This window comes from Streptomyces sp. NPDC127038, assembly GCF_042725875.1.
In the GTDB taxonomy this organism is placed as follows: domain Bacteria; phylum Actinomycetota; class Actinomycetes; order Streptomycetales; family Streptomycetaceae; genus Streptomyces.
The window spans coordinates 1-44,075 of record NZ_JBHXDQ010000077.1; the positions used below are offsets into that span (position 1 = coordinate 1).

Genomic DNA, 44,075 nt, shown 5'->3' on the forward strand with positions numbered 1-44,075 from the left:
GCAACGAGAACGGCTCCGGTCCACGATGTCGTGGACCGGAGCCGTCTTTCCTGTGTGGGCGATACTGGGTTCGAACCAGTGACCTCTTCGGTGTGAACGAAGCGCTCTCCCGCTGAGCTAATCGCCCGGGCGCAGGAAGAACATTACCCCATGTCAGCGGATGGCCTCGACCACCCCGGACAGCCCGGAGCGACCCCGCGCCGGCCGGGTCACTGCGTGATGTCCCACGGCATGACGAAGCCGAACTTCGCCAGGTACACGCCCACCAGAACGGCCACGATCACGAGCCCGATCGTCGTCAGGACGATGTTGCGGCGCCGGACCTTGGGATCGAGCGCCCGCTGCGTCGCCTCCGTGACCTTGCGCTTCGTCCAGCGGAGCACCAGCTGGGCCCAGACGAACTCGGTCGCCCAGATCGCCATGCCTCCGAAGATCACCAGCCAGCCGGGCCCCGGCAGCGGAAGCATGATCACTCCCGCGACGACCACCGCGAGCCCGACGACGAAAACGCCCACCTGCCAGCTCATGTGCAGCGCGCGCCGCGCCTTGACGAATTGGGGCGCACGCGAACCGAGCGCTCGCTCATTGTTCGCCCCGTCGCCCGCAGTGGCGACCTCGGCCGACTCGTCACTCCCCGTATTCATACGACCAAACCCTACCCGAGAGAAACCAGTCACCGGAATGGCCCTATCCGGAGATCGAACCCTCGGCCGGATGAGTTACATAAAGACAGGCAAAACCCTCAGAGGGGTTTACAACGGCACCGTAGGTGGCATGTCGATTTCGCCGACGTGCGAATCCCCGAGCGCACACTGAGCGAAAGGCCCTGGCGCTTATGAACACCACGGTCAGCTGCGAGCTGCACCTGCGCCTCGTTGTGTCGAGCGAGTCCTCACTGCCTGTACCCGCAGGACTGCGGTATGACACGGCCGATCCCTATGCCGTGCACGCCACCTTCCACACCGGAGCCGAGGAAACCGTCGAGTGGGTGTTCGCCCGCGACCTCCTCGCCGAGGGCCTGCACCGGCCCACCGGTACCGGCGACGTCCGAGTCTGGCCGTCCCGAAGCCACGGCCAGGGCGTCGTATGCATCGCCCTGAGCTCTCCGGAGGGCGAAGCCCTGCTCGAAGCCCCCGCGAGGGCCCTGGAGTCATTCCTGAAGCGAACGGACGCAGCCGTGCCGCCCGGCACGGAACACCGGCACTTCGATCTCGACACGGAGCTCTCACACATCCTGGCCGAGAGCTGACGCGTCACGACAGAGCCGCCCGGCGCCGTCCACTCGGGGAGACGGCTCGGGCTCAGACAACCGCATAGGGAAGCGTCGGCGCCGGCATCGCGGAGGTTCGCGGTGCCGGCGCCGGCGCGCGCCGGCCGCCACGCTCCGCAGCCGGCCGCCCACTCCCCTCTCGCCCGCCCCCGCAGTCGCTCCCCGCACGCGCTCCGGCTCCCGCGGCCGGGCGCCCGTCTCCGCCGCGCCGGGAAGCCACTACCATCGGCCAGCATCGGGCGGGCGCCCTCGCCCGACCCCCAGGCCAGGGAGCGATACGTGCTGATCACCCACGACACCCGGTGCGCACTCGACGCCGTGGTGGATCTGGTGAACACCGCGCCGGAGGACGAGACGGCGGACGGGCTCGCCGATGTGCCCTCTCTCGCAGACTTCGTACGAAAGCACGACATCAGCGATGTCGGGGTGCTGTCGGAGCGCGATCTCACGGCCGTGCAGAACGTCCGCGGCCTGTTCGCCGGGATCTTCGCCGCGGAGGAACCGCGCGCCGCGGCCTCGCTGATCAACGAACTGGTGGCGGCCGCCGGCACCACGCCCAGGCTGACGGACCACGACGGCTACGACTGGCATGTCCACTACTTCGCACCGGGTGCCTCGGTCGCCGATCACCTCGCGGCCGACTGCGGGATGGCGCTGGCCTTCTTCGTCGTCGCCGGGGAACAGGACCGGCTGCGGCGCTGCGAGGCCCCGGACTGCCGGCGCGCCTTCGTCGATCTCTCCCGCAATCGCTCCCGCCGCTACTGCGACAGCCGCACCTGCGGGAACCGGCTCCACGTGGCCGCCTACCGTGCCCGCCGCAAGGAAGCCGCGGGCTAGGGCCTGTCTGACAATTCCCGTCTGCCCGGCGGCGCCATGCACGCACCCTCGCCGCACCGCTTCACGGAGGGGATGCCGGGCGATGTCCCGGCGGGCCGTCCGCGGGGCCGGACTGACGGAGCCCTCGGCGGGTGGCGCCAGGGGCTCCGTGTACAGCTCAGAGCAGCAGCAGGTCGTGCAGCGAAGCCATGAGCAGCAGACAGCCGATCACCGCAAGGAAGATCATCAGCGGCGGCTGGGAGAGCGCGAAGAGACAACCGCGCCGCTCCTCGGGCGGAGCAGCGGTGTCGCTCGTTGTTGTGTCCAGCATCTCGCGGGCGATGATGACGCAGAGGGCACGGACTCCGCGATCAACACGCCCGGAATATACGGGAGTTCGCCGGAAGATGTGACGGGCGCGCTCGAACCTGAACGGTTCCTCGCGTTCCCTGTGTCACGTATGTGATCTTGTGTCGCTTCCGCCGGTCAGATGCCGTGCTTCTTCAGGATCGCCTCGATGTCGCTGAAGTCGTCGCCGGAGCCCGTGGCCCGGGGTGCCGCCGCGGGGCGGGTGGAGAGGCCGGAGCCCTGGCCGAGCGACGGGGCCGAGGCCGTCGGGGCCTCCGCCTCGCGCCGGGCGGCGGCCTTCGCGGCTCTGCGCTCCTTGCGGGTCCCGCCGCCCCGCCGCTCCACGGCTCGGGTGATCATGAACATGGCCCAGGCGCCGCCGAGCACCACGAAACCGGCCCACGCGGTCGGACTGAACGCGGTGTCGGCCAGCCAGCCGACGATCCCGGTCATGACCAGGCCGATCGGCACCAGCGAGTAGGCGGCGATCCGGGCGGCCGCCAGGTAACGCCTGCGGTACGCGGTCACCGCGGCGATGCCCAGGCCGGCGACGGACACGGCGGAGCAGACGGTCTCTGCGATCATTCCGGTCCTCCAGGCAGGGCTCGTGGGACAGGGTTCCTCTTCCCTTCCATCCTGCACCGCCCCCCGCCCGGTATGCCACGGTCCGCGCAGACCTCAGGGACATCTCCGGGTCGCCGTCCTCCTCAGGTCCCCGCGGAACCGCCCCCGGTGCCGGTGACACCGCGTCGTCGCCGGGCTGGGAGACTGGACCCCATGAGCGACTCCCCCGACTCCCCCGGTTCCTCCGGCTCCTCCGCCGGCGGCCCGGCCCCCGTCGTCCTGGACGTCTGGTGCGATCTCCAGTGCCCCGACTGCCGTGACGCCCTCGCCGACCTGCACGCGCTGCGGGCCCGCTACGGCGACCGCCTGGAGCCGCGGCTGCGGCACTTCCCGCTGGAGAAGAACAAGCACGCCTTCGCCGCGGCGCAGGCCGCCGAGGAAGCCGCCGAGCAGGGTGCCGCCTGGCCGTACATCGAGGCCGTGCTCGGTCGCGTCGAGGAACTGAACCGCGAGGGCGAGGCCTTCCTCGTCAAGGCCGCCCGGGAACTCGGCCTGGACGCCGAGGAGTTCGACACGGCCCTGATCGACGGGCGGCACATCCTGATCGTCGACGCCGACCAGGCCGAGGGCAAGGCGATCGGCGTCACCGGCACCCCGACGTACGTCGTCGGCGGTGAGCGCCTGGACGGCGGCAAGAGCCAGGAGGGACTGCGCGAGCGGATCGAGGAGATCACCGACCGGCTCCTGGCCGAAGAGGGCTGACGGCCCGATCCCGGCCACGGGAGCGCCGTGCGCCCCGCACGGCGCCGCCCCGCTCCCGCAGCGGCGGCCCCTGCACCCCGCCCGCTGCACCTGTCTCCACCTGCCTGTGCCCGCCTCCGCTACAGCAGCGTCTTGTACAGGTGGTACTCCGTCGTCTCGTAGCCGAGCGACTCGTAGAGCCGCTCGGCCGGGGTGTTCCCCGCGAAGACGTTGAGAGCGATGCGGTCCAGTCCCGCGGCCGTCGCGCGGGCCTCGGCGAGCCGCATGAGCGTCCGGCCGTGTCCGTGCCCGCGCCGGTCGGCCCGGACGGCGACGTCGTAGACGAAGGCGTGTCCGCCGCGGCGCCCCAGCCAGAGCTCGCCCACGGGGACGCCCTCGTGCTCCAGGACGCTCAGCCACATGTTCGCGGTGGCCGGGCCCTGCGGCAGCGCACCGCCGAAGTCACGGTCCGCCTTGGCCAGCGCCTCGGCCTCCGGCACACCGCGCCGGATCCAGTCCTCGGCGTACTGCCGCCTGCCCTCCCGGTCCCACTCCTCGTACTCGTCCCGCGTCATCGGCCGGTCGGCGCTGCCCGGGGGCAGGACCACCGCGGGGCCGTCGAGCGCCTTCTCCATGATGCGGTTGCGCAGTACGTAGCCGAGCGCCCGGGTGAGCGCCAGGGCCGCAGCCGCGTGGGCGGGCACGGTCACCGTGATCTGTCCGCAGCCCCACCCGCGGGCGACCTCCTCCGCCGCCAGCGCGGCGACCGTGCCGCGCCCCCGGCCGCGGTCCGGCTCGTCGACGCTCAGCTCGCGGATCCGGGCGGCGGGCGGCCCCGCGCCGGGTTCCGTGGCGAGGTGGACCCACCCGACGGGACGGCTGTTCACGCACACCCGGAAGCGGCGCGAGAGGGTCCCGTCGGCGGCGCGGTGAAGCGGCTCGGTCGGCCGCAGGGTCGTGGTCATCAAGGGGAGTTGTACCCACTGGCGCGCCCGCCGTCAGCCGAATTACCCGGCGGGCCGCGCCCGGTGGCACCCGGCTCGGTCAGGGGTCGAGGTCGTCCGCGGCCCGCTCCTCGAAGACGCGCATCGCCTTGGCGGTCACCGGGCCCGGCGCGCCCGGCAGTTCACGGGCGTCGACGCGGTGCACGGCCTGCACGTCGCGCAGCGTGGAGGTCAGGAAGATCTCGTCGGCGCGCTCCAGGACGTCCAGGGGCAGGTCCGTCTCGCGGGCGCCGGTCCATTCGACGGCCAGGGCGCGGGTGATGCCGGCGAGACAGCCGGAGGCGACGGGCGGGGTGTGGATCTCGCCGTCGAGGACGACGAACACGTTCGACCCGGTGCCCTCGCAGAGTTGGCCCACCGTGTTGGCGAACAGCGCCTCGGAGGCGCCGTGTTCGCGCGCGCGGGCCAGGGCGACGACGTTCTCGGCGTACGAGGTGGTCTTCAGGCCGGTCAGGGCGCCCCGCTCGTTGCGGGTCCAGGGGACGGTGACGACGGCCGTGGAGTCGGGGCGCGGGTCCGAGCCGCCGAGCGCGACGACCAGGGTCGGACCGTGCTCCCCGCGGTCGGAGCCGAGCGGGCCGTGACCGCCGGTGTAGGTGATGCGGAGCCGGCCGAGCGGCATCGGGTTGGCGTCGAGGACGGCGGCGCAGGCGCGGCGCACCTCGTCGGCGTCGGGTTCGGGCAGACCGAGGCCGCGGGCCGAGCGGGCCAGCCGGTCGAGGTGGCGGGTCAGCGCGAAGGGCCGGCCGTGGACCGCCTTGACGGTCTCGAAGATGCCGTCACCGACGGTCAGTCCGTGGTCGAAGACGGAGACGCGGGCGGCCTCGATGTCCTGGAGCCCGCCGTCGAGCCAAAGCTTCACTGGTCCTACCTCGTATGTGAGTGTGCCGGACGCTTCGTCCGGGCACGGTGTTCGGGCCCCGGTCCCCACGCCGTCCGTTCCCGGCACCGGGTCAGTCCGTGAGGGGCCCGTCCCCCGCGTCGTACGTTCCCGACGCTACCGCGAGCAGCCGGGACGCCTTCAGTTCGGTCTCCCGCCACTCCCCCTCGGGGTCGGAGCCCCAGGTGATGCCGGCCCCCGTGCCGAAGCGCAGCACGCCGTCGGCGCGGTCGATCCAGAACGTACGGATGCCCACGGCCAGCTCTCCGGTGCGGCGGTCGGCGTCGACCCAGCCGATGCCTCCGCAGTAGGGGCCGCGCGGTGCGGTCTCCAGGGCGTCGATGATCCTCAGCGCGCTGGACTTCGGGGCTCCGGTGACGGAACCGGGCGGGAAGGCCGCGGCCAGGAGTCCTGGCCAGCCGACGTCCGCGCGCAGTTCGCCGCCGACGGTGGAGACGAGGTGCACGAGCCCCGGGTGCTTCTCCACGACGCACAGGTCGGGCACGGTCACGGTGCCGGTGGCGCAGACCTGGCCGATGTCGTTGCGGACGAGGTCCACGATCATCACGTTCTCGGCGTAGTCCTTCTCCAGGAGGTCCGCCTCGGTGCGTCCGGTGCCCTTGATCGGGCCCGACTCCACGGAACGGCCCGCGCGGCGCACGAAGAGTTCCGGGGAGGCGGTGGCTATCTCGACGCCGTGCTCCGGCAGCCGAATCGTTCCGGCATAGGGGGCCGGGTTGCCGCGGGCCAGCAGGGCGGTGAGCGCGTCGACGTCGGCGTCGGCCGGGACGGGCGCGGAGAGCACGCGGCAGAGGTTGGCCTGGTAGACCTCGCCGCGCGCGATGTGCTCCTTGATGCGCCGCACACCGGCCGTGTACGCGGCGCGGTCGAGGGACGACGTCCAGTCGCCGGCCGCCGGTCCGTGCCACCGTCCGGGAATCGGGGCGGGCACCGGCTCCTCTCGTACGTCGCGGAAGCGGGCGCAGGTCAGACGCCCTTCGAAGTCCGCCGAGACGGCCCAGAAGCCGGACGAGTCCAGGGCCGCGGGATCGCTGGTGACATCGAGGAGACCGGTGGCGACGAGGCCGCCGAAGCGGGCGAGAGGAGGGAGGTCGAGCACGCAGACGAGTATAGGGCGGGTGTCCTCCGAGTGCCCTGACCATGTCCTCGGGCGGACAGACCGCAGCACGCTGCGCAAACGCGTTTTTGTGCTGGCCCGGGAATCCGCTAGAGTTCAACACGTCGCCGGGACGCGCAAGCGAAACGGAAACGACAAGCGGACGTAGCTCAGTTGGTAGAGCGCAACCTTGCCAAGGTTGAGGTCGCCAGTTCGAACCTGGTCGTCCGCTCGCAGGAAAGTGGGGGATCTTCCCGAACCCGCACTTCTGGTGGAGTGGCCGAGAGGCGAGGCAACGGCCTGCAAAGCCGTCTACACGGGTTCAAATCCCGTCTCCACCTCCAAGGACGATTAGCTCAGCGGGAGAGCGCTTCCCTGACACGGAAGAGGTCACTGGTTCAATCCCAGTATCGTCCACTGGTCCGCAAGGACCCGGTCCGCAAGGATCCCCGCGCGATTAGCTCAGCGGGAGAGCGCTTCCCTGACACGGAAGAGGTCACTGGTTCAATCCCAGTATCGCGCACGCAGTACCAGCAGCAAGCGTGGCTCAGGCCGCGTGACCTGCGCGATTAGCTCAGCGGGAGAGCGCTTCCCTGACACGGAAGAGGTCACTGGTTCAATCCCAGTATCGCGCACCAGCAAAGCCCCCGGTCTTCTGACGACCGGGGGCTTCGCCGTTCTCCGGGCGGCTCCCGCCGATGGGGCTCCCTCCGCACGAGAGGGAGCCCCATCGGGGTTCGGCGCCATCGGCGTTCGGCGCCGGCGGGACTCAGGACGAGAAGAGCATGTGTCCGAAGCTCTTGTGGTGGTGCCCATGACCGCCGCCGTGACCTCCGTAGTGGCCCCCGTGACCGCCATGGCCTCCGTGGCCGCCGTGCTGCGGGGCACCCCACGCCGGCGCCGACGGGTACGCCTGCGGGACGCCCGGAGGCGGGGGCGCGGGCTGGGACCACTGCGCCTCCACGCGCGTCAGAGCCTCCAGCTCGCCGTAGTCGAGGAAGATCCCCCGGCAGCCGCTGCACTGCTCGATCTGGACGCCGTTGCGGTTGTACGTGTGCATCGGCGCATGACATTTCGGACACTGCATGCTCGGCTCAACTCCTCGCCGGTCGGTACTGCTTCCGCCAGGACAGACACCTGTCCGGCCTCGGTCGGTTGCACCCTACGTCGGGAAACCCCGGGTCAACTCGGCCGGTACGGAACTCATCCGGTCGCAGGCGTCGACCACCGCCCGCTGCACCTCGTCCAACGGCCTGTGCGCCGCGGCCGACTTGGCGACCGCCAGGGCCGCGGTCTGCACGGTGAGGGCACGGGCCGCGACGTCCAGAGCGGGCCAGGGATCATCGTCCGCGGGAACCGCGGGGCCGCCGGCGGCGCGGTACGCGTCCAGGAAACGGAACCAGGCGTCGGGCGGCAGCAGTCCGCAGGCGTACCAGGCGGCGGGGCGCGCCAGGTCCCAGGCCGGATCGCCGACGCCCAGGTCGTCGACGTCGATGAGGAGCCAGGGGCCGTCGGGCGCGGGGTGACGTACGAGCTGGCCCAGGTGCAGGTCGCCGTGGCACAGGGTCGTGGTGTCGGGCATCGGGGCTTCTGCCCGGGCCCAGCCGGGCAGAGTGGCCCAGGCCCGCAGGACGGGAGCGGCGGCCGGGTGCGGCCCGGCCGCGCGCAGCCGGGCCAGGGCGCGGGCGGCCTTGGCGGGGCCCCGCATGGGCGGCAGCCCGTCGGGCACGGGAGCCCGGTGCAGCCGGGCCAGCAGGGTCGCGGCCTCCGCCCAGGGAGCGGCCTCGGGAGCGTCGGGGTCCACGGGAGCGCCGTACGGCCACAGGGTCACCCGGCGGCCGAGGAGGCCGGCGGGGGCCGGGTCCGACGGCGGCAGCAGGATGCCGGGGAGGCGCGAGGCCACGGAGAGGCGGACGGCCAGCTCACCGGGGTCCGTGTCCGGGGCGTGCGCCTTGGCGACGACCTCGCCGTGGCGGACCACGGTGCCGTCGTCCCGGTCGGCGAGGAGCGTGTCCCGCGCACCGCAGGGGCACGCTCCCCGGGGGCCGGGTACGGCCACGGGTCCGGCCGCCGGATGGGCCGCGGCACGCGCCGCGTCGCCGAGCACGGTCGGCAGGCCGGACAACACGGTCAAGGATCCCCCTGGACTGGACGACGGGCCCGTACGGCATCACCACCGGCGGCGCCTGCCGGCCAGGACCCTCCACCAGAGCGTACGAGGCCGAACACACCCCCGGGCACCCGGACCCGGCACCAGCCCTGGCACCGGACCTCGGGCAAAAAAAGAGATGCCCGCGCAGCTCCCCAGCTGCGCGGGCATCTTCCTGCCGTCCGCCGCACCCCCGTCCCCACGGGGTTTCATGGCCGGATGTCCCCGCCCGGACCGCTCTTCCGGGCCCGGGGCGCCGCTCAGCGCCCCAGCATCACGCCCACGGACGACGCCTGTGTGACCACCGCGTCCCAGCCGCCGAAGGCGACCACGAGCAGGGCCGCCAGGGGAAGGACCATCGCGGTCGCCACCAACGGGTGGCGACGACCCTGGCGGGCGCCGAACGCGGCGTCGTACGCCTTGCGTCCTTGCGTGCGGAGATCCGTCCGCTGTGCCATGTGGGCCATGGTCCCTCTCCTGACCGAGTTCCGTCCCGAGATTCTGTTGTGCCTGGCAGCGGCGGGTGACTGACCTCGGGGGACGAGTGCTGCACCCGCCGCTTGACCTCAAATCTAGGCGCGCGAACCCGTCGGGTCGTCATGCCCTCGTACCGATTGCCGGGCCTCCCGGAGGATGAGCCGTGACCTGCTGAGTACTACCGTGGGTGGAGACGCCGACCCGGGTCTCAGGGTCTTCCCGGAGGGGACGCCCGGTGTGCCCCTACTGTTCCGAGCTGTCCTCCCGGGGAACCGGCTGCTCGACGAGCGCCAGCACCCGAGTCGCCATGAAGCGGGCGGTCCGTACCACTGTTCCGTTTCGAGTGACTTCGCTCACTTCCACCACACCTCGGCGCACCGCCGTCTCCACCCGGCGCCCCGCCCTGCTCGCCACCACCTCGTACGTACGCGTCGTGTCCCCTGCGTCCACGACTATCTCCACGCGGTCACCCCTCACGGGCTCAATCCCCCTTCAGCGATGGATGGTTGGGATCACAGGCGGGTCAAGGAGCTGTTGTGCGCACGCTCCCTGACCACCTCTCAAGTTTCCCACCCGGCACTGACAATCGATCGGGACGAGAGGGCGCGGCCTCTGCGCGCACCCGGCCGCGGAAACGTAAGCTGTGGCTCGTCAAACGGACCGGGCAGCGGGGATGGACATGGCGATGATGCGCCTGAGGCGCGAGGACCCGCGTGTCGTCGGCTCGTTCAGGCTTCACCGACGGCTCGGCGCGGGGGGTATGGGTGTGGTCTACCTGGGCTCCGACCGCCGGGGCCAGCGCGTGGCCCTGAAGGTGATCCGGCCGGATCTGGCGGAGGATCAGGAGTTCCGTTCCCGGTTCGCCCGCGAGGTCTCTGCGGCACGGCGGATCAGGGGCGGCTGCACCGCACGGCTCGTCGCGGCGGACCTGGAGGCGGACCGCCCGTGGTTCGCCACGCAGTACGTGCCGGGCCCGTCCCTGCACGACAAGGTCGCCGAGGAGGGCCCGCTGTCGGCGGCCGACGTGGCCGCGGTCGGCGCCGCCCTCTCCGAGGGGCTCGTCGCGGTGCACGAGGCCGGGGTGGTCCACCGTGACCTCAAGCCGTCCAACATCCTGCTGTCCCCGAAGGGGCCGCGGATCATCGACTTCGGCATCGCGTGGGCGACGGGGGCCAGCACGCTCACCCACGTCGGCACGGCGGTCGGCTCCCCGGGCTTCCTGGCCCCGGAGCAGGTCCGCGGGGTCGCCGTCACCCCGGCCACGGACGTGTTCGCGCTCGGTGCCACGCTCGCGTACGCGGCGACCCAGGACTCACCCTTCGGCCAGGGCAGCTCCGAGGTGATGCTCTACCGCGTGGTCCACGAGGAACCGCATCTGCACGGGGTCCCCGACGCGCTCGCGCCGCTGGTCCGTGCCTGCCTGGCGAAGGATCCCGAGGAGCGGCCCAGCACCCTCCAACTGTCCCTGCGGCTCAAGGAGATCGCCGCCCGCGAGGCCCAGGGCATGGTGGACACCCGGCCGCCCGCACAGCGCTCCGACCCGGACCGGCCGACGGGACGACTGGCCGAGCAGTACGCCGAACAGCGCACCCAGCGGCGTCCGGGGACGACTCCCCCGCCGCGGGGCACCACTCCCCTGCCGCGCGCCGGCGGGACGAACGGCGGCTCTCGGTCGGGCTCGCGTCCGGCGCCCGCGCGCAACACCGGCCGCACCGGGAACAGGCCGGCTCCCCGCAGCGGCACCGGCAGGACCGGCCCGCGCACCACCGGCACCGGCCGGCGGCCCGCCAATCCGCGACTGCTGCGCCAGCGGCTCTTCGTGTTCGTGGTGGTGACCCTGCTGGTCGCGCTCGGCATCGCGGCGGCCCAGGGATGCCAGGGTCCGTCCCGCGGGCTCGACGACACCCCGCGCAGCCCCGTGCAGCAGGGGCAGCCGGCGTCCGGGACTCTCCCCTAGGTCCCGTGGACGCGCTCTCCGGTCCGGCCGGAGCGCGTCGCGCCCACGGGCGTCCCGGAGAGCCCGGCGCTCAGCTCTCGGGGCGGCCCGTCGCCACGGCGTAGAAGGCGACCGCGGCCGCCGCGCCGACGTTCAGGGAGTCGACGCCGTGGGCCATCGGGATGCGGACCCATTCGTCGGCCGCCATCAGCGCCCGGGTGGAGAGCCCGTCGCCCTCGGCGCCGAGCATCAGCGCGACCCGGTCCATCTTGTGCGGGGCGGCCTCGTCGAGGGACCGCGCCTTCTCGTCCGGGGTGAGGGCGAGCAGGCTGAAGCCGGCGTCGCGCACCGACTCCAGGCCCTTGGGCCAGGTGTCGAGACGGGCGTACGGGACGGAGAAGACCGCGCCCATCGAGACCTTGACCGAGCGGCGGTAGAGCGGGTCGGCGCAGTCGGGGGAGAGCAGCACCGCGTCCATGCCGAGGGCGGCGGCGGAGCGGAAGATGGCGCCGATGTTGGTGTGGTCGTTGACCGACTCCATGACGACGACCCGGCGCGCGCTCCGCAGCAGTTCCTCGGCCGTCGGCAGCGGCTTGCGCTGCATCGAGGCGAGCGCTCCCCGGTGGACGTGATAGCCGGTGACCTGCTCGGCGAGCTCCGGGCTGACCGCGTAGACGGGGGCCGGAAGTTCGTCGATGACGTCGCGCATGACGTCGACCCACTTGGCGGACAGCAGCATCGAGCGCATCTCGTAGCCGGCGTCCTTGGCCCGTCTGATGACCTTCTCGCCCTCGGCGATGAAGAGGCCCTCGGCGGGTTCGCGCTTGCGGCGCAGTTCCACGTCGGTCAGGCCCGTGTAGTCGCGCAGACGCGGGTCGTCGGGGTTGTCGACGGTGATGAGATCGGCCACAGGGTGATACTGCCTTGTCCTGGGTGCGGTGCCAACGGCTGGGAACGGGTTGGGTTACCCGTGGTTACTCGGAAGCTGTGGGGCCGACGCCCACGACCTCGCCGATGACGATGACCGCGGGCGGCCTGACGTCCTCGGCGCGGACGGTGTCGGCGACGGTGGCCAGGGTGGCGTCGACGCGGCGCTGTGCGGCGGTCGTGCCCTCCTGGACGAGGGCGACGGGGGTGTCGGCGGGCTTGCCGTGCGCCACGAGCGTGTCGGCGATCTTGCCGATCTTGTCGACGCCCATGAGGACGACGAGGGTGCCGCGCAGCTTGGCGAGCGCGGGCCAGTCGACCAGGGACCGCTCGTCGTCGGGGGCGACATGCCCGCTGACCACGGTGAACTCGTGCGCGACGCCCCGGTGGGTGACCGGGATCCCCGCGGCGCCCGGCACCGAGATCGAGCTGGAGATGCCGGGGACGACCGTGCAGGCGATGCCGGCCTCGGCGAGCGCCCGGGCCTCCTCCATGCCGCGGCCGAAGACGAACGGGTCGCCGCCCTTGAGGCGGACGACGGACTTGCCCTGCCGGGCGTGCTCGATGAGCGCGTTGTTGATGGCCTCCTGGGCCATGAACCGTCCGTACGGGATCTTCGCCGCGTCGATCACCTCGACGTGCGGCGGGAGTTCGGCGAGCAGGTCGCGGGGGCCGAGGCGGTCGGCGATGACCACGTCGGCCTCGGCCAGCAGCCGGCGCCCGCGGACGGTGATCAGGTCGGGGTCGCCGGGACCGCCGCCGACCAGGGCGACGCCGGGGGTACGGGTGCGGTGGTGCGGCGCGACGAGCGTGCCGTCACGCAGTCCCTCGACCACGGCGTCGCGGATGGCGGCGGTGTGGCGGGGGTCGCGGCCCTTGGCGTCGGTGGTGAGGACGGCGACGGTCACGCCCTCGCTGTGGCCGGTGGCGGGGGTCCAGGCGGTCGCCGCGTCGGCGTCGTCCGAGCGGACGCACCAGACGCGCCGGCGCTCCGCCTCGGCCGAGGCCTCGGCGCTCGCCTTCGGGTCGCTGGTGGCGATGAGCGCGTACCAGGCGTCGGCGAGGTCGCCCTCCTCGTACGGGCGCCTGGTCCAGGTGATCTCGCCCGTGTCGGCCATGGCCTCGACGGACGGGGTGGCCTGCGGGGAGACGAGGTGGACGTCCGCACCCGCCGCGATGAGCGCGGGGAGCCGGCGCTGGGCCACCTGGCCACCGCCCAGGACGACGACACGACGGCCGGCGAGACGGAGGCCCACGGGGTAGGCGGGGTGTTCGGCCATGGAGGTGCGGCTCCTCGTACGGGCAGGCGGTGGGCTGGGCGCTGCGGCTCTGGAGCGGCCCTGACGTGGGGTTCTTCGGTAGGGATCCAGACTACGGCGAGGGTGGGGCGGGCAGCTCGGAACGCCTGCCCGCCCCACCCCACCGGTGCCGTGGACCTACTTCTCGGTGACCCCGGCCGAGTCGAACGTCGCGACCTCGTGCATCGCCCGCGCCGCGCTCTGCACGATGGGCAGGGCCAGGAGGGCGCCGGTGCCCTCGCCGAGGCGCAGGTCGAGGTCGATCAGCGGGCGCAGGCCCAGCTTGTTGAGCGCGGCCACGTGGCCGGGCTCGGCGCTGCGGTGGCCCGCGACGCAGGCGGCCAGGACCTCGGGCGCGATGGCGCGGGCCACCAGTGCGGCGGCTCCCGCGCTGACGCCGTCCAGGATCACCGGCGTCCGCAGGGAGGCGCCGCCGAGGAGGAGACCGACCATGGCGGCGTGCTCCAGGCCGCCGATCGCGGCGAGGACGCCGATCGGGTCGGCCGGGTCCGGCTGGTGGAACTCGATGGCCCGGCGGACGACCTCGGTCTTGCGGGCCAGGGTCTCGTCGTTGATGCCGGTGCCGCGGCCCGTCACCTCGGCGGGGTCGGCGCCGGTGAAGACCGAGATCAGGGCCGCCGACGCGGTGGTGTTGGCGATGCCCATCTCACCGGTCAGCAGGGCCTTGTTGCCCGCGGCCACCAGATCGCGGGCGGTCTCGATGCCCACCTCCAGCGCCGCGACGGCCTCTTCCCGGGTCATGGCGGGACCGGTGGTCATGTCGGCGGTGCCGGCGCGGACCTTGCGCGGCAGCAGGCCCGGCGTGGCGGGCAGGTCGGAGGCGACGCCCACGTCGACGACGCAGACCTCGGCGCCCACCTGGTTGGCGAAGGCGTTGCAGACCGCGCCGCCGCCGAGGAAGTTGGCGACCATCTGGCCGGTGACCTCCTGCGGCCAGGGGGTGACGCCCTGGGCGTGCACTCCGTGGTCGCCGGCGAAGATCGCGACGGCCGCGGGCTCCGGGATCGGCGGCGGGCACATCCGGGACAGGCCCGACAGCTGCGCGGAGATGATCTCCAGCATGCCGAGGGCGCCCGCGGGCTTGGTCATCCGCTTCTGGCGCTCCCACGCCTCGCCCAGCGCCTTGGCGTCCAGGGGGCGGATGTTGGAGACCGTCTCGGCGAGCAGGTCGTGCGGCTCCTCACCGGGCAGCGCGCGGCGGCCGTACGTCTCCTCGTGCACGACCCAGGACAGGGGGCGGCGCTTGGACCAGCCGGCCTGCATCAGCTCGGGCTCCTCCGGGAACTCGTCGACGTACCCGACGCACAGGTAGGCGACGACCTCCAGGTGGTCGGGCAGGCCCAGGGCGCGGACCATCTCCCGCTCGTCGAAGAAGCTGACCCAGCCGACGCCGAGGCCCTCGGCCCGGGCGGCGAGCCAGAAGTTCTCCACGGCGAGCGCGGCCGAGTACGGGGCCATCTGCGGCTGGGTGTGCCGGCCGAGGGTGTGGCGTCCGCCGCGGGTCGGGTCGGCGGTGACGACGACGTTCACCGGGGTGTCGAGGATGGCCTCGATCTTCATTTCCTTGAACTGCTTGGCCCGGCCCTTGGGAAGGGACTTGGCGTAGGCCTCGCGCTGGCGCTGGGCGAGTTCGTGCATGCTGCGCCGGGTGTCGGCGGAGCGGATGACGACGAAGTCCCAGGGCTGGGAGTGGCCCACGGAGGGGGCGGTGTGCGCGGCCTCCAGGACGCGCAGCAGCACGTCGTGCGGGATCGGGTCGCTGCGGAAGCCGTTGCGGATGTCGCGGCGCTCGCGGATCACGCGCAGGACGGCCTCGCGTTCGGCGTCGTTGAAGCCGGGGGCCGCAGGACCGGCGGACTCGCGGACGTCTTCCACCAAGGCCGTGCTCTCTTCCTGGTCGGCGACCTGCGTGTGCAGGTCCTCCGCTTGCTGTGCGGCCACGGGTTCCGGCTCCGCGGCGAGCGGCTGCGGCACGGGCGTGGCCCCGGTGTCCGCCTCGGCCTCGCGGGGTGCGGGCACCGACGCCTGGGCGTTCGCGGCCTCCGCGGCGGCGCTCTCCTCGGCCGCCTCGGGCGCGGTCGGCGCCGTCTCCTGGGCCGGGGGCTGCTCCTCGACGGGCGCCGGGATCACGGTCATGCCGTGCGGCGGGGTCGGGGTCGCGTGGAGGGCCGCCGGCACGGTGCCGTCCAGGGGCGCGACGCCGCCGAGGCTGTGGTCGGCCTGGGGCACGACGGGTGCGTCGGGGAACCCGGGGGCGCCCGCCGCGTCCAGGGCGCTCTCCTGGTGCGGGTCGGCCTGGTGCAGGCCGGTGTGGTGCGGTTCGGCGTGGTGCGGGTCGCCCTCGGCCGGGTGGGCGGCCACGGCCACCGGAACGGCCTGCGGGACCTCGGCGAAGGCCGGTCCGGCGGGGGCCGCGCCCTCGTGGGCGAAGGCCGTGGCCTCGGCGAAGGCGGCGTCCTCGGGCAGGGCGGTGCCGCTCTCGGCGACGCCGGGCTGGTCCGTGAAGCGCGGGACCTCGTCGGTGACGGTCTCCGGTCCGCCCTGCGCGGCTTCGGCCGAGCGCGCGGAGAGGGCCGACAGCGCGGACTCCGGGGTCTCGTAGGCGCCCGGCACCGGGGCGGGCTGCCCGGCGCCGGGCAGGGACGCCTCGTCCACGACGAGGACGGCCGGTTCCGGCAGCTGGACGGCGGGCTCGGCGAACCCGGTCTCCTGGACCGCGGGCACGGACAGGCCGGCTCCGTCGGTGTCCTGGGCGAGGGGCTGCTCCGGGAACTGCGCGGCGGCGGGGGCGAGGCCCTCGGCCGGGGCGAGCTGCTCCGCGTGCGCGGCCTCCTCGTCGACCGGCTGTGCGGGCACGGCGTGCCCGGCGTCCTCGGCGAGCGGCGCGGGTACGGCCTCGGGCGTCCCGGCCTCGGTCTGTCCCACGGCGTCCACGGGGTCGGGCGCGCCGAGGGTGTCCGGGGCGTCCTGGAACTGCGGGCCGTCGGGAACGGCCGAGCCGTCGGTGACCGGTGCGGCCTCGGGAGCCGGGCCGTCCGCCGGGCCGTGGAGGTCGAGCGACATCCCGTCGCCCTGCGCCACCGGTTCCGGGGCGGCCTCGGGTGCCACGGCCTGGTCGTGGACGAAGGGCACCGCCACGAACCCGGGTGCCTGCTCGCTCTCCGCGGGCTGCGGCGCCTCGGGTACGGGTACGGGCTCCGGGCTCACCGCGGCGAGCCGCACCGCGTCGGGGACGGGCGTGCCGGCGGCCGGGGTCCCCCACGGCACGGCGTTCTGCGGCAGGGCCTCGGCGGCCTGGGCAACGTCCAGGTACTCGGGGCCCACGGTCGGCGGGCCTGCCTGGCGCAGCGGGGTGACCGGCGTGGCCATGGAGGTCCGGCGGGCGCCGGCGGGTCCGCGGTCGGCGAGCGAGCGCACCGGGCTGGCGGAGACGTCAGGGGTGGGCGGGCCGAGGTGCAGCGGACGGCGCGGCGTCACGGGCTGCGGGACCGGCTGGGGCGCGGGCGCGGGGACCGGCGCGCGCACGGCGCCGAGGTCGATCGCACCCGTGTCGCGCCCGTCCGTCTCGTGCGGTCCGGGTTCGTCGGTGAAGGGCATCGGGGCCGGCGGCGGCACCTCGTTGCCCCAGGCGCCCTGCGCGCCGGGCGCGCCGGGCAGCAGGAGCAGGTCGTCCTCCTCGACGGGGGCCTCGGAGGTGTCGAGGTAGGTGTACGCGCCCGGCGTGGTGACGCCCGGCTGCTCCACCATGCCTGCGCTCTCCGGCAATCCCTCGCCCGGGACCTGGCCGGTGTCGGTCATGCGTACCCCTCGCCCATCGGTTAGTGCTCCAAAGTCCAGCTCGCCCGGAACGGCGCACCGACCGCCCCACAGTGAAGAACGAGCGTGCGTGCCCAGCGGCACGTACGACCGGCCAACAAAGACGACAAAGCCATTAACTGGCATTGTCCCGGTCATCCCGCCCTCGCGACAGCGTGATCCGCGAGTGCCCGCTGTGGACTGCGCCACGTTGCGCGTCCTCCGGTTCTGCCGTACCACACACGCCTCAAAACGGGCGGGTTTTCCGGACATTGGCCTACGAAAGGCCGATCCCCCGGGAGCGGTACAACGATCGGCCAGCCTACCGCGCGCAGTACGACAACAGGATCACGGGGCGCGATCCGGCAGACGGCCGCTGAGCAGGAACGCGACGCTCCGCTCCTTCTCCGTCCAGCCCCGTGTGTCGAGTTCGACGGACTGGATCAGAGCGCACTCGACGTCGTAGCCGTGCTCGGTCAGATCGCGGCCGATGAGTTCGGCGGCGTCACGGGTCGACGCGTGCGCGACGATGCGCTGGGGCCTGCGGTCCGCCACGGCGGAGACGACCTCCGCTCCCCCGCCCCCGACGCGGACGACATCGGGTTCGGGGAGGTCCTCCAGGACGTGCGGGGCGCTGCCGTGCACGATCTGCATCTGCACGCCGTAGCGGCGGGCCGAGTGCTCGGTGCGGGCGCAGGAGCCCGGGCTGCGGTCGACCGCGATGACGGCGGCTCCGGTGCGGGCGGCCTCCACGGCGAAGGCGCCGCTGGCGGAGCCGATGTCCCAGACGAGGTCGCCGACTCTCGGTCCCAGGCGGGCGAGTTGGGCGGCGCGCAGGAGATCCGACTCGCCCTCGCGCAGCGCGCCCCCGTACGCGCCCGCGGGCAGCGCCCAGCCGCGGGGCCCGGCGGCGGGCTCCCGGCCGGCGATCCAGCCGCCGCCCTCGGCCGCGGCCACGAAGCCGCCGATGACGATCACGACGTTCGGGTCGCGCCAGGTGTGGTCGGCCGCCTTGTCGGAGGTGAGGATCGTGACCTGTTCCCGGGCGGTGCCGAGCTCCTCGCAGATGACGAAGGTGCGGTGCACTCCTTCGAGCAGCAGCCCGAGTTCGGCGGGGCCTGCGCCGGGCGAGGTGAGGACGGCCACTTTGGTGTGGGCCCGACATACATTCACCGCGCGTCGCAGGGTGCGGCTGTGTGCGACTACTACTTGTGCGTCGTCCCAGGGCATTCCGGCGCGGGCGAAGGCGGCGGCCACGGCGGAGACGGCGGGCACGACCTCGACCTCCAGGCCGAACTCGGGCGAGCGCAGGGTCCGTACGATGCCGAAGAACCCGGGGTCCCCGTCGGCGAGGACGACGGCGGTGCCCCGGTGGCCCGCGATACGGCGGGCGGCGAGGCCGACGCTGCCCAGCCGGACGCGTTCGGCGCCCGCGGGCACTTCGGGGAGTTCGAGATGGTGGGCCGCGCCGGCCACCAGCGTGGCGGCACCGAGGGCCGAGCGCGCCGCAACGGACAGCGGCGAGCCGTCCCAGCCGATCACCGTGACCCGGTCGGCCATCGTCGTCAGTCTCCAGAAGGTCTTCGCAGGTCTCAGGTGCGGCCCGAGCGGGCTTGGTGAGGGTACCCCGGTGCGGCCCGGCGGGCGCGAGCCGGTCGGCGTGGCGCGGGAGCGGGCCCGCCGCGCCCGGACGACGGCGCCGGACACCGGCCGAACACAAGGGCCGAGTACACCGGCCCCGGGCACCGGCTCCGAGGAGCGCCCCGGGCGACGGTCCCGGACGGCACGACCGGGTGACGGTCCCGGACGGCACAGCCGGGCGGGCGTCCCCGACAGCGGTCCGGACGGTGACTCCAGGCGGTCACTCCGGGCGGTGACTCCGGGCGGCGGGCCGGGATTCGGTGCGTGACTCCCGTACACCCGGGTGACGCGACGCGACCGTATACGGCCCGCCGTGGCCGTGAGGGGCGTCGCGGTGACGGTTCTCGCCCGCGGAGCGGGTGGCGCGCCGGGGTGAAGTGGCTCCCGCCGGCTCGGCGCCGGCCGGGTCAGTTCCAGTCGCCGGGTCAGTTCCAGTCGCTGAAGGAGGCGAAGCCGCCCGAGTCGCCGAGGTGTCCCTCCATGCCGTCGAGGTCCTCGGGCAGCAGGCTCCACACGATGAAGTCGGTGCGCAGGTCGACCCAGGTGCCTTCCTCGGTCCGGGTACGCGCTATGCAGGCGTTGCGGAGCACGCCCTCGCTGATGCAGCCGATCTTCTGGGCCACCTGCTGCGAGGCGGTGTTGCCCGCGGCCGTACGCAGTTCCACGCGCTCGAACTTCTGGTCGCGGAACAGCCAGCGGGCGGTGGCGAGCGCGGCCTCGGACGCGTAGCCCTCGCCGCGCGCCCAGGGGGCGACGATGTAGGACAGCTCGGTCGACCGGACCCGCCAGTTGGTCTTGCCGAGCTGGATGACGCCGACCAGGCGCTGGGTGAGGAACTCGGTGACGGCGAGGTCGAGTCCGCGCCCCGCGGAGCGTTCCGTGGGCGCGTAGTCGGAGATCCAGTCCCGGGCGCCGTCCTCGGTGAACGGCTGCGGGATGGACGTCCAGGCCGCCACCATCTCGTCGTTCATCATCTCCGTCAGCGCGGGTACGTCGTCCTCGTCGAGCGCACGCAGGACCAACCGCTCCGTGCTGATGGAGATGTCGGGGAAGGTGCTCGTCATGCGACGCTCCGTAACCGTCGGGGACTTCGGACCCGATGTACCGTCAGGTCCGCTGAACTGCCCAGCATGCAGCATGAAACCACTGAACGGCACAACGGGGTCCACTCCGGGTAATGGAGTGGACCCCGTACGGTGACGAGTCGGGCCGCGGGCCGCAAATCGGCCCGGGCCCCGGCCCGTTCAGGACGACGCGCGCCGCAAGGTCGGAGCTCGGAAGCGCCGGGAGGGCGGAGCTCAGAAGGACGGGAGGACGGAACCCTTGTACTTGTCCTCGATGAACTTCTTGACCTCGGGCGAGGTGAGCAGCTTCGCGAGCTTCTTCACCCGCGGGTCGTTCTCGTTGCCCTGCTTCACGGCGAGGACGTTGTTGTACGCGTTGTTCTTGGTGGACTCCAGGGCGAGGGCGTCCTTGGCGGGCGAGAGGCCGGCGCCGATGGCGTAGTTGCCGTTGATGACCGCGGCGTCGACGTCCTGGAGGGAGCGCGGGGTCTGGGCCGCCTCGATCTCCTTGAACTGGAGGTCCTTCGGGTTCTTCTCGATGTCCTGCGGGGTCGCGGTGCTCTCCGAGCCGCTCTTGAGCGTGATGAGCCCGGTGGACGCGAGGAAGCGCAGGGCACGCGCCTCGTTGTCGGCGTCGTTCGGGACGGCGACGGTGCCGCCCTTCTTCAGCTCGTCGACCTTCTTGGCCTTCTGGGAGTAGAGGCCGAGCGGCTCCAGGTGCACGGTGGCGACGGAGGCGAGGTGGGTGGAGTTCTTCTTGTTGAAGTCCTCCAGGTACGGCTGGGTCTGGAAGTAGTTGGCGTCGACGGACCCGTCCTCGGTGGCCGTGTTCGGCTGGACGTAGTCGGTGAACTCCTTGACCTCCAGCTTGAGGCCGGCCTTCTTCGCCAGGTGGTCCTTGATGTAGTTCAGGATCTCGGCGTGCGGGACGGGGGTGGCCGCGACGACGAGGGTGTCGGTCGACTTGGCCTTGTCGTCGGACGAGCCGGAGCCGCAGGCCGTCAGGCCCAGGGTGAGGGCGCCGGTGGCGAGGACAGCTGCGGTGATCTTGGTGGTGTTACGCACGAAAAGTGCCTTTCTCCATGGGTGGTGCAACCCGCCGGGTGAGGCGGGGAGTCAGGAATCGACGGGCTCGGCGGGAGTGGCTCCGGCCGGTCCGCCGGGCAGGAATCCGGCCAGCACGCGGAAGCGGAGCGGTTCGCCGCCCTTGCCGGTGCGGCGGTGGAGGACACGGGCGCCCGAGTCGCCCGCGAACTGGACGACGGCGATGCCGGCGGCGAGGACCGCGACGATGATCCACATCATCTGGGACTCGAAACGCTGGTAGCCGTAGCGGATCGCGAGGTCGCCGAGGCCGCCCGCGCCGACGGTGCCGGCCATCGCGGAGTAGCCGATGATGGCGACGACGGTCGTGGTGGTGGCCGAGATCAGCGACGGCAGGGACTCGGGCACGAGCACCTTGCGCACGACGGTCCAGGTGTTGCCGCCCATCGCCTGCACGGCCTCGACGAGACCCCCGTCGACCTCACGCACGGAGGTCTCCACGAGCCGCGCGAAGAACGGGATGGCTCCCACCGCGAGGGGCACGATGGCGGCCTCCCGGCCGATGGTCGTACCGACGATCCAGCGGGTGAAGGTCATCAGGGCGACCATCAGGATGATGAACGGCATCGAGCGGACGATGTTCACGACCTGGCCGATGACCTTGTTCGCGACGGTGTTCTGGAGCAGGCCGCCGCGGTCCGTGAGCACCAGCAGGACGCCCAGCGGGAGGCCGCCGAGCACGGCTATCAGCGTGGACCAGCCGACCATGTAGAGCGTGTCCCAACACGCCTGGGACAGCAGGGGCTGCATCTCGGACCAGCTCACTTGGCACCTTCCCCGACCAGAACGGGCTGCTGCCCCTGGATGTCGATCTGGAGGCCCTGCTCGCGCAGGAATCCGATCGGCACGACGTTGTCCTCGTAGCGGCCGGGCAGTTCGATGCGCATCCGGCCGACCTGCCGGCCCCCGACGGTGTCCATCGCGGCGCCGAGGATCGAGATGTCGATGTTGTAGGTGCGCGAGAGCTGCGAGATGACCGGCTGGGTGGCCGACTCCCCGTGGAAGGTGACGTCGATGACGGTGCGGTCCTCGCCGGAGGCGGTGCCGCTCACCGGGAAGAGCGCGGAGGCCAGTTCGGAGCCGGGGGTCGCGAGGAGTTCGCCGACCGTGCCGGACTCGACGATGCGGCCGTTCTCCATCAGCGCCGCCGAGTCGCAGACCGTCTTGACGACGTCCATCTCGTGGGTGATGAGCAGGACGGTCAGCCCGAGCTGGCGGTTCAGGTCGCGCAGGAGCTGGAGGATGGACCGGGTGGTCTCCGGGTCGAGGGCGCTGGTCGCCTCGTCGGAGAGCAGCACCTTCGGGTCGCCGGCCAGCGCGCGGGCGATGCCCACGCGCTGCTTCTGACCGCCGGAGAGCTGGGCCGGGTAGGACCTGGCCTTGTCCGACAGGCCGACGAGTTCGAGCAGCCCGAGCGCCTTGGAGGAACGTTCCTTCCCTGACACGCCGAGGATTTCGAGCGGCAGCTCGACGTTCTCCTGGACGGTCCGCGAGGACAGCAGGTTGAAGTGCTGGAAGACCATGCCGATCCGGGTGCGCGCCTGGCGGAGCTCCCGGCCGGCGCGCGGGCCGCGCCCGGCGAGGGCGGTGAGGTCCCGGCCGGCGACGGTGACCGTGCCGGAGGTGGGGCGCTCCAGGAGGTTGACGCAGCGGATGAGTGAGGACTTGCCGGCGCCGGACTGGCCGATGACGCCGTACACCTCGCCTTCGCGGACGTGGAGATCGACGCCGTCGAGGGCGGTCACCTCACGGCCGCGCGAGCGGTAGACCTTGGTCAGGCCCGTTGTCGTGATCACTGGGGATTCCGTCACTGTCGAGTGCGGGGCGTGGGTGTGCGCCGGGCACGGGTGCATTCGGTCGGAACGCGGCACGGTTCTCGCGATGGCGATGGAACCGGAAGGAGAACGTGTGCGCGGGGCAGCCCGGTCACGTACGCGGTACGGACACAGGGCGCGGCGGTCCCGCTTCGGGGCGCGGGATCAAGCGATGGTGCGAGGGCCCTCTAGCAGGCACACATTCGACACATACAACGAGCACCGGGCGTCGTGGTCGCCTCGGTCGCAAGGATGCGGTTGCTCGTCGTGGTCATGGAAGGAAGTAAAGCAGACGGGGGGCCGGGGACCGCCACCGCTGTCCGAATAGCGGACAGTCGTGGACGGTGCGGGAGGTCCTGGCGGACGCGGACGGAGAGCGCCCCTCCCCCGTCCGTCACCAGTGGTGACAAGGCGGAGCGGGCCTCGACGGCGTGGTCCGCGCCGAGTGCGTGCACCCGGCACGTTGTGGTCAAGGCCACGGCGATCACGCCCGCGGCGCGGCCGCCCGGGGTCCGCCCGGACCGGTTCCCCGACGCGGGTGCCGTCAACCCGGCGGAGCAGCCCGGGGGCGAGCGCATCAGGTCTTTTGGCCCGTAATAGGGTCACGGCATGTTTGATGCCCTGACGGTCGCGACGGCCGTCGCCGCGCTCGCGCTCGCCGCCTGGTGCGGCTGGGCCGCCCACCGCGACCAGTCCACGAAGGACTGGCACTTCATCGGTATGGCCGTGGTGAGCGTGCTCGCCCTGGTCCAGCTGGTGATCGGCGTGGTCCAGCTGGCGCGCGGCGAGAAGCCGGATCAGGGCACGACGATCTTCGTGGCCTATCTGATCGGCGCCTTCGCCTGCATTCCCGCCGCGGGATTCATGTCACTGGTGGAGCGCACCCGCTGGGGTTCGGTCACGGTGGCGGCCGGCGGGGTCGTCCTCGCCGTGCTCGAGGTCCGGCTCTACGACATCTGGGGAGGCTGAGATGACGGCCACGGACGAGAACACGACCGTGCCTCGCGACGAACGGGACGGGCAGGACGCGGCGGAGCCGGCCGCCGGCACGAAGCGCGGGCGGCTCATCGGCGGCCCCGGCATCCTGCTGGTGTGGCTGTACGGGGTGATGGTGGTCGGCGCGGTCTCGCGCTCGGCCGTGCAGATCTCCACGCAGTTCGACAAGGCTCCGCTCGCCTACACGCTGTCCGCGGTGGCCGGTCTCGTCTACGGGTTCATCACGTACTCGCTGGTGCGCGGCGGCGAGACGGCGCGCAGGGCGGCGCTGGTGTGCTGCGCCGCCGAGCTCGCGGGCGTGCTGATCGTGGGGACCTGGACGCTCGCCGAGCCGTCCGCCTTCCCCGACGCGACCGTGTGGTCGGACTACGGCATGGGCTATCTCTTCATCCCGGTCCTGCTGCCGCTGTCGGCGATGTACTGGCTGCGCAAGGCCCGTACGGCCGCCGTCTGACGGCCGGGCCGGACCGGGCACTCCCGGACCGGCCCCGAGGACGTAGGACGCCGAAGGCTCCGGACGCGGAAGCCGTCACGCGCGGGTGACGTACGCGCCGGAGCCGTCGAGCACGGGTGGCGTGCGCCGGAGGCGAGGCGTCAGGCGCTGGTGGCGTACGCGGCGGTGTCGGCGCCCTTGGCCAGGGTCACCAGAGTCATGCGCTCGCCCACCCGCTCCTGGGAGACGGGCGCGTAGCCGTGCTTGCGGTACAGCCGCAGGTTGCGCTCGCTGCGGTGGCCGGTGAACAGCTGGAAGGACTTGGCCTCGCCCTCGGTGCCGAGGCGGGCCTCGATCGCGTCGAGCAGGCGTCCGCCCAGACCGTGCCGCTGCATGCGCGGGTGCACGATGAGCTTGTTGATCCGGGCCGTGCCGTCGGCGTCGACCGCGCCGCGTACGGAGGCCACCACCTCGTCGCCCAGCCTGGCCACCAGGACGGTGCCGCCCGCGAGTTCTTCCCTGAGGGAGTCGAGCGGCTGGGTGAGCGGCTCGATGCCGTAGTCGCCGTACAGCTCGGCCTCGCTCTGATAGCAGAGGTACTGCAGCTTCAGGATCGATTCCGCATCCTGCTCGGTCGCCGCCGAGATGGTCACGCTCATGCCCATGTGTGCATGCCTCCCGCTCACCTGTTCCACCGGTCGTCCCCCACTCCTATCCCCGTCGTCAGCGGGCCGCAACCTCCGCGGTCAGCAATCGCCGGAGACATCCCAGACATCTGGAACGTTCCGGACCGAGACCGCCCTGTGAGATACCCAACTCACCCGCGATCTCCCGGTAGGTGAGGCCCTCGGGGGAGAACAGGGCGGCCATCAGATCCGGGCAGCGGCCGGGCAGCCGGCGCACCGCGGCGCTCAGCTCGTGACGGCGGGCGGACGCGAGGAGCCGCTGCTCCGGGCCGGCGGCGCCGTCGTCCGCCGGCTCGGTGGCGTAGGGCTGCTCGGTCCGGGTCCTGCGGCGGCCGCGGCGGGCCTCGGAGCGGACGGCCCGGCGCACCCAGCGCTGCGGGTCGGCGGGCGGTCCCTGGGTGGGGAGGCGTTCCAGCAGCCGCAGCCAGACGGCCTGTTCCAGGTCGTCCGGTTCGTCGCCGGAGGCGTGGGCCTCCGCCGACGCCTCGGCGGCGAGCAGCGGTCCCAGCGTGGTCACCAGCTCATCGGTCATGACCGCAACGACACGGCCGCCCCGGCACGAGGTTGCCGGGGCGGCCGTTTCTCACCCCATCCGGGGTGCGGGGGCGACGCGTTGACGAGGGGCGGACGCGGGTGCCGTTCCCCGCCGCCGTGCGGCGGCGGGCCGGAGCGGCGGCCTCATCGCCGGAGGAAGTCCGCGCGGGCGAGGACCGCGGTGTCCGCGTTGTCGGTGAAGACGCCGTCGATGCCCGTCGCGAAGTAGACCGCGAAGGCGCCGAAGGGGTCCCCGTAGGCGTCCGGGGCGGCGCCCTTGCGGAAGTTCGCGGGCAGGAAGGGGTTCTCGTTGCGCATGGTGTACGGGTGCAGGACCAGGCCCGCGCGGTGGGCGTCGGCGACGAGCGTGGTCGGGCTGGTGAGGTTGCCGTCCGCGTCCTTGGGGATGACCAGGTCCAGCGTGGGGCCGATGCCCTGCGCGTAGGAGGCGATCCACTTCAGGCCCTCGGGGGTCACGAGGTCGGCCACCGTGCGGGGGTCGCCCGCCGTGACGAAGTCCCAGGGGCGGGTGTTCGCCGCCGCCAGCAGGACGACGAGCGGGTTGCCGACGAGCTCGTCCAGCCGCTGGATGCTGCTCGGTTCGAAGGACTGGAGGATGACCGGCGAGTCCTTCCTGTCCTTGCCGTACTTGCGGAGCAGCTTCGCGACCCGCTCCTCCAGGCCCAGGCCGAGGGCGCGGAAGTAGGTGGGGTGCTTGGTCTCCGGATAGATCCAGACCTGCTTGCCGCGCTTGCGGGTCTGCTCGTCCTGCCAGCGGAGCACCTCCTCGAAGGTGGGGATCTCCCAGCGGCCGTCGTAGAGGGTGTTGTGCGGGCGGTTGGCGGGGACGCGCTCCACCGCGCGGAGGGTCTTCAGCTCGGCGAGCGTGAAGTCCTCGGTGAACCAGCCGGTGGTGGGGACCCCGTCGAGGGTCTTGGTCGTCCTGCGGCCGGCGAACTCGGGGTGCGCGGCGACGTCGGTGGTCCCGCCGATCTCCGGTTCGTGGCGGCACACGAGATGGCCGTCCTTGGTGGGAACCAGGTCACCGGCCTCGACGACGTCGGCACCGAGGTCGAGGGCGAGCTCGTACGAGCCGAAGGTGTGCTCCGGGCGGTAGCCGCTGGCTCCCCGGTGGCCGATGACGGCCGGTCTGGGCAGGCCGCGGTAGCCGCCTCCCCCGTGGCGCCCGTCCGCGCTCGCGGTGCCGGGCAGGCCGAGGGCCGCTCCGCCGGCCCCGAGCACCGCCGCCCCCAGCAGGGTCCGCCGCGCCGTGCCCCGCTCCTGACCGTTCGACTTCCGTGCCCCCATGAGGGCTCCTCCCGCCGTAGGTGCCTGCCTGTCGAAGCGGGACGATCGTAGGTGTCACGGTGTGACGGGAGGGAGGCCCGCGGCGGAACAGTGGGTGACCTCGGTCGCCGCGCGAGATGCGGAACATGACGGTCCGTCCGCTTCGGGCGGGCGGTCGTGGGTACCCGTGCGGGGACGGCGTACGGAGCGGTCCGCGGCGGGCGCTCACCCGTTCGCCGGTACCCGTACGCGATGTCCGTCACACCGGGCCGGCCCGGTGCCCACCGCTCACGGGCACGCAACCGCAGGTAAACGTAGGTCAACAGTGCGTATCCGGTCGGTGAACCCGATGTGCAATCGACCGGGAACCGCGAGTATCGTCCTCACCTGCACAGACTCCATACCGATCCCTTGACACCGGAGGGCCCGTTGTCCCGCTTCGCGCTCATCAAGGCAGTGCTCGGAACGATCATGCGCCTGATGTTCCGCCTACGGGTGGAAGGCGTGGAGAACATTCCGGGCGACGGACCGGTGATCCTGGCCGGCAATCACCTCACGTTCATCGACTCGATGATCCTTCCGCTGGTCTGCGACCGGCAGGTGTACTTCATCGGCAAGGACGCGTACGTCACGGGCAAGGGCCTCAAGGGCCGGCTCATGGCCTGGTTCTTCACCGGCGTCGGCATGATCCCGGTGGACCGGGACGGCGCCAACGGTGGCGTGGCCGCGCTGATGACCGGCCGCCGCGTCCTGGAGGAGGGCAAGATCTTCGGGATCTACCCCGAGGGCACCCGCTCCCCCGACGGCCGCCTGTACCGCGGCCGCACCGGCATCGCCCGGCTCACCATGATGACCGGCGCCCCGGTCGTCCCGTTCGCGATGATCGGCACGGACAAGCTCCAGCCGGGCGGCGCGGGCATGCCGCGCCCGGGCAAGGTCACGGTCCGCTTCGGACCGGCCATGGAGTTCTCGCGCTACGAGGGCATGGACCGCGACCGCTACGTGCTGCGCGCCGTGACGGACTCCGTGATGACCGAGGTCATGCGGCTCTCCGGCCAGGAGTACGTCGACATGTACGCCACCAAGGCGAAGGCCGCCTAGCAGCGCGGCACACCGGACGAAAGGGTGGGCTCCGACCGGACATCTCCGGTCGGATCCCACCCTTTTTACGACCCAGCCACCCTCCGGGGCCCCGGAGGGTGGCGGCGGTCGTCGGAGCCGGGTGGCTACGACTCCAGTCGCTGGCCGCGGAGCAGGAACCAGGCCGCCGCTGCCGTGGCGAGCAGGACCGCCGCGCCCGCGCCCGAGGCGAGGGCCAGTCCGTCCACGAAGGACTCCCTGGCCGCGGTCAGCAGCGTGTCGGCGGTCTGCTCGGGCAGGTGCCCGGCCGCCTCCACCGCTCCGCCCAGCGATTCGTGCGCCGCGGCGGGCGTTCCCGCCGGGCCGGTGAAGCCGGCGTAGACACCGGTCACCACGGAGCCGAGCAGGGCGATGCCCAGGGCCGCGCCGAGCTCGTACGCCGTCTCGGAGACCGCGGACGCGGCGCCCGCCTGCTCCTTGGGCACGGCGGAGAGGATGACGTCGGCGGTGACGGTGAACGAGAAGCCCGCGCCGACACCGACGACCAGCAGGGCGGCGCCGAGCAGCGGATAGCCGGTGGAACGGTCGAGCACGGTGAGGGCGCCGAGCGCGAGGCCCACCGCGGCCAGTCCGCCGGACACGACCGTCCGCACGGAGAAGCGCCGCGCGACCCGCCCCGCGACCAGGCCCGCGGCCACCGCGCCCACGGCGGCCGGGACTTCGGCGAGCCCGGCCTCGAACGGCCCACGCCCCTGCACGAGTTGCAGGAACTGGGACAGGAAGAACACGAGCCCGGACATGCCGAGCACGGTGAACAGGTCGGCGAGGACCGCGCCGGAGAACCCCCGGTTGCGGAACAGCCGGACGTCCAGCAGCGGTGCGGGAAGCGTCAGTTGGCGGCGTACGAACCAGACGAGGGCGCCCGCGCCCAGCAGGCCCGCGGCGAACGCCTGCGCGCTCGGACCGTGCGCGGCGAGCTCCTTGACCGCGTACACCACGCCGATGACGCCGACGAGCGACAGCGTCACGCTGATCAGGTCCCAGGGGCCGGGGTTCGGGCTCTTCGACTCGGGGAGCAGCCGGCGCCCGACGAGGACGAGGACCACCATCACCGGCAGGTTGATGAGGAACACCGAACCCCACCAGAAGTGTTCGAGGAGGAAGCCGCCGACGACGGGTCCGACCGCCGTGCCCGCGGAGGCCGTCGCACCCCAGATGCCGATGGCGAGGCTGCGTTCGCGCGGGTCGTGGAAGATGTTGCGGATGAGGGCCAGGGTGGCGGGCATCAGGGTCGCGCCCGCGACACCGAGCAGGGCCCGCGCCAGGATCATGAACTCGGGTGTCGTGGCATAGGCGTTGAGCACGGATATGAGGCCGAAGGCCGTGGCGCCGGTGAGCAGCAGCCGCTTGCGGCCGATGCGGTCGCCGAGACTGCCCATGGAGACGAGCAGTCCGGCGATGACGAAGGAGTAGACGTCACCGATCCACAGCAGCTGGGTGCCGGAGGGCTCCAGGTCCTCACTGATGTACGGGGTCGCGAGGCCGAGGACGGTCGCGTCCACGGCCACCAGCAGCACGGCGAGGACGAGGACGCAGAGCGCGAGCCAGCGGCCCGGACGCTTCGGTGTCTCCGTCGCGACCGCCGGCCGCAGGGTGCTGGTCATGGTTCCTCTCTCCTGAGCGCGCCGCCGAGCAGCAGCTCGACGATCATGTGGTGGAAGTCCTTGGCGGCCACGCGGCCCTCGGTGACGGCCCAGGCCGCCGAGGCCATCAGTCCGTAGAGGGCCTCGGTGAGCCAGGCCGGGCTGAGGTCGATGCGGAACTCGCCGTTGTCCTGACCGCGCCGGAACAGCGCCGCCATCCGGGTGTCGAGCCGTGCCCAGCCCTCGTGCTGTCCGTCGCCCTCGAAGAGCTGGTTCTCCGTGTAGAGGAAGGCGAGCAGTCCGGCCGCCGGCTCCAGTTCCGCGACCAGCCGGCGCACGGCCTCCTGGGCGGTGCCCTCGCCGAGACGGGCCGCGTCCAGGGCGGCCTCGCACTCCTCGATGCCGAGCGCCTCCAGCGCGCGGACGAGCGCGTCGCGGCCGGCGAACTGGCGGTGCAGCGTGGCCCGGCTGATGCCGGCGGCCCTGGCCACCTCGTCCATCGTCGCCGTGGACTTGCGGGTGAGCAGGGCGGCTGCGCTGCGCAGCACGTGATCACGATCGACAGCCATGAGACAAGGGTACCGCAAGTGAGACACTGATGTCTCACGCGGGGCGTACGTGCCTCATGGCTGCGTCATTCGGTGGACGCCGAGGGCCCCTGCGTCTCGACGCCCCCTGCGCCTCAGTGCCTCAGTGCCAGGGCAGCTGTCCGCGTCGCTCCCAGTACGCGCGCGGTTCCTCCACCAGGGCGGCGAGCCGGGAGAGCTGGCCGTCGTCGAGGTCGACGACCGCCGCGTGCAGGTTCGAGGCGAGCTGGTTGGCGGTCGCGGCCCCCGACAGCACGACACCGGCCCAGGGCTGCCGCAGGACCAGCGCGAGGGCGACCGCGTCGCAGCCGAGGGAGGTCTCCTCGGCGACCGCGCGCAGCGCCTCGGGCGCGTGCGGTCCGGCGAGCCGGCCGTTGGCCATGCCCTCCTTGACGATCACCGTGAGCCCGGCGTCGTGGGCCTCGGCCAGCGCCGGGGCGGCGGAGGTCTCCAGGAGGTTGTACGTGGACTGGACGGTACGGAACAACGGCTCGCCGTCGACCGTGACGGCGAGCGCGGCCCGGATCGCCTCCGCCTGGGCCGGCCCGCTGGTGGAGAAGCCGACCGACAGACCGCCGGCGGCGGCTTCGGCGAGGGCCGCGTGCAGTTCCTTGTCGGTGAGGGCCGGGCTGTCGGGGGTCACCGAGTGGATCTGATAGAGGTCGAGCCGGTCGCCGAGCAGTTCCGCGCTCTCGGCGCGCTGCCGCTCGTACGCGGCGAGGCTGTGGTCCTTGACCTCGTGCACCTCGGCGTCGGTGCGCCAGTCGGCCGTGTAGGTGTAGCCCCACTTGCTGCCGACGACGACGTCGTCGACGTCCGGGCGGCTCCTCAGCCAGCCGGCGAGGAACTCCTCCGACCGGCCGTAGGAGCGGGCCACGTCGAAGTAGCGCACGCCCTGGGCGTAGGCGGCTTCGAGGAGTTCACGGGTGCGCTCGCGCAGGGCGTCGACCCCGCGGTCGGCCGGGAGGTCCTCCTCACGCCCCAGGTTGATGTAGCCGGGGCGGCCCACCGCGGCGAGTCCCAGGCCCAGGTGGGCGGTGGGAGTCGTGGCTGAGGCGAGACGTGCGAAGGGCATCGCGGCTCCGTTCGGTCGGCTCCTTTACGGCTCCCGGCCAACGTAACCCGCGACGCCCTCCGCCGTGCGGCACCCGCCGCGGCCCGCGCACCCGTGTCCGCCCCGCGGGCGGGCCGGAGTGCGGGCGGACCGCGGTGCGAACGGGTCGCGGTGCGGGCGGACCGGGGACGCGGTCGTCCTACTTCTTGCGCTTGGCCGCCGCCCACGTCTGCTGGGCCGCGACGTCCGTCCTGATCTCGGCGAGCTGGACGGCGACGGCGCTCGGGGCCGTACCGCCGCGGCCGTCGCGGGAGGCGAGGGCTCCGGGCACGTCGAGGACGGTCCGCACCTCGGGCGTCAGATGCGACGAGATCTTCGCGAACTGCTCGTCGGTCAGTTCGTCCAGCTCCTTGCCGTCCGCCTCGGCGACCTTCACGCACTCGCCGGCGACCTCGTGCGCGACCCGGAACGGCACACCCTGCTTGACCAGCCACTCGGCGATGTCGGTGGCGAGCGAGAAGCCGGCCGGGGCCAGTTCCTCCATGCGCTCGCGGTGGACGGTGAGCGTGGCCATCATGCCGGTGAAGGCGGGGAGCAGGACCTCCAGCTGGTCGCAGGAGTCGAAGACCGGCTCCTTGTCCTCCTGGAGGTCGCGGTTGTACGCGAGGGGCAGCGCCTTGAGCGTGGCCATCAGCCCGGTCAGATTGCCGATCAGCCGGCCCGACTTGCCGCGCGCCAGCTCGGCGATGTCCGGGTTCTTCTTCTGCGGCATGATCGAGGAGCCGGTGGAGAAGGCGTCGTGGAGGGTCACGAAGGAGAACTCCTTCGTGTTCCAGATGATGACCTCCTCGGCGATCCGGGAGAGGTTCACGCCGATCATCGCGGTGACGAACGCGAACTCCGCCACGAAGTCGCGGGAGGCCGTGCCGTCGATGGAGTTGGCCACACTGCCGTGCTCGAACCCGAGGTCCTTCGCCACCGCCTCCGGGTCCAGGCCCAGGGACGAACCGGCCAGCGCGCCGGAGCCGTACGGCGAGACGGCCGTCCGCTCGTCCCACTGGCGCAGCCGCTCCGCGTCCCGGGACAGGGACTGGACGTGGGCCAGCACATGGTGGGCGAACAGTACGGGCTGGGCGTGCTGGAGGTGGGTGCGCCCGGGCATCGCCACGTCCGGGTGCGCCTCGGCCAGGCCGATCAGCGCCTCCTGGAGGTCGGCGATCAGACCGCCGATGATCCGGGCGTGGTCGCGCAGGTACATCCGGAAGAGCGTGGCCACCTGGTCGTTGCGGGAGCGGCCGGCCCTGAGCTTGCCGCCGAGGTCGGGGCCGAGGCGCTCCAGGAGACCGCGCTCCAGGGCGGTGTGGACGTCCTCGTCGGCGATCGTGCCCACGAAGGAGCCGTCGGCGACGTCCGCCTCCAGCCGGTCCAGGCCGTCGATCATGCGGGTGAGCTCGTCCTCGGTGAGCAGGCCCGCACCGTGCAGCACCCGCGCGTGGGCGCGTGAACCGGCGATGTCGTACGGCGCGAGGCGCCAGTCGAAGTGGACCGACGCGGACAGCTTGGCCAGGGCCTCGGCGGGACCGTCGGCGAACCGGCCGCCCCAGAGCCGGACGTCACCGCTGTTGCTGCTCACTTGCGTTACTCCTCGAAAGGTGTGGATGTGCCACCGCCTCCCCACGCGTGCGTGAGGAGGCGGTGGCCAGGCTAGTGCTCGGGAGACCTGGCGGCGGACACGACACGGCCCGCGCCAAGTCCCGTACCGGTTACGCCAGATCCCGCTTGGCGGCGATCTTCGACGACAGGCTGTAGATGTCGATGAAGCCCTTGGCCGCGGCCTGGTCGAAGGTGTCGCCCGTGTCGTACGTGGCGAGGTCGAAGTCGTAGAGCGAGGTGTCCGAGCGCCGGCCCGTGACGACCGCGCGGCCGCCGTGCAGGGTCATCCGGATGTCGCCGTTGACGTGCTGGTTGGCCTCGTCGATGAAGCCGTCCAGGGCCCGCTTGAGCGGGGAGAACCACTGGCCGTCGTAGACCAGTTCGCCCCAGCGCTGCTCGACCTGCCGCTTGTAGCGGGCGAGTTCACGCTCGACGGTGACGTTCTCCAGCTCCTGGTGGGCGGTGATCAGCGCGATGGCGCCCGGAGCCTCGTACACCTCACGGGACTTGATGCCCACGAGCCGGTCCTCGACCATGTCGATCCGGCCGATGCCCTGGGCTCCGGCGCGCTCGTTGAGCTGCTGGATGGCCTGGAGGACGCTGACGGGCTTGCCGTCGATGGCGACCGGGACACCCTGCTTGAAGGTGATGATCACCTCGTCGGCCTCGCGGGTCTCGGCGGGGTTCGAGGTGTACTCGTAGATGTCCTCGATCGGGGCGTTCCAGATGTCCTCCAGGAAGCCCGTCTCGACCGCGCGCCCGAAGACGTTCTGGTCGATGGAGTACGGGGACTTCTTGGTGGTGGCGATCGGGAGCTGCTTCTCCTCGCAGAAGGCGATCGCCTTGTCCCGGGTCATCGCGTAGTCGCGGACCGGGGCGATGCACTTGAGGTCGGGGGCGAGGGCGACGATGCCGGCCTCGAACCGGACCTGGTCGTTGCCCTTGCCGGTGCAGCCGTGGGCGACCGTGGTGGCGCCGTGCTTCTGCGCGGCGGCGACGAGGTGCTTGACGATCGTCGGCCGGGAGAGCGCGGAGACCAGCGGGTAGCGGTCCATGTAGAGGGCGTTGGCCTTGATCGCCGGGAGGCAGTACTCGTCGGCGAACTCGTCCTTGGCGTCCGCGACCTCGGCCTCGACGGCGCCGCACGCGAGGGCGCGCTTACGGATGACGTCCAGGTCCTCGCCACCCTGGCCGACATCGACCGCGACGGCGATGACCTCGGCGCCCGTCTCCTCGGCGATCCAGCCGATGGCGACGGAGGTGTCCAGACCGCCTGAGTAGGCGAGTACGACGCGCTCGGTCACGGGATTCTCCTCAACAGTGCATTCGCTGACATGCATGAGTATGCAGCACTCTGCATGATTCGTCAATCGCGGCTCGCGCTCCGGGCGGGTGAAGGCGGAATTCTCACCGAGGGTTGAACACTCGTAATCGTTTCCGCGTATCTCCCGCTGAACGCAGGCGCCGCGTTCGCGTACGGCAGGCACACGAACGACAGCCGACCGGTCGAACACCGGACGGCCGTCGGCCCCCGACCCGAGTGAGGATTCCGCATGTCCAGGGCTCTTCCGAAGTACAACAAGCGGCGCGTCGTGATGATCGGCGGAGCCTCCGCCGTGGTGCTCTCGGCGGCGGTGATCGCGGGCAGCGCCCTGGCGGGCGAGACCCACAACACGGCGCAGAACGCGACGACGAAGGCCGCCGCGAACACCGTGAACTGCCCGGCGGTCGCCCCGAGCCTGCCCGCGGTCCCCGCGTCCGCGAAGGCCGAGGTCGACCGCAACCTCGCCCTGCTGAACACCCAGATCGCCGAGGCGAACAAGCGACTGGTCGACACCGCCGGACAGGGCGGACCCAACTTCGTCCAGAACGCGATCCTCGGCCCCCTCAAGGACAAGCGGGTCTCCACCATCGACCGCATCGCCATCTCCATCGGCCGCACCGCCGCCAAGCCCACCGGCCTGGACACGCTGGCCGCCTGCACGCTCACCAAGTGACCTGACGGCGAAGCGCCCGCCCCGTCAACGCCGGCCGGGGCGGGCCACGGGTTCCGGCGGTGCCCCTGAACGGCGCCGCCGGAACCCGCACCCCGCAAACCCTTAGACAGGCGAAGGACTTTCCCCGATAATCGTTAGACATGGGAAAGACCTATGAGCGCATCGACGGCCGCCTCCGCAGTTTCATCGAGGCGCAGCCCCTCTTCTTCACCGCGACCGCACCGCTCTCCGGGGACGGCACGGTCAATCTCTCACCCAAAGGGCTCACCGGCTCGTTCGCCGTCCTCGACGAACTGACCGTGGCCTATCTGGACTTCGCCGGGAGCACCGCGGAGACGATCGCCCATCTGCGCGAGAACGGCCGGATCACCCTGATGTGGTGTGCCTTCCAGGGGCCGCCCAACATCGTCCGGGTGCACGGCCGCGGCGAGCCCGTCTTCCGCGACGACCCGCGGTTCAAGGAACTCCTCACCCACTTCGACGGCATCGACCCGGCCCTGCACGGGCTGCGCGCGATCATCGTGGTGACCGCCGAGCTCGTCCGTGACAGCTGCGGCTACGCGGTGCCCTTCATGTCCTACGAGGAGGACCGCGACCTGCACGGCAAGCGGTTCGCGCGCGAGGACGACGCCTCGCTGAGCGCGTACTTCACCAAGAAGGAGCACATCGCGACCAGCCTGGACGGACTTCCCGGGCTGCCGCTGCCGTTGCCCCCCAGTACGGTCTGAGCCATGCGCCTCGGAGCCGCCGTCCTCGCGTCCGCGTCCCTGTTCGCCCTGGCCCCGAGCGGGCCGCCGCCCGTCGCCGTGCTCCCCTCGCGGCTGGCCGACACCGGCGGCGGCTCCCAGCTCGTCATCGCCGAGGCACCGCGCGGGGACGCGACCTCGGGGACCCTCACCTGGTGGGACCTGCGGGGCGGACACTGGGCGCGGGCAGGTTCCGCGCCGGCGCGGTTCGGGGCGCGCGGACTCGTCGAGGGCGGGGCCCGGCGCCAGGGCACGAACACGACACCCACGGGGCTGTACGGGCTGCCGTTCGCGTTCGGGACCCGGGCGGCGCCGGACGGGACCGCGATGCCGTACCGGCGGGTGACCGAGAACTCCTGGTGGTGCCAGGACAACGCCTCCGCCTCGTACAACCGCTGGACCGAACCGCGCCCGGCCGACTGCCGTGCCACGGAGTCGGAGCACCTGGTGACTTACGACCGGCAGTACGCGTACGCGCTCGTCGTCGGATTCAACTACGAGCGGCCGGTGCGCGGGCGCGGCGCCGGGATCTTCCTGCACGTCGACGGGAGCGGACCCACGGCCGGCTGTGTCTCCGTGCCCGAGGACGCGATGCGGCGGATCCTCGCCTGGGCCGATCCGGCGCGCTCCCCGCACATCGCCATCGGCACGAGGGGCGGGGAGACGGCGGTCACCCGGTACTGAGGGGTGGCCACTCGGCGCTGACGGGTGAGTCCCTCGGTGTTGACGGTTGGTCCCCGGGTACCGACGGGCGGGACCCTCGGTCAGGCCGCGGGGAGTCTGACCGTGAACGTGGTCGAACCCGGGCCGCTCTCCAGGGTGACCGTGCCGTCGTGCGCCTCGACCACGGCCGCCACGATCGACAGGCCGAGCCCCGCTCCGCTGCCGGAGCCGTCTGCCCGGCGCCGGTCCGCCCGGGTGAAGCGCTCGAAGACGCCGGGCCTGACGTCCTCGGGGACCCCGGGTCCGTCGTCACTGACCTTGAGCACGGCCTCCTTCCCCGCGTGCTCAAGGGACACCGTCACCCGGGTGCCCACCGGCGTGTGGACCCGCGCGTTGGCCAGCAGATTGGCCGACACCTGCTGGAGCCGGTGGGCGTCGCCCACGACGGTCACCGGCTCCTCCGCCAGTTCCAGGACCCAGCGGTGACCGGGGCCCGCCGCACGCGCGTCGGTGACGGCGTCGAGGACGAGGTGGGTGAGGTCGACGGGAAGGCGTTCGAGCGGGCGGCCGGCGTCGAGGCGGGCCAGCAGGAGCAGGTCGTCGACCATCTCGCCCATGCGCGCCGACTCGGCGGCGATCCGTTGCAGCGCCCGGGTCACCTGCGGGGGAACCGGGCCGGGGTGCAGCAGCGCGAGCTCGGCATGTCCGCGGACGGAGGCCACCGGGGTGCGCAGCTCGTGGCTGGCGTCGGCGGCGAAGGTGCGCAGGCGCTCCTCGCTCGCGTGCCGCTTGGTGAGCGCGTCCTCGACATGGCCGAGCATGCGGTTGAAGGCCGCGGCGACCCGGCCCACCTCGCTGCGCGGGTCCGACTCCGGCGCCCGTGGGGGCAGGGCGACCTCGCCGCTGGCGAGCGGAAGCTCACTGACCCGGGTGGCGGTCGCGGCGACCCGGTTCAGCGGCCGCAGCGACCAGCGCACCCACAGCGCGCCGGCGACCCCGGCGGCCACGAGGGCCACGCCGAAGACCAGGGAGGCGACGAGTTCCAGCCGGTGGACGGCCGCGTCGACCGGTTCGGTCGGCAGTCCGGTGATCAGGACGTCCCCGTCCTTGCCGGGCGTCGCCAGGACGCGGTAGTCGCCGAGCGCCGAGAGGCAGACGGTGCGGGCGTGGCCGTCCGCCGGGACCGCGGCCAGGACGTTCTCGTCGTGGGCGGTCGGCTCCACGTTCCGTACGGCCGTGCCGGAGCCCGGCGGGACGACGGCGGCGTTGGTGACCTCGCCGCCGACCAGGCGCGCTCCGAGCGTGCCGGTGCCCTGGCGCCGGGTGTCGCCGTGTTCGTCGCCGTCGTGGTCGGACGGCTTCGTCGCGTTGTGCTCCAGGCTCGCCGGGAAGCGGGGCCCCGCCTCCTGGAGCTGCTGGTCGAGGCGGCCGGTCAGGAAGCCGTCCAGTTCGTAGACGGCGGCCACGCCGACGGCGGCGCAGCTGACGGCCAGGAGCACCAGGAGTCCGGCGGTGAGCCGGGCGCGCATCGTGCGGGGGCGCGGCAGGGCCCGCAGGGCCGCCGAGGGCCGCCGCCACCGGCTCTTCGTCCCGGCCGGCTCCCGCTCGCCCGGCTTCACCGGCCCGCCACGGGTTTGATGACGTACCCGGCGCCGCGGACCGTGTGGATCATCGGGTCCCGGCCCGCGTCGACCTTCTTGCGCAGATAGGAGATGTAGAGCTCGACGACATGGGCCTGGCCGCCGAAGTCGTAGGACCAGACGCGGTCCAGGATCTGCGCCTTGCTGAGCACCCGGCGCGGATTGCGCATCAGGAAGCGCAGCAGCTCGAACTCGGTCGGCGACAGCTCGATCAGGTCGCCGCCCCTGGTCACCTCGCGGGCCTCCTCGTCCATCGCCAGGTCGCCGACGACGAGCCGGGGGCCCTCGTCGACGCGGCGGGCCATGCCGGCGCGGCGGAGCAGTCCGCGCAGCCGGGCGACGACCTCCTCCAGGCTGAACGGCTTGGTGACGTAGTCGTCGCCGCCCGCCGTGATGCCGGCGATGCGGTCCTCGACGGCGTCCCGGGCGGTGAGGAACAGGACGCAGACGCCGGGCAGCACGGTGTGCAGGTCGCGCAGCACGGTGAAGCCGTCGGTGTCGGGGAGCATCACGTCCAGGACGACGGCGTCGGGCAGCAGCTCGCGTGCCCCCGCGGCGGCCGAGGCGCCGTCGCAGGCGGTGCGGACCTCCCAGCCCTCGTAGCGCAGCGCGCCGGAGAGTACCTCGGCGAGGTCCGGGTCGTCGTCGACGACGAGGACGCGGACGGGGGTGCCGTCGGGCCGGGTGAGCGTGGGCGGCCTCACGGCACCGCGCGGCCGCCCGCCGGCGCCGCCGGGGACGTCGCCGGACCCGGACACCGGGGCGGCGGCACGCGGCTGCCCGGCACCGGAACCACCGGGCTCCGGCGCGCCGGGCTCGGAAGCGGTGGTGACGGGGTCCGGGGCGTCGCCCGTGCGCGGGGGACGGGCGGGCGGGGTCTCGGGGTCCGGGGAGGCAGTGTTCATGTCGTCTTCCAGCATCGCTCCTGGCGGGGGCCGGTCCCCGCCAGGGTGCCTCTGAGTTTCCTCTGAGTCCCCTCTCCCCGGAGAATCCCGTCCCTCCCCTTCTCCCCCGTCGCTCTCAGTTTGCTGTGAGTCCCCCCGGAACGGGCTCGTTCAGAGCCCCCTCAGAGGTTCACCCAGCAGAGTTTCCTCCCGGACGGCAGGAAGAAGGACGGACTCATGACGACGGTGTACGAGCGGGCGGACCCGCGCACGACACGGGGGCGCCGACGGCCCCGGCCCTCGCCCGCGGGGCCGCTCCTCGCCCTGATGTGGGCCGGAGCGGCCGGGGTCCTCGCCCTGTGGTGGACGGACACGCGGTCGGTGGTGGGCCTGGCCGGCTGGCTGACGGACGCCGGACGGATCGCCGGGCTGCTGTGCGGCTACAGCTGCGCCGTCCTGGTGGCCCTCATGGCCAGGGTCCCGCTCCTGGAGCGGCGCGTCGGATCCGACCGGGTGGCCCGCTGGCACGCGATGGCCGGCCGCTACACGATCTGCCTGCTTCTCGCGCACGTCACCCTGATCCTCTTCGGCTACGCCGCCCAGGACGGCACGGGCGTGGTCCACGAGACGCTGAGCGTGGTGTTCCACTACCCGGACATGCTCAAGGCGACGACCGGCACGGTCATCCTCTTCGCCGTCGGGATCACCTCGGCACGCCTGGCCCGCCGCCGGATCAGCCACGAGTTCTGGTACTACGTGCACCTGCTGACGTACGTGGCGGTGTTCCTCGCCTTCTTCCACCAGCTCGCCCTCGGCTCCGACTTCGTCGGCGACACGGCGGCGCAGGCGGCCTGGTACGCCCTGTACCTCGGTACGGCCGCGCTCGTCGTCTGGTTCCGGCTGCTCGCCCCGGTGCGGCTCAACCGGCGCCACCGGCTGCGCGTGGACTCCGTGTACCGGGAGTCCCCCGGCGTCTACTCCGTCGTCGTGCGCGGGGAGCGGCTGGACGAACTGGACGCGCGGTCGGGCCAGTTCTTCCGCTGGCGGTTCCTCACGGACGGGATGCGGTGGACCTCGACGCCGTACTCGCTGTCCGCGCCACCCCGGCCGGACCTGATGCGGATCACGGTGAAGGCGCTCGGCGACCACAGCGCGGCCGTGGGCATGCTGCGGCCCGGCACCCGGGTGTGGGCGGAGGGCCCCTACGGCTCGCTGACCGCGGACCGCAGCAGCACCTCGAAGGCCCTGCTCATCGCGGGCGGGGTCGGCATCACCCCGCTGCGCGCCCTGTTCGAGACCCTGCCCGGCCGGGTCACGCTGCTCTACCGGGCGCGCACGGCCGAGGACCTGGCGCTGGGCGGCGAGCTGGAGGACATCGCGCGATGGCGCGGGGCCCGCGTCCTGTACGCCCTCAACGGAGCCGACGGCAGCCGCCCGCGGTTCACCGCCGAGTCGCTGCGCGCGACCGTGCCGGACATAGCCGAGCACGACGTCTACCTGTGCGGGCCCCCGGAGATGGCGCGGGACCTGTACGGGGCGCTGAGCGCGGCGGGTGTCCCCGACCGCCGTATCCACCACGAGTCGTTCGAGCTGTGAGGCCTCCGTGCACGCCCTGAAGAAGAACCGTCCGCTGCGCCGGGTGACCCTGGCGGCCGCCGCCACGGTCACCGGTTTCGTCCTGCTGCTGTCGCTGAAGCCGCACACGGCGCCCACGACCGCCGACGCCTCCTCGTCCGCGGGGCGTTCCCCCTCCTCGTCCTCGTCCGCCTCCCCCGGCGGCTCGTCCGGGAACTCCTCCGGGACGTCCGGGGGTTCGAAGAGCACGGGGACACGGACCGTCACCGGCGATACGGTGCAGACCCGTTGGGGTCCGGTCCAGGTGCGGATCACGCTGAAGGAGGGCCGGATCACCGAGTCCGCGGCGGTCGCCTATCCTTCGGGGAATCCCCGGGACCAGGAGATCAACAGTTACGCGATTCCCCAGCTCAGGCGCGAGACACTGGCCGCGCAGAGTGCCCAGATCGACTCGGTGTCCGGAGCCACGTACACCAGCGACGGATACAAGCAGTCGCTCCAGTCGGCACTCGACTCGGCCGGGCTCTGAACGCACGGGCGTCGTGGACCGTATCTCTGGGCCAGGGGGCCACTCCCCTCACCCCGTCTCTCCAGGACGAACACGGAGGAACCGTGTCCACGATCGCCGGTGGTCGCGCCGCGCGGCGCCAGACCATGCGCCGAATCCGCCCTCGCCGCTCGCCCGCCGTCCCGCTGCTGATCGCCGTATGGGCCGGCGCCGCCGCCGTCCTGTGGCTGTGGTGGAACAACACCCCGTCCATCGCGGACAACAACGGCAGGATCCTCAACGCCGGCCGTATCACCGGGCTGCTCGCCGGCTATCTGATGGCGCTCGTGGTGCTGCAGATGGCCCGCGTCCCCGCCCTCGAACGCCGGGTGGGATCCGACCGGGTGGCGCGCTGGCACGCGATGACCGGCCGCTACACCATCTGCATGGTCCTCGCCCATCTCTTCCTGACGATGTGGGGCTACGCCCTCCAGTCCGGCAAGGGACTCGGCGGGATCGTGCAGCAGACCATCGACTCGGTGAACCAGCTGCCCGACATGGGCAAGGCCGCGATCGGCACGGGTCTGCTCGTGCTCATCGGGTTCATCTCCGTCGGCTGGCTGCGCCGGCTGATCCCGTACGACACCTGGTACCACGTGCACCTGCTCACGTACGCCGCGGTGTTCCTGACGTTCTGGCACCAGCTGTCCACCGGCAACGACTTCGCGGTGGAGCCCGTCGCCAAGACCGTCTGGTACGGGCTCTACGGTTCGGTGACCGCGCTGGTCATCTGGTACCGAATCCTTTCTCCGGTCCGGCTGAACCTGAAGCACCGGATGCGGGTCCAGGCGGTCATCGAGGAGACGCCCGGCATCGTGTCGGTGCTGATCAGCGGGCGCAAGCTGCACCGGATGGGCGCCGAGGCCGGACAGTTCTTCCGCTGGCGCTTCCTGGCGCCGGGGATGCGGTTCAGCTCCCACCCGTACTCGCTGTCGGCGGCTCCGCGCCCCAACATGCTGCGCATCACCGTGAAGGCGATCGGCGACCACAGCGCCGCCCTGCGTGACCTGGAGCCCGGCACCCGGGTCTGGGCCGAGGGCCCCTACGGCGCGCTGACCGCCGGCAAGCGCAGCCGCGGCAAGGTGCTCCTGGTGGCGGGCGGTGTCGGCATCACCCCGATGCGGGCGCTGTTCGAGACCCTCCCCGGCGCCTCCGGGGACCTCACCCTGCTCTACCGGGCCAACACCACCCAGGACCTGGCCCTGTGGGACGAGCTCGCCGCCATCTCCAAGGAGCGCGGGGCGCGGCTGATGTACGCGGTCAACAGCCCCGAGGGCGAGCGGCCGGACATCTCGGCGGACTCCCTGCGCCGCAAGCTGCCCGACATAGACCGTCACGACGTCTTCATGTGCGGGCCGCCCGGCTTCGCCCAGGAGGTGTACGCGGCACTGCGCGGCGCGGGGGTCCCCGCCCGCCGCATCCATCACGAGTCGTTCGAGATGTGAGCGACGGGAGTCAGGAACGATGAAGAAGAATCACCCCATCCGGCGCTTCGTGCTGGCGAGCGCCGCCACCGTGTCCGGGATCGTGCTGCTCCTGGCGCTCAAGCCGGCCACCGACCCGGCCGCCGCGTCGGCGCAGGCCGGTGCGGCGTCCCAGCAGTCGGCGGCCGCCCAGGGAGCGCCCCAGGGCGGCACCGCCCAGCAGGCGGGTGCCGCCACCGTCCTCGGTGACGTGGTGCGGACCGAGTACGGGCCGGTCCAGGTGCGGCTGACGATGAGCGGCGGCAAGATCACCAAGGCGGACGCGGTCCAGGCGCCCAAGGGCGGGACCAGCGACCAGAAGACCGCGCTCTCGGTGCCCAAGCTCAACCAGGAGGCCGTCGCGGCGCAGAGCGCCGACATCGACTCCGTCTCGGGCGCGACCTACACCAGCGGCGGCTACAAGAAGTCCCTCCAGTCGGCCCTGGACAAGGCGAAGACGGCGGGCGGGGCCTCGGGCTCCACCGCGGGGTCCTCCGGCTCGGCGGGTTCCACCGGATCCGCGGGCAAGGCCTCGACGGCCCCGGCCGCACAGGCCCGCGTCGTCACCGGGACCGTGTCCGACACGCAGTACGGCCCGGTCCAGGTCCGGCTCACGCTCTCCGGCAAGAAGATCACCAAGGCCGAGGCGGTCCAGGCGCCCAAGGGCGGGCTCAGCGACCAGAAGACCGCCCTCGCGGTGCCCAAGCTCAACGGGGAGGCGGTCGCGGCGGGCAGCGCCCACATCGACAGCGTCTCCGGCGCGACCTACACCAGCGAGGGCTACAAGGAGTCCCTCCAGTCGGCCCTGGACAAGGCCGGTGTCTGAGCCCGCGCAGGACGCGCCCCAGGAACTGCGCCACGCCGAGGAGGTGATGGGCACGGTCTTCTCCTTCGACGTGCGCGGCGGTGAACCCGCCGCCGTTCGCACGGCGTTGGAGGAGGCGATCGCCGGACTCCACCGCGTGGACGAGGTGTTCAGCACCTACCGCGAGGACAGCCAGATCTCGCGGCTGGCCCGCGGAGAACTCACCGTCGAGGAGTGCGACCCGGAGGTCGCCGAGGTCCTCGCCCTCGGCGCCGAGGCCGAGCGCGCCAGCGACGGCTGGTTCAGCACCCGTTACGAGGGCCGGATCGACCCCACGGGGATCGTCAAGGGCTGGGCGGCGGAACGCGCGGCCCGGCACCTCGCCGCGGCCGGGGTGAGCGGAGTGAGCGTCAACGGCGGCGGTGACGTCCAGCTGCGGGGCGTCCCCGGACCGCACCGCCCCTGGCGGGTGGGCGTGTCCGACCCGCTGCGTCCGGGCTCGCTCGCCGCGGTGATCTCCGCGGCCGGTGCCGACGAGCTGGCCGTGGCGACCTCCGGCACCGCCGAACGCGGCGCCCATATCGTCGACCCGCGCACCGGGAAGCCGGCCGTCACCGACCTGGTGGCCGTGACCGTGGTGGGCCCCCGTCTGACCTGGGTGGACGCCTGGGCGACCGCGGCCTTCGCGATGGGCTCGCGGGCGGGTCTCGACTGGCTGGAGTCGCTCCCCGACATCGAGGCGCTGCTCATCACGGCCGGCGACGAGGTCCGGTGCACGGGAGGCCTCGCCCGGCGCCTGGGCTGACCCACGGACGTACGAAAGGGAGGGCGCGCCC

42 protein-coding genes, 6 tRNA genes and 1 pseudogene are annotated in these 44,075 nt (G+C 72.5%); 20 read left to right on the forward strand and 29 right to left on the reverse strand.

Features of this window, described 5'->3' with window-relative positions; translation table 11 throughout:
• Positions 1 to 55: 55 nt before the first annotated feature.
• Positions 56 to 127 (reverse strand) — tRNA-Val (locus ACFWI4_RS35545).
• 82 nt (positions 128 to 209) lie between these two features.
• The gene (locus ACFWI4_RS35550) at positions 210 to 644 is read right to left on the reverse strand and encodes a TIGR02611 family protein (RefSeq protein WP_385404315.1); all 435 of its coding nucleotides are present in this window, start codon (positions 642 to 644) and stop codon (positions 210 to 212) included.
• A gap of 191 nt (positions 645 to 835) precedes the next feature.
• Between ACFWI4_RS35550 and ACFWI4_RS35555 the strand changes: the two genes are divergently transcribed.
• Both ACFWI4_RS35555 and ACFWI4_RS35560 read left to right on the forward strand, forming a co-directional pair.
• Entirely contained in the window at positions 836 to 1,249 is a 414-nt protein-coding gene (locus ACFWI4_RS35555) for an SsgA family sporulation/cell division regulator (protein WP_003959770.1), read from the forward strand.
• A gap of 300 nt (positions 1,250 to 1,549) precedes the next feature.
• On the forward strand, positions 1,550 to 2,107 hold the full coding sequence (locus ACFWI4_RS35560; RefSeq protein ID WP_385404313.1) for a CGNR zinc finger domain-containing protein: 558 nt from the start codon (positions 1,550 to 1,552) through the stop codon (positions 2,105 to 2,107).
• A 157-nt stretch (positions 2,108 to 2,264) separates the two neighbouring features.
• Here the strand turns inward: ACFWI4_RS35560 and ACFWI4_RS35565 are convergent, their stop codons facing one another.
• Entirely contained in the window at positions 2,265 to 2,417 is a 153-nt protein-coding gene (locus ACFWI4_RS35565) for a hypothetical protein (RefSeq protein WP_167455603.1), read from the reverse strand.
• 155 nt (positions 2,418 to 2,572) lie between these two features.
• Positions 2,573 to 3,019: a hypothetical protein gene (locus tag ACFWI4_RS35570; RefSeq protein WP_387205030.1), complete on the reverse strand. Its 447-nt coding sequence runs from the start codon at positions 3,017 to 3,019 to the stop codon at positions 2,573 to 2,575.
• Positions 3,020 to 3,211: 192 nt separating this feature from the next.
• Here ACFWI4_RS35570 and ACFWI4_RS35575 point away from each other — a divergent pair, with 192 nt between their 5' ends.
• Positions 3,212 to 3,760, forward strand: coding sequence for a DsbA family protein (locus ACFWI4_RS35575; RefSeq protein WP_387205033.1), 549 nt, complete (start codon positions 3,212 to 3,214; stop codon positions 3,758 to 3,760).
• Positions 3,761 to 3,879: 119 nt separating this feature from the next.
• On the opposite strand, the gene ACFWI4_RS35580 is transcribed toward ACFWI4_RS35575, so the two are convergent.
• The 3 genes from ACFWI4_RS35580 to ACFWI4_RS35590 form a co-directional block, all read right to left on the reverse strand.
• Positions 3,880 to 4,704, reverse strand: a complete 825-nt coding sequence (locus ACFWI4_RS35580; protein ID WP_387205036.1) for a GNAT family N-acetyltransferase — start codon at positions 4,702 to 4,704, stop codon at positions 3,880 to 3,882.
• Between the two features lie 79 nt (positions 4,705 to 4,783).
• Positions 4,784 to 5,605, reverse strand: a complete 822-nt coding sequence (locus ACFWI4_RS35585) for an aminotransferase class IV (RefSeq protein WP_387205039.1) — start codon at positions 5,603 to 5,605, stop codon at positions 4,784 to 4,786.
• Between the two features lie 91 nt (positions 5,606 to 5,696).
• Entirely contained in the window at positions 5,697 to 6,743 is a 1,047-nt protein-coding gene (locus tag ACFWI4_RS35590) for a chorismate-binding protein (RefSeq protein ID WP_387205042.1), read from the reverse strand.
• A 156-nt stretch (positions 6,744 to 6,899) separates the two neighbouring features.
• Between ACFWI4_RS35590 and ACFWI4_RS35595 the strand changes: the two genes are divergently transcribed.
• The 5 genes from ACFWI4_RS35595 to ACFWI4_RS35615 all read left to right on the forward strand — a co-directional run bounded on the left by ACFWI4_RS35595 (position 6,900) and on the right by ACFWI4_RS35615 (position 7,378).
• A tRNA-Gly gene (locus ACFWI4_RS35595) sits at positions 6,900 to 6,972 on the forward strand.
• Between the two features lie 38 nt (positions 6,973 to 7,010).
• A tRNA-Cys gene (locus tag ACFWI4_RS35600) sits at positions 7,011 to 7,084 on the forward strand.
• A gap of 1 nt (position 7,085) precedes the next feature.
• Positions 7,086 to 7,157 (forward strand) — tRNA-Val (locus ACFWI4_RS35605).
• Between the two features lie 34 nt (positions 7,158 to 7,191).
• Positions 7,192 to 7,263 (forward strand) — tRNA-Val (locus ACFWI4_RS35610).
• A 40-nt stretch (positions 7,264 to 7,303) separates the two neighbouring features.
• Positions 7,304 to 7,378, forward strand: a tRNA-Val gene (locus ACFWI4_RS35615).
• A gap of 131 nt (positions 7,379 to 7,509) precedes the next feature.
• Here ACFWI4_RS35615 and ACFWI4_RS35620 read toward each other — a convergent pair.
• The 4 genes from ACFWI4_RS35620 to ACFWI4_RS35635 all read right to left on the reverse strand — a co-directional run bounded on the left by ACFWI4_RS35620 (position 7,510) and on the right by ACFWI4_RS35635 (position 9,843).
• Positions 7,510 to 7,827, reverse strand: a complete 318-nt coding sequence (locus ACFWI4_RS35620; RefSeq protein ID WP_387205045.1) for a zf-TFIIB domain-containing protein — start codon at positions 7,825 to 7,827, stop codon at positions 7,510 to 7,512.
• Positions 7,828 to 7,902: 75 nt separating this feature from the next.
• A complete protein-coding gene (locus ACFWI4_RS35625; RefSeq protein ID WP_387205048.1) occupies positions 7,903 to 8,874 on the reverse strand; it encodes a phosphotransferase family protein in 972 nt (323 codons plus the stop codon).
• A 275-nt stretch (positions 8,875 to 9,149) separates the two neighbouring features.
• Positions 9,150 to 9,356: a hypothetical protein gene (locus tag ACFWI4_RS35630; protein ID WP_387205051.1), complete on the reverse strand. Its 207-nt coding sequence runs from the start codon at positions 9,354 to 9,356 to the stop codon at positions 9,150 to 9,152.
• A gap of 253 nt (positions 9,357 to 9,609) precedes the next feature.
• Entirely contained in the window at positions 9,610 to 9,843 is a 234-nt protein-coding gene (locus ACFWI4_RS35635) for a hypothetical protein (protein WP_326788867.1), read from the reverse strand.
• Between the two features lie 196 nt (positions 9,844 to 10,039).
• Between ACFWI4_RS35635 and ACFWI4_RS35640 the strand changes: the two genes are divergently transcribed.
• Complete coding sequence (locus tag ACFWI4_RS35640) at positions 10,040 to 11,323, forward strand: serine/threonine-protein kinase (protein ID WP_385404293.1); 1,284 nt, start codon at positions 10,040 to 10,042, stop codon at positions 11,321 to 11,323.
• A gap of 70 nt (positions 11,324 to 11,393) precedes the next feature.
• Here ACFWI4_RS35640 and ACFWI4_RS35645 read toward each other — a convergent pair whose 3' ends face one another.
• From ACFWI4_RS35645 to ACFWI4_RS35680, 8 genes are all read right to left on the reverse strand, one after another.
• The gene (locus tag ACFWI4_RS35645) at positions 11,394 to 12,212 is read right to left on the reverse strand and encodes a TrmH family RNA methyltransferase (protein WP_387205054.1); all 819 of its coding nucleotides are present in this window, start codon (positions 12,210 to 12,212) and stop codon (positions 11,394 to 11,396) included.
• 64 nt (positions 12,213 to 12,276) lie between these two features.
• Positions 12,277 to 13,509: a uroporphyrinogen-III C-methyltransferase gene (gene cobA / locus ACFWI4_RS35650; protein WP_387205056.1), complete on the reverse strand. Its 1,233-nt coding sequence runs from the start codon at positions 13,507 to 13,509 to the stop codon at positions 12,277 to 12,279.
• Positions 13,510 to 13,665: 156 nt separating this feature from the next.
• The gene (gene cobT, locus ACFWI4_RS35655) at positions 13,666 to 17,346 is read right to left on the reverse strand and encodes a nicotinate-nucleotide--dimethylbenzimidazole phosphoribosyltransferase (RefSeq protein ID WP_387205059.1); all 3,681 of its coding nucleotides are present in this window, start codon (positions 17,344 to 17,346) and stop codon (positions 13,666 to 13,668) included.
• 345 nt (positions 17,347 to 17,691) lie between these two features.
• Positions 17,692 to 18,903 carry a precorrin-6y C5,15-methyltransferase (decarboxylating) subunit CbiE gene (gene cbiE / locus ACFWI4_RS35660; protein ID WP_387205062.1) on the reverse strand — a complete coding sequence of 404 codons (1,212 nt, stop codon included), beginning with the start codon at positions 18,901 to 18,903 and terminating at the stop codon, positions 17,692 to 17,694.
• Between the two features lie 506 nt (positions 18,904 to 19,409).
• Positions 19,410 to 20,048, reverse strand: a complete 639-nt coding sequence (locus ACFWI4_RS35665; protein WP_387205065.1) for a GNAT family N-acetyltransferase — start codon at positions 20,046 to 20,048, stop codon at positions 19,410 to 19,412.
• A gap of 234 nt (positions 20,049 to 20,282) precedes the next feature.
• Positions 20,283 to 21,113 carry a MetQ/NlpA family ABC transporter substrate-binding protein gene (locus ACFWI4_RS35670; protein WP_387205068.1) on the reverse strand — a complete coding sequence of 277 codons (831 nt, stop codon included), beginning with the start codon at positions 21,111 to 21,113 and terminating at the stop codon, positions 20,283 to 20,285.
• Positions 21,114 to 21,164: 51 nt separating this feature from the next.
• Entirely contained in the window at positions 21,165 to 21,917 is a 753-nt protein-coding gene (locus ACFWI4_RS35675; protein WP_385404273.1) for a methionine ABC transporter permease, read from the reverse strand.
• Positions 21,914 to 23,005 (reverse strand): methionine ABC transporter ATP-binding protein, encoded by a 1,092-nt coding sequence (locus ACFWI4_RS35680; protein WP_385404424.1) that lies wholly within the window; start codon positions 23,003 to 23,005, stop codon positions 21,914 to 21,916. The genes ACFWI4_RS35675 and ACFWI4_RS35680 overlap by 4 nt, the downstream gene beginning before the upstream one ends.
• Before the next feature lie 570 nt (positions 23,006 to 23,575).
• On the opposite strand from ACFWI4_RS35680, the gene ACFWI4_RS35685 reads away from it, so the two are divergent.
• Positions 23,576 to 23,935: a hypothetical protein gene (locus ACFWI4_RS35685; protein ID WP_385404270.1), complete on the forward strand. Its 360-nt coding sequence runs from the start codon at positions 23,576 to 23,578 to the stop codon at positions 23,933 to 23,935.
• 1 nt (position 23,936) lies between these two features.
• Positions 23,937 to 24,416 (forward strand): hypothetical protein, encoded by a 480-nt coding sequence (locus ACFWI4_RS35690; RefSeq protein WP_387205071.1) that lies wholly within the window; start codon positions 23,937 to 23,939, stop codon positions 24,414 to 24,416.
• Between the two features lie 140 nt (positions 24,417 to 24,556).
• Here the strand turns inward: ACFWI4_RS35690 and ACFWI4_RS35695 are convergent, their stop codons facing one another.
• The 3 genes from ACFWI4_RS35695 to ACFWI4_RS35705 form a co-directional block, all read right to left on the reverse strand.
• Positions 24,557 to 25,060 carry a GNAT family N-acetyltransferase gene (locus ACFWI4_RS35695; RefSeq protein WP_387205074.1) on the reverse strand — a complete coding sequence of 168 codons (504 nt, stop codon included), beginning with the start codon at positions 25,058 to 25,060 and terminating at the stop codon, positions 24,557 to 24,559.
• 58 nt (positions 25,061 to 25,118) lie between these two features.
• A complete protein-coding gene (locus ACFWI4_RS35700; RefSeq protein ID WP_387205077.1) occupies positions 25,119 to 25,613 on the reverse strand; it encodes an RNA polymerase sigma factor in 495 nt (164 codons plus the stop codon).
• A gap of 146 nt (positions 25,614 to 25,759) precedes the next feature.
• Positions 25,760 to 26,923 (reverse strand): glycerophosphodiester phosphodiesterase, encoded by a 1,164-nt coding sequence (locus tag ACFWI4_RS35705; RefSeq protein ID WP_387205080.1) that lies wholly within the window; start codon positions 26,921 to 26,923, stop codon positions 25,760 to 25,762.
• 390 nt (positions 26,924 to 27,313) lie between these two features.
• On the opposite strand from ACFWI4_RS35705, the gene ACFWI4_RS35710 reads away from it, so the two are divergent.
• Positions 27,314 to 28,003 (forward strand): lysophospholipid acyltransferase family protein, encoded by a 690-nt coding sequence (locus ACFWI4_RS35710; protein WP_385404255.1) that lies wholly within the window; start codon positions 27,314 to 27,316, stop codon positions 28,001 to 28,003.
• Positions 28,004 to 28,128: 125 nt separating this feature from the next.
• On the opposite strand, the gene ACFWI4_RS35715 is transcribed toward ACFWI4_RS35710, so the two are convergent.
• From ACFWI4_RS35715 to ACFWI4_RS35735, 5 genes are all read right to left on the reverse strand, one after another.
• Positions 28,129 to 29,646, reverse strand: coding sequence for an MFS transporter (locus ACFWI4_RS35715; RefSeq protein WP_387205083.1), 1,518 nt, complete (start codon positions 29,644 to 29,646; stop codon positions 28,129 to 28,131).
• Complete coding sequence (locus ACFWI4_RS35720; RefSeq protein WP_385404249.1) at positions 29,643 to 30,194, reverse strand: TetR/AcrR family transcriptional regulator; 552 nt, start codon at positions 30,192 to 30,194, stop codon at positions 29,643 to 29,645. Before ACFWI4_RS35720 ends, ACFWI4_RS35715 begins: the two co-directional genes overlap by 4 nt.
• Positions 30,195 to 30,315: 121 nt before the next feature.
• Positions 30,316 to 31,287: an aldo/keto reductase gene (locus ACFWI4_RS35725; protein WP_387205087.1), complete on the reverse strand. Its 972-nt coding sequence runs from the start codon at positions 31,285 to 31,287 to the stop codon at positions 30,316 to 30,318.
• A gap of 178 nt (positions 31,288 to 31,465) precedes the next feature.
• Complete coding sequence (gene argH, locus ACFWI4_RS35730) at positions 31,466 to 32,899, reverse strand: argininosuccinate lyase (protein WP_387205090.1); 1,434 nt, start codon at positions 32,897 to 32,899, stop codon at positions 31,466 to 31,468.
• Between the two features lie 130 nt (positions 32,900 to 33,029).
• On the reverse strand, positions 33,030 to 34,223 hold the full coding sequence (locus ACFWI4_RS35735; protein WP_387205093.1) for an argininosuccinate synthase: 1,194 nt from the start codon (positions 34,221 to 34,223) through the stop codon (positions 33,030 to 33,032).
• Between the two features lie 249 nt (positions 34,224 to 34,472).
• Here ACFWI4_RS35735 and ACFWI4_RS35740 point away from each other — a divergent pair.
• From ACFWI4_RS35740 to ACFWI4_RS35750, 3 genes and pseudogenes are all read left to right on the forward strand, one after another.
• Positions 34,473 to 34,907: pseudogene (locus tag ACFWI4_RS35740) on the forward strand (hypothetical protein); the annotation flags it as partial.
• Between the two features lie 149 nt (positions 34,908 to 35,056).
• Positions 35,057 to 35,644, forward strand: a complete 588-nt coding sequence (locus tag ACFWI4_RS35745; protein ID WP_387205096.1) for a pyridoxamine 5'-phosphate oxidase family protein — start codon at positions 35,057 to 35,059, stop codon at positions 35,642 to 35,644.
• A 3-nt stretch (positions 35,645 to 35,647) separates the two neighbouring features.
• The gene (locus tag ACFWI4_RS35750; protein ID WP_387205099.1) at positions 35,648 to 36,346 is read left to right on the forward strand and encodes a L,D-transpeptidase; all 699 of its coding nucleotides are present in this window, start codon (positions 35,648 to 35,650) and stop codon (positions 36,344 to 36,346) included.
• Positions 36,347 to 36,426: 80 nt separating this feature from the next.
• Here ACFWI4_RS35750 and ACFWI4_RS35755 read toward each other — a convergent pair whose 3' ends face one another.
• Entirely contained in the window at positions 36,427 to 37,854 is a 1,428-nt protein-coding gene (locus ACFWI4_RS35755) for a sensor histidine kinase (RefSeq protein ID WP_387205115.1), read from the reverse strand.
• An 86-nt stretch (positions 37,855 to 37,940) separates the two neighbouring features.
• Positions 37,941 to 38,870, reverse strand: a complete 930-nt coding sequence (locus ACFWI4_RS35760; RefSeq protein WP_387205102.1) for a response regulator transcription factor — start codon at positions 38,868 to 38,870, stop codon at positions 37,941 to 37,943.
• Positions 38,871 to 39,086: 216 nt separating this feature from the next.
• Here ACFWI4_RS35760 and ACFWI4_RS35765 point away from each other — a divergent pair, with 216 nt between their 5' ends.
• From ACFWI4_RS35765 to ACFWI4_RS35785, 5 genes are all read left to right on the forward strand, one after another.
• Positions 39,087 to 40,445, forward strand: coding sequence for a ferric reductase-like transmembrane domain-containing protein (locus ACFWI4_RS35765; RefSeq protein ID WP_387205105.1), 1,359 nt, complete (start codon positions 39,087 to 39,089; stop codon positions 40,443 to 40,445).
• Positions 40,446 to 40,452: 7 nt separating this feature from the next.
• Complete coding sequence (locus ACFWI4_RS35770) at positions 40,453 to 40,953, forward strand: FMN-binding protein (RefSeq protein WP_387205108.1); 501 nt, start codon at positions 40,453 to 40,455, stop codon at positions 40,951 to 40,953.
• Between the two features lie 125 nt (positions 40,954 to 41,078).
• Complete coding sequence (locus ACFWI4_RS35775; protein ID WP_385404749.1) at positions 41,079 to 42,416, forward strand: ferric reductase-like transmembrane domain-containing protein; 1,338 nt, start codon at positions 41,079 to 41,081, stop codon at positions 42,414 to 42,416.
• 19 nt (positions 42,417 to 42,435) lie between these two features.
• Positions 42,436 to 43,260, forward strand: a complete 825-nt coding sequence (locus ACFWI4_RS35780) for an FMN-binding protein (protein WP_387205110.1) — start codon at positions 42,436 to 42,438, stop codon at positions 43,258 to 43,260.
• A gap of 46 nt (positions 43,261 to 43,306) precedes the next feature.
• On the forward strand, positions 43,307 to 44,044 hold the full coding sequence (locus tag ACFWI4_RS35785) for an FAD:protein FMN transferase (RefSeq protein ID WP_387205118.1): 738 nt from the start codon (positions 43,307 to 43,309) through the stop codon (positions 44,042 to 44,044).
• Positions 44,045 to 44,075: the final 31 nt, after the last annotated feature.

What these genes read in the sequence shown, in the direction of transcription:
- ACFWI4_RS35550 (WP_385404315.1), bottom strand. Translation starts at nt 644, where the DNA reads ATGAATACGGGGAGTGACGAGTCGGCCGAGGTCGCCACTGCGGGCGAC.
- ACFWI4_RS35555 (WP_003959770.1), top strand. Translation starts at nt 836, where the DNA reads ATGAACACCACGGTCAGCTGCGAGCTGCACCTGCGCCTCGTTGTGTCG.
- ACFWI4_RS35565 (WP_167455603.1), bottom strand. Translation starts at nt 2,417, where the DNA reads ATGCTGGACACAACAACGAGCGACACCGCTGCTCCGCCCGAGGAGCGG.
- ACFWI4_RS35570 (WP_387205030.1), bottom strand. Translation starts at nt 3,019, where the DNA reads ATGATCGCAGAGACCGTCTGCTCCGCCGTGTCCGTCGCCGGCCTGGGC.
- ACFWI4_RS35575 (WP_387205033.1), top strand. Translation starts at nt 3,212, where the DNA reads ATGAGCGACTCCCCCGACTCCCCCGGTTCCTCCGGCTCCTCCGCCGGC.
- ACFWI4_RS35580 (WP_387205036.1), bottom strand. Translation starts at nt 4,704, where the DNA reads ATGACCACGACCCTGCGGCCGACCGAGCCGCTTCACCGCGCCGCCGAC.
- ACFWI4_RS35620 (WP_387205045.1), bottom strand. Translation starts at nt 7,827, where the DNA reads ATGCAGTGTCCGAAATGTCATGCGCCGATGCACACGTACAACCGCAAC.
- ACFWI4_RS35630 (WP_387205051.1), bottom strand. Translation starts at nt 9,356, where the DNA reads ATGGCCCACATGGCACAGCGGACGGATCTCCGCACGCAAGGACGCAAG.
- ACFWI4_RS35640 (WP_385404293.1), top strand. Translation starts at nt 10,040, where the DNA reads ATGGACATGGCGATGATGCGCCTGAGGCGCGAGGACCCGCGTGTCGTC.
- cobA (WP_387205056.1), bottom strand. Translation starts at nt 13,509, where the DNA reads ATGGCCGAACACCCCGCCTACCCCGTGGGCCTCCGTCTCGCCGGCCGT.
- cobT (WP_387205059.1), bottom strand. Translation starts at nt 17,346, where the DNA reads ATGACCGACACCGGCCAGGTCCCGGGCGAGGGATTGCCGGAGAGCGCA.
- cbiE (WP_387205062.1), bottom strand. Translation starts at nt 18,903, where the DNA reads ATGGCCGACCGGGTCACGGTGATCGGCTGGGACGGCTCGCCGCTGTCC.
- ACFWI4_RS35665 (WP_387205065.1), bottom strand. Translation starts at nt 20,048, where the DNA reads ATGACGAGCACCTTCCCCGACATCTCCATCAGCACGGAGCGGTTGGTC.
- ACFWI4_RS35680 (WP_385404424.1), bottom strand. Translation starts at nt 23,005, where the DNA reads ATGCACCCGTGCCCGGCGCACACCCACGCCCCGCACTCGACAGTGACG.
- ACFWI4_RS35685 (WP_385404270.1), top strand. Translation starts at nt 23,576, where the DNA reads ATGTTTGATGCCCTGACGGTCGCGACGGCCGTCGCCGCGCTCGCGCTC.
- ACFWI4_RS35690 (WP_387205071.1), top strand. Translation starts at nt 23,937, where the DNA reads ATGACGGCCACGGACGAGAACACGACCGTGCCTCGCGACGAACGGGAC.
- ACFWI4_RS35695 (WP_387205074.1), bottom strand. Translation starts at nt 25,060, where the DNA reads ATGGGCATGAGCGTGACCATCTCGGCGGCGACCGAGCAGGATGCGGAA.
- ACFWI4_RS35700 (WP_387205077.1), bottom strand. Translation starts at nt 25,613, where the DNA reads ATGACCGATGAGCTGGTGACCACGCTGGGACCGCTGCTCGCCGCCGAG.
- ACFWI4_RS35705 (WP_387205080.1), bottom strand. Translation starts at nt 26,923, where the DNA reads ATGGGGGCACGGAAGTCGAACGGTCAGGAGCGGGGCACGGCGCGGCGG.
- ACFWI4_RS35715 (WP_387205083.1), bottom strand. Translation starts at nt 29,646, where the DNA reads ATGACCAGCACCCTGCGGCCGGCGGTCGCGACGGAGACACCGAAGCGT.
- ACFWI4_RS35720 (WP_385404249.1), bottom strand. Translation starts at nt 30,194, where the DNA reads ATGGCTGTCGATCGTGATCACGTGCTGCGCAGCGCAGCCGCCCTGCTC.
- ACFWI4_RS35725 (WP_387205087.1), bottom strand. Translation starts at nt 31,287, where the DNA reads ATGCCCTTCGCACGTCTCGCCTCAGCCACGACTCCCACCGCCCACCTG.
- ACFWI4_RS35745 (WP_387205096.1), top strand. Translation starts at nt 35,057, where the DNA reads ATGGGAAAGACCTATGAGCGCATCGACGGCCGCCTCCGCAGTTTCATC.
- ACFWI4_RS35750 (WP_387205099.1), top strand. Translation starts at nt 35,648, where the DNA reads ATGCGCCTCGGAGCCGCCGTCCTCGCGTCCGCGTCCCTGTTCGCCCTG.
- ACFWI4_RS35755 (WP_387205115.1), bottom strand. Translation starts at nt 37,854, where the DNA reads ATGCGCGCCCGGCTCACCGCCGGACTCCTGGTGCTCCTGGCCGTCAGC.
- ACFWI4_RS35760 (WP_387205102.1), bottom strand. Translation starts at nt 38,870, where the DNA reads ATGAACACTGCCTCCCCGGACCCCGAGACCCCGCCCGCCCGTCCCCCG.
- ACFWI4_RS35765 (WP_387205105.1), top strand. Translation starts at nt 39,087, where the DNA reads ATGACGACGGTGTACGAGCGGGCGGACCCGCGCACGACACGGGGGCGC.
- ACFWI4_RS35775 (WP_385404749.1), top strand. Translation starts at nt 41,079, where the DNA reads ATGCGCCGAATCCGCCCTCGCCGCTCGCCCGCCGTCCCGCTGCTGATC.
- ACFWI4_RS35780 (WP_387205110.1), top strand. Translation starts at nt 42,436, where the DNA reads ATGAAGAAGAATCACCCCATCCGGCGCTTCGTGCTGGCGAGCGCCGCC.
- ACFWI4_RS35785 (WP_387205118.1), top strand. Translation starts at nt 43,307, where the DNA reads ATGGGCACGGTCTTCTCCTTCGACGTGCGCGGCGGTGAACCCGCCGCC.